At 71.3% G+C, this 57,671-nt stretch carries 48 protein-coding genes (1 of these 48 running past the window's edge); 28 read left to right on the forward strand and 20 right to left on the reverse strand.

The window, feature by feature from the left end:
- Positions 1-207 precede the first annotated feature (207 nt).
- From ACYVIH_RS16955 to ACYVIH_RS16975, 5 genes are all read right to left on the reverse strand, one after another.
- The gene (locus ACYVIH_RS16955) at positions 208-984 is read right to left on the reverse strand and encodes an ABC transporter ATP-binding protein (protein ID WP_460870674.1); all 777 of its coding nucleotides are present in this window, start codon (positions 982-984) and stop codon (positions 208-210) included.
- Positions 981-1,940 (reverse strand): ABC transporter ATP-binding protein, encoded by a 960-nt coding sequence (locus ACYVIH_RS16960; protein ID WP_460870675.1) that lies wholly within the window; start codon positions 1,938-1,940, stop codon positions 981-983. The genes ACYVIH_RS16955 and ACYVIH_RS16960 overlap by 4 nt, the downstream gene beginning before the upstream one ends.
- Complete coding sequence (locus tag ACYVIH_RS16965) at positions 1,930-2,925, reverse strand: branched-chain amino acid ABC transporter permease (RefSeq protein ID WP_460870676.1); 996 nt, start codon at positions 2,923-2,925, stop codon at positions 1,930-1,932. Before ACYVIH_RS16965 ends, ACYVIH_RS16960 begins: the two co-directional genes overlap by 11 nt.
- A 15-nt stretch (positions 2,926-2,940) precedes the next feature.
- Positions 2,941-4,278: a branched-chain amino acid ABC transporter permease gene (locus ACYVIH_RS16970; protein WP_460870677.1), complete on the reverse strand. Its 1,338-nt coding sequence runs from the start codon at positions 4,276-4,278 to the stop codon at positions 2,941-2,943.
- Between the two features lie 211 nt (positions 4,279-4,489).
- Positions 4,490-5,248, reverse strand: a complete 759-nt coding sequence (locus ACYVIH_RS16975; protein WP_460870678.1) for a DUF554 domain-containing protein — start codon at positions 5,246-5,248, stop codon at positions 4,490-4,492.
- A 160-nt stretch (positions 5,249-5,408) separates the two neighbouring features.
- Between ACYVIH_RS16975 and ACYVIH_RS16980 the strand changes: the two genes are divergently transcribed.
- The gene (locus tag ACYVIH_RS16980; RefSeq protein ID WP_460870679.1) at positions 5,409-5,996 is read left to right on the forward strand and encodes a GNAT family N-acetyltransferase; all 588 of its coding nucleotides are present in this window, start codon (positions 5,409-5,411) and stop codon (positions 5,994-5,996) included.
- Positions 5,997-6,003: 7 nt separating this feature from the next.
- Here the strand turns inward: ACYVIH_RS16980 and ACYVIH_RS16985 are convergent, their stop codons facing one another.
- Entirely contained in the window at positions 6,004-6,447 is a 444-nt protein-coding gene (locus ACYVIH_RS16985) for a PaaI family thioesterase (protein ID WP_460870680.1), read from the reverse strand.
- A 65-nt stretch (positions 6,448-6,512) separates the two neighbouring features.
- Between ACYVIH_RS16985 and polA the strand changes: the two genes are divergently transcribed.
- Positions 6,513-9,212 (forward strand): DNA polymerase I, encoded by a 2,700-nt coding sequence (polA, locus tag ACYVIH_RS16990; protein WP_460870681.1) that lies wholly within the window; start codon positions 6,513-6,515, stop codon positions 9,210-9,212.
- Positions 9,213-9,326: 114 nt separating this feature from the next.
- Entirely contained in the window at positions 9,327-9,722 is a 396-nt protein-coding gene (locus tag ACYVIH_RS16995) for a hypothetical protein (protein WP_460870682.1), read from the forward strand.
- A gap of 45 nt (positions 9,723-9,767) precedes the next feature.
- On the opposite strand, the gene ACYVIH_RS17000 is transcribed toward ACYVIH_RS16995, so the two are convergent.
- A complete protein-coding gene (locus ACYVIH_RS17000; protein WP_460870683.1) occupies positions 9,768-11,030 on the reverse strand; it encodes a lipopolysaccharide biosynthesis protein in 1,263 nt (420 codons plus the stop codon).
- A gap of 83 nt (positions 11,031-11,113) precedes the next feature.
- On the opposite strand from ACYVIH_RS17000, the gene ACYVIH_RS17005 reads away from it, so the two are divergent.
- Together ACYVIH_RS17005 and ACYVIH_RS17010 are read left to right on the forward strand one after the other, a co-directional pair.
- Positions 11,114-12,847, forward strand: coding sequence for a hypothetical protein (locus ACYVIH_RS17005; protein WP_460870684.1), 1,734 nt, complete (start codon positions 11,114-11,116; stop codon positions 12,845-12,847).
- A 51-nt stretch (positions 12,848-12,898) separates the two neighbouring features.
- Positions 12,899-13,045, forward strand: coding sequence for a hypothetical protein (locus tag ACYVIH_RS17010; protein ID WP_460870685.1), 147 nt, complete (start codon positions 12,899-12,901; stop codon positions 13,043-13,045).
- Positions 13,046-13,131: 86 nt separating this feature from the next.
- Here ACYVIH_RS17010 and ACYVIH_RS17015 read toward each other — a convergent pair whose 3' ends face one another.
- Positions 13,132-14,295, reverse strand: a complete 1,164-nt coding sequence (locus tag ACYVIH_RS17015) for a glycosyltransferase family 4 protein (protein WP_460870686.1) — start codon at positions 14,293-14,295, stop codon at positions 13,132-13,134.
- Between the two features lie 66 nt (positions 14,296-14,361).
- Here ACYVIH_RS17015 and ACYVIH_RS17020 point away from each other — a divergent pair, with 66 nt between their 5' ends.
- Together ACYVIH_RS17020 and ACYVIH_RS17025 are read left to right on the forward strand one after the other, a co-directional pair.
- A complete protein-coding gene (locus tag ACYVIH_RS17020) occupies positions 14,362-15,114 on the forward strand; it encodes a class I SAM-dependent methyltransferase (protein WP_460870687.1) in 753 nt (250 codons plus the stop codon).
- Complete coding sequence (locus ACYVIH_RS17025; RefSeq protein ID WP_460870688.1) at positions 15,111-19,235, forward strand: alpha-(1->3)-arabinofuranosyltransferase domain-containing protein; 4,125 nt, start codon at positions 15,111-15,113, stop codon at positions 19,233-19,235. Before ACYVIH_RS17020 ends, ACYVIH_RS17025 begins: the two co-directional genes overlap by 4 nt.
- Here the strand turns inward: ACYVIH_RS17025 and ACYVIH_RS17030 are convergent.
- Positions 19,136-20,332 carry an acyltransferase family protein gene (locus ACYVIH_RS17030; protein ID WP_460870689.1) on the reverse strand — a complete coding sequence of 399 codons (1,197 nt, stop codon included), beginning with the start codon at positions 20,330-20,332 and terminating at the stop codon, positions 19,136-19,138. The genes ACYVIH_RS17025 and ACYVIH_RS17030 overlap by 100 nt on opposite strands.
- On the reverse strand, positions 20,329-22,209 hold the full coding sequence (locus ACYVIH_RS17035; protein WP_460870690.1) for a hypothetical protein: 1,881 nt from the start codon (positions 22,207-22,209) through the stop codon (positions 20,329-20,331). The genes ACYVIH_RS17030 and ACYVIH_RS17035 overlap by 4 nt, the downstream gene beginning before the upstream one ends.
- 117 nt (positions 22,210-22,326) lie before the next feature.
- Here ACYVIH_RS17035 and ACYVIH_RS17040 point away from each other — a divergent pair, with 117 nt between their 5' ends.
- Genes ACYVIH_RS17040 through ACYVIH_RS17055 form a run of 4 tightly spaced genes read left to right on the forward strand, consistent with a single transcriptional unit; the run spans position 22,327 to position 26,381 of the window.
- Positions 22,327-23,325, forward strand: a complete 999-nt coding sequence (locus ACYVIH_RS17040; RefSeq protein ID WP_460870691.1) for a PorA family protein — start codon at positions 22,327-22,329, stop codon at positions 23,323-23,325.
- Between the two features lie 9 nt (positions 23,326-23,334).
- A complete protein-coding gene (locus ACYVIH_RS17045) occupies positions 23,335-24,228 on the forward strand; it encodes a decaprenyl-phosphate phosphoribosyltransferase (RefSeq protein ID WP_460870692.1) in 894 nt (297 codons plus the stop codon).
- A complete protein-coding gene (locus ACYVIH_RS17050; protein WP_460870693.1) occupies positions 24,221-25,570 on the forward strand; it encodes an FAD-binding protein in 1,350 nt (449 codons plus the stop codon). Before ACYVIH_RS17045 ends, ACYVIH_RS17050 begins: the two co-directional genes overlap by 8 nt.
- A 55-nt stretch (positions 25,571-25,625) precedes the next feature.
- Complete coding sequence (locus ACYVIH_RS17055) at positions 25,626-26,381, forward strand: decaprenylphospho-beta-D-erythro-pentofuranosid-2-ulose 2-reductase (protein ID WP_460870694.1); 756 nt, start codon at positions 25,626-25,628, stop codon at positions 26,379-26,381.
- Between the two features lie 6 nt (positions 26,382-26,387).
- On the opposite strand, the gene ACYVIH_RS17060 is transcribed toward ACYVIH_RS17055, so the two are convergent.
- Entirely contained in the window at positions 26,388-27,197 is an 810-nt protein-coding gene (locus ACYVIH_RS17060) for a class I SAM-dependent methyltransferase (RefSeq protein ID WP_460870695.1), read from the reverse strand.
- A 42-nt stretch (positions 27,198-27,239) separates the two neighbouring features.
- Here ACYVIH_RS17060 and ACYVIH_RS17065 point away from each other — a divergent pair, with 42 nt between their 5' ends.
- Entirely contained in the window at positions 27,240-28,937 is a 1,698-nt protein-coding gene (locus ACYVIH_RS17065; protein ID WP_460870696.1) for a hypothetical protein, read from the forward strand.
- Positions 28,938-28,986: 49 nt separating this feature from the next.
- The gene (locus ACYVIH_RS17070; RefSeq protein WP_460870697.1) at positions 28,987-29,901 is read left to right on the forward strand and encodes a phosphotransferase; all 915 of its coding nucleotides are present in this window, start codon (positions 28,987-28,989) and stop codon (positions 29,899-29,901) included.
- Here the strand turns inward: ACYVIH_RS17070 and ACYVIH_RS17075 are convergent.
- Positions 29,898-31,973, reverse strand: coding sequence for an MMPL family transporter (locus tag ACYVIH_RS17075; protein WP_460870698.1), 2,076 nt, complete (start codon positions 31,971-31,973; stop codon positions 29,898-29,900). The two genes, ACYVIH_RS17070 and ACYVIH_RS17075, sit on opposite strands and share 4 nt — an antisense overlap.
- A gap of 2 nt (positions 31,974-31,975) precedes the next feature.
- Positions 31,976-32,893 (reverse strand): MerR family transcriptional regulator, encoded by a 918-nt coding sequence (locus ACYVIH_RS17080; protein ID WP_460870699.1) that lies wholly within the window; start codon positions 32,891-32,893, stop codon positions 31,976-31,978.
- A 246-nt stretch (positions 32,894-33,139) separates the two neighbouring features.
- Here ACYVIH_RS17080 and rpsA point away from each other — a divergent pair, with 246 nt between their 5' ends.
- Together rpsA and ACYVIH_RS17090 are read left to right on the forward strand one after the other, a co-directional pair.
- Complete coding sequence (gene rpsA, locus ACYVIH_RS17085) at positions 33,140-34,597, forward strand: 30S ribosomal protein S1 (protein WP_460870700.1); 1,458 nt, start codon at positions 33,140-33,142, stop codon at positions 34,595-34,597.
- A gap of 192 nt (positions 34,598-34,789) precedes the next feature.
- Positions 34,790-36,649 carry a fibronectin type III domain-containing protein gene (locus tag ACYVIH_RS17090; protein ID WP_460870701.1) on the forward strand — a complete coding sequence of 620 codons (1,860 nt, stop codon included), beginning with the start codon at positions 34,790-34,792 and terminating at the stop codon, positions 36,647-36,649.
- A gap of 19 nt (positions 36,650-36,668) precedes the next feature.
- On the opposite strand, the gene ACYVIH_RS17095 is transcribed toward ACYVIH_RS17090, so the two are convergent.
- On the reverse strand, positions 36,669-36,827 hold the full coding sequence (locus ACYVIH_RS17095; protein ID WP_460870703.1) for a hypothetical protein: 159 nt from the start codon (positions 36,825-36,827) through the stop codon (positions 36,669-36,671).
- A 93-nt stretch (positions 36,828-36,920) separates the two neighbouring features.
- Between ACYVIH_RS17095 and ACYVIH_RS17100 the strand changes: the two genes are divergently transcribed.
- Entirely contained in the window at positions 36,921-37,889 is a 969-nt protein-coding gene (locus ACYVIH_RS17100; protein ID WP_460870704.1) for a GlxA family transcriptional regulator, read from the forward strand.
- Here ACYVIH_RS17100 and ACYVIH_RS17105 read toward each other — a convergent pair.
- Positions 37,863-39,182 carry a class I adenylate-forming enzyme family protein gene (locus tag ACYVIH_RS17105; RefSeq protein WP_460870705.1) on the reverse strand — a complete coding sequence of 440 codons (1,320 nt, stop codon included), beginning with the start codon at positions 39,180-39,182 and terminating at the stop codon, positions 37,863-37,865. The genes ACYVIH_RS17100 and ACYVIH_RS17105 overlap by 27 nt on opposite strands.
- A 103-nt stretch (positions 39,183-39,285) precedes the next feature.
- Between ACYVIH_RS17105 and ACYVIH_RS17110 the strand changes: the two genes are divergently transcribed.
- Entirely contained in the window at positions 39,286-40,038 is a 753-nt protein-coding gene (locus ACYVIH_RS17110) for a hypothetical protein (RefSeq protein ID WP_460870706.1), read from the forward strand.
- Here ACYVIH_RS17110 and ACYVIH_RS17115 read toward each other — a convergent pair.
- Positions 40,023-40,571: a dihydrofolate reductase family protein gene (locus ACYVIH_RS17115; protein ID WP_460870707.1), complete on the reverse strand. Its 549-nt coding sequence runs from the start codon at positions 40,569-40,571 to the stop codon at positions 40,023-40,025. The genes ACYVIH_RS17110 and ACYVIH_RS17115 overlap by 16 nt on opposite strands.
- 77 nt (positions 40,572-40,648) lie before the next feature.
- Between ACYVIH_RS17115 and coaE the strand changes: the two genes are divergently transcribed.
- The gene (gene coaE / locus ACYVIH_RS17120; protein ID WP_460870748.1) at positions 40,649-41,251 is read left to right on the forward strand and encodes a dephospho-CoA kinase; all 603 of its coding nucleotides are present in this window, start codon (positions 40,649-40,651) and stop codon (positions 41,249-41,251) included.
- A 122-nt stretch (positions 41,252-41,373) separates the two neighbouring features.
- On the opposite strand, the gene ACYVIH_RS17125 is transcribed toward coaE, so the two are convergent.
- A complete protein-coding gene (locus ACYVIH_RS17125) occupies positions 41,374-42,324 on the reverse strand; it encodes a sigma-70 family RNA polymerase sigma factor (RefSeq protein WP_460870708.1) in 951 nt (316 codons plus the stop codon).
- A 210-nt stretch (positions 42,325-42,534) separates the two neighbouring features.
- Positions 42,535-44,685 (reverse strand): S9 family peptidase, encoded by a 2,151-nt coding sequence (locus tag ACYVIH_RS17130; protein ID WP_460870709.1) that lies wholly within the window; start codon positions 44,683-44,685, stop codon positions 42,535-42,537.
- A 42-nt stretch (positions 44,686-44,727) separates the two neighbouring features.
- On the opposite strand from ACYVIH_RS17130, the gene ACYVIH_RS17135 reads away from it, so the two are divergent.
- The 3 genes from ACYVIH_RS17135 to ACYVIH_RS17145 are packed head-to-tail and all read left to right on the forward strand — an operon-like array spanning position 44,728 to position 46,882.
- Positions 44,728-45,423: a LamB/YcsF family protein gene (locus ACYVIH_RS17135; protein WP_460870710.1), complete on the forward strand. Its 696-nt coding sequence runs from the start codon at positions 44,728-44,730 to the stop codon at positions 45,421-45,423.
- Positions 45,420-46,031, forward strand: coding sequence for a 5-oxoprolinase subunit B family protein (locus ACYVIH_RS17140; protein ID WP_460870711.1), 612 nt, complete (start codon positions 45,420-45,422; stop codon positions 46,029-46,031). Before ACYVIH_RS17135 ends, ACYVIH_RS17140 begins: the two co-directional genes overlap by 4 nt.
- A complete protein-coding gene (locus ACYVIH_RS17145) occupies positions 46,028-46,882 on the forward strand; it encodes a 5-oxoprolinase subunit C family protein (protein ID WP_460870712.1) in 855 nt (284 codons plus the stop codon). Before ACYVIH_RS17140 ends, ACYVIH_RS17145 begins: the two co-directional genes overlap by 4 nt.
- On the opposite strand, the gene ACYVIH_RS17150 is transcribed toward ACYVIH_RS17145, so the two are convergent.
- Positions 46,879-48,195, reverse strand: a complete 1,317-nt coding sequence (locus tag ACYVIH_RS17150) for a DNA polymerase IV (protein ID WP_460870713.1) — start codon at positions 48,193-48,195, stop codon at positions 46,879-46,881. The genes ACYVIH_RS17145 and ACYVIH_RS17150 overlap by 4 nt on opposite strands.
- A 141-nt stretch (positions 48,196-48,336) precedes the next feature.
- On the opposite strand from ACYVIH_RS17150, the gene ACYVIH_RS17155 reads away from it, so the two are divergent.
- Positions 48,337-49,356 (forward strand): DUF4192 domain-containing protein, encoded by a 1,020-nt coding sequence (locus tag ACYVIH_RS17155; RefSeq protein WP_460870714.1) that lies wholly within the window; start codon positions 48,337-48,339, stop codon positions 49,354-49,356.
- Between the two features lie 102 nt (positions 49,357-49,458).
- On the forward strand, positions 49,459-50,928 hold the full coding sequence (locus ACYVIH_RS17160) for a glutamate-cysteine ligase family protein (protein ID WP_460870715.1): 1,470 nt from the start codon (positions 49,459-49,461) through the stop codon (positions 50,926-50,928).
- A 43-nt stretch (positions 50,929-50,971) separates the two neighbouring features.
- Here the strand turns inward: ACYVIH_RS17160 and ACYVIH_RS17165 are convergent, their stop codons facing one another.
- Complete coding sequence (locus ACYVIH_RS17165; protein WP_460870717.1) at positions 50,972-51,376, reverse strand: hypothetical protein; 405 nt, start codon at positions 51,374-51,376, stop codon at positions 50,972-50,974.
- Between the two features lie 139 nt (positions 51,377-51,515).
- On the opposite strand from ACYVIH_RS17165, the gene ACYVIH_RS17170 reads away from it, so the two are divergent.
- The 5 genes from ACYVIH_RS17170 to ACYVIH_RS17190 form a co-directional block, all read left to right on the forward strand.
- Positions 51,516-51,920, forward strand: a complete 405-nt coding sequence (locus ACYVIH_RS17170; RefSeq protein ID WP_460870718.1) for a universal stress protein — start codon at positions 51,516-51,518, stop codon at positions 51,918-51,920.
- A gap of 220 nt (positions 51,921-52,140) precedes the next feature.
- Positions 52,141-55,029, forward strand: coding sequence for a Na+/H+ antiporter subunit A (locus tag ACYVIH_RS17175; RefSeq protein WP_460870719.1), 2,889 nt, complete (start codon positions 52,141-52,143; stop codon positions 55,027-55,029).
- Positions 55,026-55,481, forward strand: coding sequence for a Na(+)/H(+) antiporter subunit C (locus tag ACYVIH_RS17180; protein ID WP_460870720.1), 456 nt, complete (start codon positions 55,026-55,028; stop codon positions 55,479-55,481). The genes ACYVIH_RS17175 and ACYVIH_RS17180 overlap by 4 nt, the downstream gene beginning before the upstream one ends.
- On the forward strand, positions 55,481-57,178 hold the full coding sequence (locus tag ACYVIH_RS17185; protein WP_460870722.1) for a Na+/H+ antiporter subunit D: 1,698 nt from the start codon (positions 55,481-55,483) through the stop codon (positions 57,176-57,178). The genes ACYVIH_RS17180 and ACYVIH_RS17185 overlap by 1 nt, the downstream gene beginning before the upstream one ends.
- Positions 57,175-57,671: the 5' portion of a Na+/H+ antiporter subunit E gene (locus tag ACYVIH_RS17190; protein WP_460870723.1), read on the forward strand. 88 nt of this gene lie beyond the right edge of the window; only the first 497 of its 585 coding nucleotides appear in the window; its start codon is at positions 57,175-57,177; its stop codon lies off the right edge, out of view. Before ACYVIH_RS17185 ends, ACYVIH_RS17190 begins: the two co-directional genes overlap by 4 nt.

Raw genomic sequence — 57,671 nt, forward strand, 5'->3', positions numbered from 1 at the left:
AGTGACCACCGCCCAGGGTGGGGAACTTCGATGAGCATCACTGGGGAATTCCGGCGAGCGCCATCAACCGGTGTCGACTTCGCCAGTGTCGTGGACGCATCCTGAGCGATACGCCCCGTGTGGAGCGTCCATAACCCCGCGTTACATGAAGGAGCCCCGCCGACCTGGTCCTGTCGGCGGGGCTCCGGCGTGCTCGGGTGCGTCGGTTCAGGCCTTGGCCAGCGTCCCGAGGTACAGCTCGATGACCTTGGGGTCGTTGATGAGGTCCTTGCCCGAGGCGGTGTAGGCGTTGCGACCCTGGTCGAGGACGTAGCCGCGGTCGGCGATCTGGAGGCAGCGGCGAGCGTTCTGCTCGACCATGATCACCGAGACGCCGGCGCGGTTGATGCGCCGTGTCTGCACGAAGACCTCGTCCTGGAGCACCGGCGACAGACCGGCCGAGGGCTCGTCGAGGAGCAGCACCGAAGGCTCCATCATCAGTGCGCGGCCCATCGCGACCATCTGCCGCTCACCGCCCGACAGCGAGCCGGCGCGCTGGTTGCGACGGTCGTACAGGGCAGGGAACAGCTCGCCGACGAACTCGAAGCGCTTCTTGAACGACTTGGGGCGCTGGTAGACGCCCATCTCGAGGTTCTCCTGGATGGTGAGGGAGGGGAAGATGTTGTTCGTCTGTGGGACGAACCCGATCCCCTTGGTCACCAGGGTGTCGGCACGCTGGTTGGTGATCTCCTCACCGTTGAGCAGGACGCTCCCGGAGTGTATCTTCACGAGTCCGAAGAGGGCCTTCAACAGCGTCGACTTGCCCGCGCCGTTGGGACCGATGATGCCGACCAGCTCGTTCTTCTGGCAGTACAGGTCGGCGCCGTTGAGGATGTTGACACCTGGCAGGTAGCCCGCGGTCAGGTTGTCGGCGCGGAGCACGGCGCCCTCAGCGGCCTTCAGGTGCGCCTCGCGTGCTGCCTTGTCGCCCTCGACGGTGCTCATGGCTGCTCCTCGCTCTGGTCGTGCTCTGCCTGGGCTTCCTGGAGGATCTGCTCCTCCTCCTCGAAGCTGAGGACCTGGTCGTGGTGGGAGCCAAGGTAGGCGTCGATCACGCGCTGGTCGCCCATCACCGAGTCCGGTGGACCCTCCGCGATCACCTGCCCCTGGGCCATCACGATCACCCAGTCGGAGATGTCGCGGACCATGTCCATGTCGTGCTCGACGAACAGGACCGTCATACCGTCCTCGCGCAGCGACTTCACGTGGCCGAGCAGGGACTGCTTGAGTGCCGGGTTGACCCCCGCCATCGGCTCGTCGAGCATCACCAGCTCGGGCTCCACCATGAGCGCGCGGGCCATCTCGAGGAGCTTGCGCTGGCCACCGGAGAGCGAGCCGGCGAAGTCCTCACGCTTCGCGTCGAGCTTGAAGCGCTCCAGGAGCTGATCGGCGCGTTCGGTGATCGCCTGCTCCTGGCCGCGCCAGAGGAAGGAGAACATCGAGCGCAGCAGGCTCTCCCCGGACTGGCCGGTGGCGCCGATCCGCATGTTCTCGATCACCGAGAGCTTGGCGAGCACCTTGGTCAGCTGGAAGGTCCGGACCATGCCCAGCCGGGCCACGCGATAGGCGGGCATGCCGGCCAGGCTGGTGCCGTTGAAGCTCCAGCTGCCGGCGTCGGGCTTGTCGAAGCCGGTGAGGAGGTTGAAGAACGTCGTCTTGCCGGCGCCGTTGGGTCCGATCAGGGCGGTGATGGCTCCGCGCTGGATCTCGACGTGTTCGACGTCGACGGCGGTCAGACCACCGAAGAGCCGCTTCACGCCGTCGGCGACCACGATGGGGTCCGGCTTGGGAGCGCCGGGCTCGTGGGCGACGTCGGTCAGGGCCTGCCGCGCCGCCGTGGCGCGGCCCCGGTCGACGAACGGGGCGCCCCCGGCTGCGGGGGAGGTGGTCTCAGCGGGCATCGATCGCCAGCTCCCTTCGGTCTCCGAAGATCCCTTGTGGTCGGAAGATCATCAACAGCATCAGCGCGAGGCCCATGATGATCAGTCGCATCAGGCTGGCTTGCTGGTTGGTCATGATCCACTCCGGCATGAACGGGTCCGCGCCGCGGGTGAGCACACCGAAGAACAGGTCGAGGAAGGTGATCAGGAACCAGAACAGGATCGACCCGACCACGGGCCCGAAGACGCGAGCCGCGCCGCCGAGCAGCAGGACCGTGTAGGCGAAGAAGGTCGTGTCCGTCGCCACCCAGGTCGGGTTCATGTTCGTGTGTTGCAGGGCCACGATGAAGCCGGCGAAGGCTCCGAAGAGACCACCGATGATCAGGGACTGCATCTTGTAGAAGTAGACGTTCTTGCCGAGGCTGCGGACCGCGTCCTCGTCCTCGCGGATGCCCTTGAGGACCCGCCCCCACGGGCTGCGCATGAGCAGCCAGACAACGAGCACACCGAGCGCGACCAGCGCCCAGCCGACGGTCAGCAACCAGAAGTCGAACGGTCGCCAGGCCACGAAACCGAGGTCAACGCGGGAGCTGAACGGGTTCATCTCCACGAACGATCGCTGGAAGTTGATCAGACCGTCCTGCCCACCGAACCAGTCCAGCAGGGTCACCGACCCCAAGGTCTGGCGGATGATCTCCGCGGCGGCGATCGTCACGATGGCCAGGTAGTCCGCACGCAGCCGGAGCGTCGGGATGCCCAGCAGGATCGCGAGCACCACCGAGAGCACCAGACCGACGACGATGCCCAGCCAGAACGGCAGTCCCCATGTGGCCACGAACGCGGCCATGAAGTAGCCGCCGACCGCCATGAAGCCCGCCTGGCCGAAGTTCAGCAGACCGGTGTACCCGAACTGCACGTTGAGGCCGATCGCAGCCAGGGCGTAGACCACCGCGGTCGGCCCGAGCGCCTGCTGGAGGGAGCCACTGAGCAAGTTCAAGATGTCCATGGTTCTCTCCTGGCCTTATCCGACGCGCTCGGCGCGACCGAGCAGGCCCTGGGGACGGAACAGCAGCGCGAGGATCAACACCAGCAGCGCACCGACGAACTTCAGCTCGGCGGGGACGAAGAGCGTGGACACCTCGATGAAGATCCCGATGATGAACGACCCGAGGATGGCTCCCCAGACCGTGCCGAGACCGCCGAGGACGACGGCGGCGAAGACCAGCAGCAGGATCTTGAAGCCGACCTGGTAGTCGAATCCCTGCGTCATGCCGAGCAGCACCCCTGACAGGCCGGCGAGTCCGGCGCCGACCGCCCAGACCACCGAGATCACCCGGTCGACGTTGATGCCCGACGACGCGGCCAGGGCCGGGTTGTCGGAGACGGCACGCGTCGCCTTGCCCAGCCGGGTCTTCTGGATCGCCAGCGTCACGATCACGAGGACGAGGGTGGCGAAGATGATCACACCCACGTCCTTCGGCGTGATCGACACCTGGCCGATCTGCCACGGGGCGGGGCTGGTCCACTGGGAGTAGTTGTGGTTACCGGCGCCGGCGAAGTACTGGTACAGGTTCCGCAGGAAGATCGACAGACCGATGCTCACGATCATCGCTGCGATCAGGCCGGTGCCACGCCGGCGCAGGGGCTTCCAGAGGACCTTGTCCTGGGTCCAGCCGAACAGCGTGGAGATCACCAGGGCCACGGCGACCGCGGTCACCATCGTGATGTTGGTGCCCCCGACGGTGATGTCACCGGGCAGCCGGTCGATGAACAGAGCGACCAGCGCGCCGAAGGTGATCAGCTCGCCGTGGGCGAAGTTGGTCAGCCCAGTGGTCCCGAAGATCATCGACAGGCCGAGCGCCGCCATCGCCAGCAGCAGCGAGAACACCAGGCCGCCCACCGCGAGCTGGAGCGCACGCACGCCGAGCCCGGTGCCCGTGGTGCCTTCGCCGATCGGGAAGGTCACCGAGATGTCGGCGGAGATGCGCACCTGCCGCTTCAGCTCGACCTGCTCGGGGTCGCGCAGCTCGGTGCCTTCCGGCAGCGTCTCTTCGTCGAGCTTGATGGTGTAGGTCTCGCCGACCACGTCGATGTCCTCGCCCAGCGGGATGCTGAAGAGGCCGTCGGCGTCGGAGGTCGCCGTGCCGACCACCTCGCCTGCATCGTCCTCGACGCTGATCTCGACGCCCTCGACCGGAGCCGGCGGCTTTTCCCGGGTGTCGACCAGCTTGCCCTTGACGTCGATGACGCTGTCTTCCTCGGATGTCGCGACCGGGCCCGCCGCCTGCGCCGGTCCGAACGTGAGGAGAACTGCGAACAACGACATCAGGGCAAGCGCGGCGATCCTGCTAACACGCACTCGCACGGAATCTCCCGTCGCTCTTCCAATGTCTGGGGCGGGACTATAGCGATCACTGTGATCTGGGACACGTTGATCCGCCGACTCCACCCCCCGGCCGTGTCGGTGAGATCACACTAGAGGTGGATGCACCCACTGGCAGCACCCGCCGTGCAACAAACCTGCAACGGTCTCTGGTCCGGCGTCCATCCGGAGCACCGAGCAGAGCTGCTCAACGGAAGACGATGACCAGCTGGGTCAGCAACGGGGCGATCAGCAGGCCCGGAAGCAGATCGCCGACGGGCAGCTGCTTGATGCGGAGCAGGCGCAGCGCCACTCCCACGAGCATCAGCCCCCCAGTCGTGGTCAGGGCGGCCAGGTGGGCGTCGGGAAGGAACTCTCCGAGCCCGGCACCGAGCAGCGTCAGGCTTCCCTGTACGACGATCACCGCGATCGCGCTGAACGCCACGCCCCACCCGAGCGACGCCGCGAACGCGATCGCCGCGAACCCGTCGAGAGCCGCCTTGAGGAACAGCTGGTCTGGACCGTTGCCGAGCCCGTCGTTGATGGACCCCAGGATGGTCAGCGGACCGACGCAGAAGACCAGCGAGCTGGCGACGAAACCTTCGATGAACCGCTGCCGGTCCGCGCTCTCCTCACGACCGCCGGCTCGGGCGTGGAGGCGGGCCTGCAGCCAGGCGCCGAACCCCTCGAGCCGGTCCTCGATGCCCAGGACCGAGCCGATGATGCCGCCGACGAGGAGCGACCCGAGCACGATCAGCATCGGGGCGCTGTCGCCGACGGCGGCGTTCCAGGCGGCGTCGGTGATGCTGGCGGCCGAGAGCGCGGCGATCAGCAGGGTCACCAGACCGAGGCCGTCGGTGACCACGTCCCGGGTGCGTTGGCTGAGCCGATGGCCGACCAGCACGCCGATGACTGTGCCGATCAGCACAGTGGCGACGTTGACGAGCGTGCCGAGGCCAGGGAACACCGTGACTCCTCTACCGAATCCGGACCAACAGGCGTAATCTTCCACCTCGTCTGCTGCGTACGGATACGGGGACCGTCAGCGGGGGACCTGGGCGTGTTTACCGTTCAGGATTTTCGGTTATCGGTGACATGTCACCGTCCATGCAGAAGGGGTGTCCCGGTTGTCCCGAGCTCCGGTCCAGGTCCGCGATGCCACTCCTGAGGACGCTGCCGCGCTGGTCGCGGTGTGGGGTGACTTCCGGCGGGCCGGCGAGCGCTCGACCGAGCAGGCGGTCTCCGAGGCGGCCAGCGCGGTGGCCAGGATCGCTGCTGACCCCGACGAGCGTCTCCTGGTCGGGCTCATCGACGACGAGGTGGTGGGCGCGGCGCACCTGCTGCGTGCGGCCACCTCGCCGATCCACACCGAGACCGCGATCCACATCACCCACCTGCACGTGCTCGGTGGGCACCGCCGGCACGGCGTCGGCAAGGCGCTGATCGAGGCCGCGGTCTCGTGGGGCGAGGAGAAGGAGACGTCGCACCTGCTCGCGGCGGCGTCGGTGCACTCCCGGGATGCCAACCGGTTCATGGCCAGGCTGGGTCTCAGCCAGGTCGCCATCGTGCGGGGCGCCACGATCCCGGCGCTCCGGGCCAAGCTGCCCGTCGAGCCGCCCGCATGCGCGATGGTCTCCGGGCGCAACCACCGCACCGTGGGTCAGGTGCTCGCCCAACGGCGGCTGCAGCGCCGGGCCCAGGCCAAGCAGGGCTGAGGGCAGGTCAGTCCTCCTGGCGCACCGGCACCAGTGCGCAGGTGATCCGCGAGGTGCACAGCCGCTTGCCCTGCTCGTCGGTGATCACGACCTCGTAGCAGGCCGAGGTGCGCCCCAGGTGGATCGCGGTCGCCGTACCGGTCACCACACCCTCACGCGCGGACCGGTGGTGGGTGGCGTTGATGTCCACGCCCACTGCCTGCCGGTCGGGGTAGGCGTGCATCGCCGAGCCGACCGAGCCGAGGCTCTCGGCGAGCACGACGGACGCGCCACCGTGCAGCAGGCCGTAGGGCTGGGTGTTGCCGGCGACCGGCATCCGGCCGACCACGCGCTCCGGGGAGACCTCGAGCAGCTCGACGCCCATCTTCTCGTTGAGGGCGCCCATCGGGAACTGCCGCAGGAACTCTGCGTGCTCGGGGGTGTCCGTGGCGGGTGGCGTCATGTGGTCCATGGCGTCATTGTCCCGGCCCGCCCGCCGGTCGAGTCCTGGGGGTGGCCCCGGCTAAGGTCGGACCCGTGTCGAACCAGCCCCCCGAAACCGGTCAGCGTCCCCGCCTGCTCCTGCTCGACGGCCACTCGCTGGCCTACCGCGCGTTCTTCGCGCTCCCGGTGGAGAACTTCTCCACCACGACCGGGCAGCCGACCAACGCGGTCTACGGCTTCACCTCGATGCTCATCAACGTGCTGCGCGACGAGCGGCCGACCCACGTGGGTGTCGCCTTCGACGTCTCCCGGGACACCTTCCGCGTCGCGGAGTACTCCGAATACAAGGCGAACCGGTCGGCCTCGCCGGACGAGTTCAAGGGCCAGGTCTCGCTGGTCAAGGAGGTCCTCGCCGCGCTCCGGGTCGCCACGATCGAGAAGGAGGGCTACGAGGCCGACGACGTGATCGCGACCCTGGCGACCCAGGCCGTCGCGCAGGGCTTCGAGGTGCTGATCTGCACCGGCGACCGCGACACGCTGCAGCTCGTCGGTGACTCCTGCACGGTCCTCTACCCCCGCAAGGGGGTCTCCGACCTGGCCCGGATGACACCCGAGGCGGTGCAGGAGAAGTACGGCGTGGAGCCCGGCCGCTACCCCGAGATCGCCGCCCTGGTGGGGGAGACCTCCGACAACCTGCCCGGTGTGCCCGGCGTCGGCCCGAAGACCGCGGCGAAGTGGATCAACCAGTACGACGGCCTCGACAACGTGATCACCCACGCCGACGAGATCAAGGGCAAGGCCGGTGACTCCCTGCGCGCGCACCTCGGCGACGTGATTCGCAACCGTCGCCTCAACGCACTCGTCTGCGACCTCCAGCTGACCGCCACCCCGACCGACCTCGCCGTGCAGCCCTGGGACCGCCAGGAGGTCCACAAGATCTTCGACGGCCTGGAGTTCCGGGTGCTGCGCGACCGGCTGTTCGCGACGCTCGAGTCGGAGGAGGAGATCGAGGAGGAGGGTTTCACCGTCGACGGCGTGCGCCTCGCCCAGGGCCAGCTGGCCGGCTGGCTCGAGCAGCATGCCGCGACCCAGGACGCCCGGGTCGGTGTGCAGGTCCAGGGCGGCTGGCGGGCGGGCACCGGCGACGTGTTCTCGGTGGCGCTCGCCACGGGGGACGGCTCGGCGGCGTGGATCGACGTCGAGCAGCTGAGCCCGGAGGACGACGAGGCGCTCGGCGACTGGCTGGCCGATGCCGACCGCCCGAAGGTGCTGCACGACGCCAAGGGGCCGATGCTGGCCCTGGCCGCACGAGGCTGGTCCCTGCGCGGCCTGGAGCGTGACACCGCCCTCTCGGCGTACCTCGCCCGCCCCGACCAGCGCTCCTACGACCTGGCCGACCTCACCTTGCGCTACCTCAAGCGCGAGCTGCGTCAGGACACCGTCGACGACGGCCAGCTGACCTTCGACGCCCTCGGCGAGGACTCCTCCGGCGACGTCTCGATGCTGCAGGCGCGCGCGGTGCTCGACCTGGCCGCCGCGCTCGACGACGAGCTCGAGGAGCGTGGCGGCACCCGCCTGCTCGCCGACGTCGAGCTGCCGCTGGTCTACGTGCTCGCCGAGCTCGAGCGCACGGGCGTCGCCGTCGACGTGGCGCACCTGGAAGGCCTCGAGGCGCACTTCGCCGCGGAGGTGAAGCGAGCCGCCGACGAGGCCTTCGACGTGATCGGTAAGGAGATCAACCTCGGCTCGCCCAAGCAGCTGCAGGTGGTGCTCTTCGACGAGCTGAACATGCCGAAGACCAAGCGCACCAAGACCGGCTACACCACCGACGCCGACGCGTTGCAGCAGCTCTACGTCAAGACCGAGCACCCGTTCCTGCTCGCCCTGCTGCGCCACCGTGACGTCTCGCGGCTGCGCCAGACCGTGGAGGGGCTGCTCAAGACCGTCCAGCCCGACGGCCGGATCCACACCACGTTCAACCAGATGATCGCCGCGACCGGCCGGCTGTCGAGCACCGACCCGAACCTGCAGAACATCCCGGTCCGCACCGAGGAGGGCCGCCGGATCCGCGAGGCCTTCGTGGTCGGCGAGGGGTTCGAGTCGCTGATGACGGCCGACTACAGCCAGATCGAGATGCGGATCATGGCGCACCTGTCCGAGGACGCCCTGCTGATCGAGGCGTTCCGCTCCGGCCGCGACTTCCACTCGGTCACGGCCTCGCGCGTCTTCGACGTCGACGCTGCCGAGGTGACCCCGGAGATGCGGGCCAAGATCAAGGCGATGAACTACGGGCTGGCCTACGGACTGTCGGCCTACGGGCTCTCGCAGCAGCTCGGCATCGAGACCGGTGAGGCGCGCGGCCTCATGGACGAGTACTTCGAGACCTTCGGCGGGGTCCGCGACTACCTCGCCGGGATCGTCGACGAGGCGCGTCGCTGCGGGTTCACCGAGACGATCATGGGTCGCCGCCGCTACCTGCCCGACCTCACCAGTGACAACCGCCAGCGGCGGGAGATGGCCGAGCGGATGGCGCTCAACGCGCCGATCCAGGGCTCGGCCGCCGACATCATCAAGGTGGCCATGCTCAACGTCGACCGCGCGCTGAAGGACGAGGGGCTCCGGTCGCGGATGCTGCTCCAGGTCCACGACGAGCTGGTGCTCGAGGTCGCACCCGGTGAGCGGGAGCGGCTCGAGGAGCTGGTCCGCACCCAGATGGGCGCCGCCGCCGAGCTCACCGTGCCGCTCGACGTCTCGGTCGGCACCGGCAGGTCGTGGCACGAGGCCGCTCACTGAGCCACCGGGAGGGGGCGCTGTCCCGACGGCCGCGGCCGGGTCGTAGGACCCTTATGTATCGCCCGAGCGCGATCTAGTCTCGATTTACGGGGCAGGTTGCGAGGGAGGCGTGAGATGTCCGTCCACGGCACCGCATCACCGAAGCCGGGTGCGCACCTGGCGAGGCGGTCGAGGTCGGGGACTCCGGCCGACACCGCCTACCGACACGCCTGGTGGTCGCTCGCGCTGTACCCGGTCACCTTCGTCCTGGCGTTCGTGATCGGCGAGGGGCTGCTGTCGCTGCTGGCGGAGGACGAGGCGGAGCCGGCGTTCTGGGAAGCGCTCGTCTCGGTCACGCCGGCGCTGCTGGTGTTCGTGCTCCCCGGCGTGCTGGCCGTCAGGTCCGGACGCAAGGCGATGCGCCTCGGACGCCAGGACGGACAGGTCCCCGCCGTGGTGGGTGCGGTGATCGGCCTCGGGTTCGCCGCCCTCAACGTCCTGGCGTTCGTCGTCGGCTCGTTCACCGGCTGACCCGCCGAGCCACCCCCGCCGGGTTCCGGGCAGGTCGGTCACCGGTCAGAGCGGCGTCAGTCCGGTCTCGACGCCCGTACGCCGGACGCCCAGCCCGAGCAGCACCAGGAGCACGGCACCCTCGATCACCACGACCGCGACGAGCAGGAAGCTGATCGAGTCGACCGCAGGCGCCGTGGCGACCAGCGCGAGCAGCCCCGCCCAGACGACCGCTACCGCACGCTTGTTCTGCCTGGCCACGACGTTGTAGACGAGGAGCTGGATCATCGCCCAGATCGTGCCGACGGCCGCGAACGCCCAGATCGTCGCCGCCAGCTCGGCGTAGGCGGCACCGCCGATGAACTCCACCGCGAGCGCGTCGAACAGCCAGGCCACTCCCGTCGCCAGCAGTCCGATGCCGAGCACCATCGCCAGCGCCTTGAGGGTCATGCTGGTGCGCGCCTCGGCCTCCGACATCGACGGGAACGCGACCACCACGACGAACTGCGGCAGGAACAGCACCGCCTTCGCCAGGATCAGACCGCCGGCGTACAGGCCGCCCCGGTGGTCGTCGAGGACCACCCGCGCGATGACCACGTCCACGTTGGACAGGGCGAAGAAGGCCAGCAGGGCGTGGGAGTTGTGGAACAGCTCGCGTACCACGCGACGGCTTCGGCCCGGAGCGGCGCCGCCGGCCCCGGCCCCGTCGGTGACCGGGGTGCGCGAGGGGTGCCGCAGCGCCGCGGAGCCGACGACCACCGGTAGCACGGCACCCACCGCGACACCGGTCATCCCGCCGAGGGTGTTGTCGTCGAGCAGCAGCCCCAACGTGCCGAAGCCGACCCGGCCGAGCCCGACGGCGAGGTAGATCCCGGCCAGGGGGAGCCAGCGTCGCTCGCCCTGCAGGATCCCGGCCTGGCCACCCATCACGGTGAGCGGGATGGCGGTCAGCGCGATCATCCCGGCGGTCAGCCAGCTGTCCAGCCGGAGCACCCAGGTCACCAGCGGGATGCTGACCATGCACAGCAGCCCCACCCCGATCGCGGACTTGTAGCTGGCCGTCATGATGTCGGCCTCGATGCGCTCGAGGTCCTCCGGTGCGGCGGACACCCGGCGGGCGCCGGTGGCCTGCAGGCCGAGGGAGACCACGTTGACCACCAGCAGCAGGCCCATGACAGCCGCGAGGGCGCCGTACTCGCTGGGGCCCAGCAGCCGGGCGGCGATGATCGTGAAGCCGTAGGTGCCGAGGTTCATCACGCCCATCGCCAGCGCGATGATGCCACTGCCGAGAAGCCACGGCGGCAGGCGGCGGCCGCTGCTCTCGAGCATCGATTCAGCACTTTCGTCTGGGTGGGCGGGCTACACGATAGGTTCTGTCGCACCCTATGCCCAGCGGCGGATCGGACGAGCACGTGACACGACGGATGCAGGTCGCCGTCCGGTGGTGGCCCTGGGTCCTCGCGTTGCTGGTGACTGCTCCGCTGCTGGCGCCGGGCTACGTCCTCAGCTACGACATGGTGTTCGTCCCGGACCTTGGGATGCGCTCGGACTTCCTCGGTCTCGGCACGAGCCTGCCGAGGGCGGTCCCGTCCGACGCGCTCGTCGCCGTCGTCGACGAGGTCGTCCCCGGGATGCTGCTGCAGAAGCTCGTGCTGGTCGGAGCGCTGGTGGTCGCGGGAGCCGGGGCGCGACGGCTGGTGCCCGCCGACAGCGGCGTGGCCCAGCTCGCGGCGACCTCGGTGTACGTCTGGAACCCCTACGTCGCCGAGCGGCTGGGCATCGGGCACTGGCCGGTGCTGCTCGCCTACGCCGCGCTGCCCTGGGTGTTCGACCGTGCCCGCCGGCTGCGGCTCGGTGAGCCGGGCAACCTGCCCGCGCTCGTCGGCTGGCTGGCGCTGGCTGCGACGAGCGCGGCCGGAGGGCTGATGGCCGCCCTGGTCGCCGTGGTCGCGGTCGCCGGCCGGGGGAGTACGGCGCTGCGCACGACGTCGTGGGTCGCCGGCGCCGCCGTCGCGGTCAACGCCCCGTGGCTGGTCGCCGGCCTGGCCCGCGGCGGCGACGCCGTCACCGACCCCGACAGCGTGGCTGCCTTCGCCGCAGGAGGGGAGGGCCCGCTGCCGGTGCCGCTGTCCCTCCTGGGACTCGGCGGGATCTGGAACGACGAGGTGGTGCCGGCCTCCCGGCTCGGCTGGGCCGCCGTGGCCGCCCTGGTGGCGACGGTCGCGGTGTGCGCGGTCGGTTGGAGGAGGTGGTCGTCGTACCTGCCCGGCCGCGACCGCGCCACGCTCCTGCTCGCCGGCGCCGCCGGCCTCCTGGTCGCCATGGCGGGCGCGCTCGCCCAGCCGGTCTTGGAGTGGATCGTGGCCGAGGTGCCGGGCGGTGGGCTGTTCCGCGACGGCTCGCGCTACCTCGCGCTGCTCGCGCCGGTGGAGGCCGCGCTCTTCGGCGCGGGCGCGGCCGTGCTCACCCAGGTGCGGCTGGAGAGGCCCGGGCGGATCGCGCTCGCCGGCGGGGCCGTGCTGATGCCGCTCGCGTTGATGCCCGACCTGGCGTGGGGCCTGGGCGGCGCGCTGCGACCGGTGGCGTTCCCCGACGACTACGCCGCGGCTCGCGCGGTGCTCGCCGACCGCAGCGCCGAGCGCGACGGCGTGGTCGTCGTGCTGCCGTTCAGCTCCTACCGGCTGCCGGAGTGGAACCTCGGTCGTCGCACTCTCGACCCGGTCGGCAGGTACCTGACCCCCAACTACGTCGCCAACGACGAGCTGTCGGTCTCCGGCAAGCTGCTCGCCGGCGAGGACCCACGCGCGCGGCGCATCGCCGACCTGCTCGGACAGCGGCTCCCCGAGCCGGGACTGGTCGCTGCCCTGGCGGCTGAAGGCGTGTCCTGGGTGGTCGTCGACGTCGAGGCCCGCGCAGCGCTCGAGGAGGTGCTCGACACCCCGGAGCTCGACGGGCGGCGCCTGCTGCTGGACACCCCGCACCTGCAGGTCTACGAGCTGCCCGAGGCGCCCGCGCGGCCGGGGCCGGGGGCCGCAGCCGTGGTGGCGCAGGTCCTCGCCTGGCTGGTGGCGCTCGGCAGCGTCGCGGCCGCGCTGGCGGCCGGAAGCGTCGCCTCGGCGCGGTCGTGGGCCAAAACCCGCTCGTAGCGCCGCCTCGCTGCTATCGTTGCCTCAGTTTTCTGAGGGAGTGGAGAGATCGTGGGCGGATTCATCGCTGGTGCCGTTGCCGTGCTGATCGGCGGCGCGCTCGCCTTCGCCACGGCGGCCGGTGTGGTCTCGGTGGTCAGCGGCACGCCGCAGCAGCCCGAGACCGCTGTCATGGACTACGGCACCAACACCGACTAGCACCGCGCGCCACGGCGCGCAGACTTCGGAGGCGGTACGGCGCACAGCCGGCCGCCTCTTCGTCGTGCTGCACCGAGAACGCGCGGTCAGGGGACGACTGGGTCCTCCGCACTCACGCGCAGCCCGGCCAGGACGTCCTGGACGACGACCGCGAAGGAGCGTTGCGACTCCTCCCAGGAGAACAGGTGTGACCGCTCCCGGGCCCCCTGTCCGAGCCGGGCGAGCTCGGCGGGGTCCGACAGCAGCACCCGGATCGCCTCGGTGAGCTCGGCCTCGTCCGCCACGAGCAGGCCGGACCGGTCGTGGGCGATGGACTCACGCGTCCCCCCGGCCGACCCGTAGGCCACGGTGGGTACGCCGTGCGACCCGGCCTCGCCGACCACCAGGCCCCACCCCTCCTTGAGTGAGGGCAGGGCCATCAGCCAGGACCGGGCGTACAGCTCGTGCTTGCGCCGCTCGTCGACGTGGCCCTCGAAGACGACGAGGTCGAGCGCACCCAGCTGGGCGGCGTACTTCTTGAGGTCCTCCTCCCACCAGCCACTGCCGATGACGTGGACCCGCAGGTCGGGCAGCTCGGTGCGCAGCGCCACCGCGGCGTCGATCGCGTGCTCGACCTGCTTGTGCGGCACCAGACGGCCGACCACGCAGACGGTGGGCGTCTCGCTGCGCCGTTCCTCGACCGCCGGTGCGGGATCGGTGCCGTTGTGCACGACGGCGATGCGGCTGCCGTCGACCCCGAGCTCGATCAGCTCCTCGCGTGTGGCACGGGAGACCGCGACGTACTGGCTGCGCCGGTACAGCCACGGGGCGAGACGACGCTCGATCCACCAGCCGAGCCGACCCATCCGGCCGGGGTAGACCACCGGCCACTGCTCACGGTGGACGTGGTGCACCAGCACGATCACCGGCTTGGTGGTGCCGAGCCGGGTGAAGAACGGCAGACCGTTCTGGACGTCGACGACCAGGTCCACCTTGCCGAGCCGGCGCAGCAGCAGGTGCAGGACTCCGAGCGCGTAGATGTCGAGCTTGGTGCCGCGGCGCATGAACCGGACGCCGTCGACGACCTCGTCACGGGGTGCAGCGTCGTGGGCGGCACAGAAGATCGTGACGCGCGCGCCGCGGTCGACGAGGCCGCGCGCGACCTTCTCCACGTAACGCTCCGACCCACCGCCCTCGGGGTTGGCGGTGTCGCGCCAGTTGAAGAAGACGATGTGACGACCCCGGACCGAAGCGGGTCTCCCTCCCTGCATTCGGTCAAGGTTACCGGTCGGTCACACCTCCTGCGGGACGAATCGACAGTCGGGTAAGGTCACCGCGTGCCGCGCCCCGCCCAGCCCCACCAGCGCGTGTGGGCACCGTCGCTGCGGCGCTCGGTCGAGCTCTTCCGGGCCTTCCGCTACGAGCAGGTCGACCCGCCGCGCTTCTACACCGCGCTGGCCGAGGACTCGGTGCACCAGCTCGGGCAGTACGTCGACCTCGCCGGCCGGACCGTGCTCGACGTCGGCGGCGGTCCCGGCTTCTTCGCCGACGCCTTCGAGCATGCCGGGGCCCGCTACATCGCGCTCGACGCGGACGCCGGTGAGCTGGGCGGCCTGGGTGAGATCCGGCCGGGCACGGTGATCGGCAGCGGCATGGCGCTGCCGTTCGCGGAGGCCTCGGTGGACGTCTGCTACTCGTCGAACGTCCTCGAGCACGTGCCCGATCCCTGGCGGATGGCCGACGAGATGGTGCGGGTCACCAAGCCGGGCGGGATCACCTTCCTGTCCTACACGGTCTGGTACGGCCCTTGGGGCGGGCACGAGACCTCGCCGTGGCACTACCTGGGCGGCCGTCGCGCGCGCGAGCGCTATGCGCGCAGGCACGGGCACGAGCCGAAGAACCGCTACGGCGAGTCGTTGTTCCCGGTCACCGTCCGGGCCGCCCTGGACTGGGCCGGCCGGCTGGACGCGGGAGAGGTGCTCGACGTGTTCCCCCGCTACCACCCGCGCTGGGCGTGGGGTCTGGTCAAGGTGCCGGGCCTGCGCGAGCTCGGAACGTGGAACCTGGTGCTCGTGGTGAGGCGCCGATGAGCGTGAGCGCGACCTCCCGTCTCCGGATGGTCGGCTACTGCCTGCTGCTCGCCGCCATCGCGTTCATCCAGGCACCGGGCCGGATCGTGGCCGACACCAAGCTCGACCTCGCCGTCGACCCCGGCGGTTTCCTGGCCCGGGCCGCCGACCTGTGGGACCCGCTGGCGGCCTTCGGACAGCTGCAGAACCAGGCGTACGGCTACTTCTGGCCGATGGGACCGTTCTTCCTGCTCGGCGACGTGACGGGCATCCCGACCTGGGTGACCCAGCGGCTGTGGTGGACCCTGCTGCTGTGCCTGGCGTTCGTCGGCACGGTGAAGCTCGCCCAGGCACTACGGATCGGGCGGCCGTGGGCGCAGGTGCTCGCCGGCTTCGCGTTCGCCCTGTCCGTGCACATGCTGACCCTCCTGGGACCCACCTCGGTGGAGGCGTGGCCCTCGGCGCTCGCGCCCTGGGTGCTGCTCCCGCTGGTGCGGGCCTCGAGCGGGGGTTCACCGCGCCGTGCGGCCGCGCTCTCGGCGCTGGTCGTCGCATCGGCCGGTGGGGTGAACGCGGTCGCGGTGTCCGCCGTACTCCCGCTCGGGGTCGCGTGGCTGCTCACCCGCACCGGTGGCCCACGGCGCCGGGCTCTGTTCCTCTGGTGGACCGGCCTGACCGTCCTCGCCACGCTGTGGTGGGTGGTGCCGCTGCTGATCCTCGGGCGCTACAGCGTGCCGTTCCTGGACTACATCGAGAACGCCCCGATCACCACGCTGCCGACCAGCCTGCCGGACGTGCTCGCCGGCAGCTCGGACTGGGTTGCCTACATCTCCCCGCAGGACTGGTACGCCGGCAACCTGCTGGCCACCACGCCGTTCCTGATCGTCAACGCCGCGGTGATCGCCGCTCTGGGCCTTGCCGGGATCGCGCGTCCGGACAACCCGCACCGGCACTTCCTGGCGCTCGGCCTGCTGCTCGGAGTTGCCCTCGTGGGCTTCGGCTACACCGGCGACCTGCACGGCTGGTGGGCCGAGGAGCGCCAGGCCCTGCTCGACGCCGAGCTGGCACCGTTCCGCAACCTGCACAAGTACGACGTGGTGCTGCGCCTGCCGATCGTCTTGGGCATGGCGCACTTCGTGTCGGTGTTCCAGGCCGAGCCGCGGCTGCTGCGGGAACGGCTGATCCGGTGGGCGGCGGTCGTCGCGGCGGCGGTCTCGGTGGCCGGGGTGGCCGCACCCGCCTACGCCGGCCAGCTCGCGCCCGAGGGCTCGTTCAAGAACGTGCCCACCTACTGGGAGGAGGCCGCTCGCTACCTCGGCGAGCAGGAGGACGGCCTGGCGCTGGAGATTCCGGCGAGCGCGTTCGGCGACTACATCTGGGGCCGCCCCCACGACGACGTGCTGCAGCCTCTGGCGGCCAGCCCATGGGCGGTGCGCAACATCGTTCCCCTCGCACAGCCGGGCAACGTGCGGCTGCTCGACGCGGTGACCGAGGTGGTGGAGTCAGGGCGGCCGAGCAGCACGCTGGCCGACTTCCTCGCCGCCAACGGGATCGGCCGGCTGGTGGTGCGCAACGACCTCGCGTTCACCTCCGACGCTCCTGACCCGGTCGTCCTGCACCAGGCCCTGGACCGGTCACCCGGACTGCACCTGGATCGCCGCAACGCCCGGTTCGGTCCCTACCTCGGCAGCTTCCCGATCTCCGAGCGCCAGGGCAACCGCTGGGTGGCCAACCGCGGTAGGCAGGCCGGCTACTACGCGATCGAGGTCTACGAGGTCACCGGCACCGCCGAGCGGGTCACTGCCTGGGAGGTGTCCTCGGTGCCTGTGGTGTCGGGTACGCCGAGCGCCGGGCTCACCTGGGGCGAGCGCCTGCTGGCCGGCCCGTCGGTGTTGATCGGCGACCGCTCCCCGGCCTTCGACAACAGCCCCGTGGTGGCCACCGACGGGCTCAAGCGGCGCGAGACCGCGTTCACCGCGGTGCGGCACAACACCTCGGCGACGATGGCCGAGGGCGAGGACTGGGCGCTGAGCTCGGTGGTGCCCAACCACCGGTTGTACGACGACCAGGCGCGCTGGGAGACCGTCACCCGCTGGTGGGGCGTGGACCGCGTGACCGCGTCCAGCGCACAGTCGGACGCCTCGACGCTGCCGCCGGTGCGGCGCGACCGGAGCCCCGCCGCCGCGGTCGACGGCTTCCCGGGAAGCTCGTGGGTCTCCGGTGGCCTCGACGGCGCCGTCGGCCAGTGGTGGCGGGTCGACCTGCGCCGGCCCGCGGACCTGGACGAGATCACGGTGCGGATGGGTCCCGCCTACGGCCGGCCGGTGACCGCGCTGCGGCTCACCACGTCCCAGGGGACGGAGCCCGTGGAGGCGCCGTCGCCCGGCCGAGTCGGTGTGCTCGACCTGCCTGAGGGCGGGGGCGTCACCGACTTCGTCAAGATCGAGGCACTCCGGGTGCCCGGCGGGGGCGAGGGACACCACTTCGCGCTCGCCGAGGTCGCCCTGCCCGGCGTCGAGATCGACCGGGCGCTCGCCCTGCCGCCGACCGACTCCCAGCCCGACCGGATCCTGCTCGCCCGCGACCAGGGCCGGAGCCCGTGCGTGGAGACCGCCGGTCCGGTGATCTCCTGCAACGACACCTGGGCGGTCGCGGGGGAGGACTTCGACAGCCTCCAGCGAGTCGTCCCCGTCGCTCGCAGGCAGCGCTTCGACCTCCACCTGAGCGCGTCGGTGCGCCAGCGCAGCGTCGCCACGCGCGCGTTGGCGGCGCACCTGCCGGTGCGCGTGGAGACCTCCAGCGACTGGTCCCGGCACCCGCTCGCCGGGGGCCTGGCCGCGGTCGACGACGACCCCACCACCGCCTGGGTCGCCCGGTCCCGGCTCGACCCGGACTCGCTGGCGCCGCCTCGGGAGTCGATGACGCTGCGCTGGGACCGCCCAGTGCGGCTGAGCCGGATCGCGTTCGACCTACGGCGGAACACTCCGGCTGCCTTTCCCACGTCGGTCACGTTGCTCACCGACCGGGAGGGGCAGCCCGAGGACGACCGCAAGGACGAGCGCGCCACCGTCCGGCTCGACGACGGAGTCGGGGAGTTCGAGCCGTTCGTGACCGACGAGGTGACCATCCGCTTCGACGGCGTCGAGCAGGCATTCTTCACCGACGGCCTCTCCGGCGGCCCGCTGCCCGTCGGGGTCGCGGAGGTGTCCTTCCCTGGAGCCCGCGTCCCCACGATCGACAGGCACGAGCAGCTCGACCTCGGGTGCGGCAGTGGCCCCGAGGTGATGGTGAACGGCGTGCGGACCCAGACCCGCGTCGCCTCCACGCTCGCCAGGCTGATGGCGGGCGAACCGGTCCGGGTGCTTCCGTGCGGTGAGGGCACCGTCGAGCTCGAGAAGGGGGAGAACCGGATCGGTGTGTCCCCGTCCCGGCTGATGCGGCCGGAGACGCTGCGGCTGGTCTCGGACTCGGTTCCCGCGTTGACCCGGCCGCAGCGGGTCTCGACCGCGGTCCGTGACTGGACGGCCACCGAGCGCACGGTCGAGGTCAGTGACCGTGACCAACCGACTCTGCTGGTCGTGGCCGAGAACGCGAACGACGGCTGGGTCGCCACCCTCGACGGCGAGGAGCTGCAGCCGCAGCGCGTGGACGGCTGGAAGCAGGGCTGGGTCCTGCCTGCCGGAGCCGCGGGGGAGGTGCGGCTGGCGTTCACTCCCAACGGCTCCTACCAGGCCGGTCTCCTCGGCGGTGCTGTCCCGGTGCTGCTGGTGCTGCTCGCCGCGCTGCTGCCGGCGCGTCGGCGTCCGGCTCCTGCCCTCCGCACAGCGGCCGTCGGGCCGCTGGTGGTCGCGGTGGGGGTGCTCGTGGCCGGGCTCACCGGCGGATGGGTCGCGGCGGCAGCCGCGGCGTTGGCGGTCGCGGTCTCGCTGGTGGCGCCGGTGGCGACCTGGGCCGGACTGCTCGCCGGCGGACTGGTGGCGGCCGCCGGAGCGGTCCATGCGCTCGCCCGCGCCGACGAGCTGAGGCTCGTCGTGTGGCCGGCTCAGCTGCTGGCGCTCCTCGCGCTCGCGGCCGCTCTGGGTGCGCTGGGCACGAACGGCCCGCGGTTCTTCAGGCGCAGCAGCGGACGCTCGAGCACGTAGAAGCTCGCCCCGGCGAGCAGGATCGTCCCGGCCACCGTCGCCACGAACACGGTCTGGAACCCGCCCTCGAACTCGTCGACGCCGAGCGCCGCCATGGTCGCCTCGAGCACGATCAGGTGCAGGCTGAAGATGCCGTAGCTGATGTCGCCCAACCAGACCGCGAACGGGGTCGCCGCGATCCGTCGGCCAAGACCACCGTGCTCGGGACCGAACACGAGCGGCAGCACGAAGAACGCCGCGCTCACGGTGTAGAGCAGTGACTTGGCGCCGGCCTCGAAGGGCGTCGGTGTCTCCAGCAGGCGCGGACCCGCCACGGGCGTGCACGCGATCGCGAAGACCGCGGCGCCGACGAACCAGCTGCCGAACACGTCCTGGCCGATCCGGTCCGGAAGCTGCCATCGGGAGCCGGCTGGGGTCGAGGGCGCGTGCACGCTCACCAGCGCGAAGGCGATCCCGACGCCGAACCAGGGCATGAAGCCCGGCAGCCACTGGTGGTAGTGCTGGTCCAGCGGGTCGCTGTTCGACGCAGCGACCACCTGCCACGCGAAGCCCAGCGCCACCACGACGGCCAGCGCCACCAGTGCCCGGCCCGGTGCCCACCGCCGCCCCACCAGGGCAGCGGCGATAGCCGGGAGCAGCACGTAGAAGGCGACCTCGGTCGCGAGGCTCCACATCTGGCTGAGCCCCGCGGGCAGCGAGCCGGGCGTGTAGATCTGGGTCAGGGTGAGGTTGGCCAGCCACTCTCCGGCGCTCGTGCTGCCGCGGTTCTCCGGGAGCAGTAGGAGCGCTGCCACGACCGTGAGCCAGTACAACGGGAGGATCCGCAGCGCGCGCTTCCACAGGAAGTGCCGGTACGACGGCCGGGGGAGGCCTCGCGAGGCCGCCACGAAGAACGGTCTGCTGAGCAGGAAGCCCGAGAGCACGAAGAACAGCGTCACCCCGAAGTCGAGCCTGGAGAGGAATGCGCCGAGTGCGCCGCGGTGCACCTCGCCGGTCTCGAAGGCGGTGTGCGTGGCGACCACGCCGAGCGCCGCCACCGCGCGGACGGCATTGAGGCCGGGGAAGGCCCGCTCCTGCTCGGGAACCGAGGCGGTCATGGCGCGATGAAGGGCTTGGGGGTGCCGAGCGTGACGTCGTTGGTGCACAGCTGCACGTCTCCATCGAGCTCCGAGATCTTGATGGAGGAGTAGTTGCCGTCGGCCTTCACGAACAGGCTGTTCACCCCCTCGTCCACCGTCCCCTGGTAGCTCTCTTCGTCGATGGTGACCGTGATCCCGCTGTGACCGGTGCTGACGTAGCTGATCCGGATCCACCAGCCGAACCCCACGACCGGTCCGTCGAGCGGGATGGTCACTCCGCTGTCCTCGTCGGCCACGTACGCCGGACTGGGGCCCCCGGTGTCGGTGCCGTCGATCGGACAGAAATCGTCCTCGGCCGGCTCGTTGCGCAGCCAGACGTCGAGCACGACCGGCTTGATCCGGCCACGACTGTCGACCGTGTACAGCTCGTCGTTGGCGATCTCTGGGTAGGTGAACCGGTCGTACATCGAGAACATGTGGCTGTAGAGGTTGGACGGGAACGCGAACGGTCCCCAGATCCGGTCCGGTACGCCGAGGTCGACGAGCGGGATCTCCTCCCGCTTGAGGTCGGCCATGCTCTTCTCGAGGTTGGCGTAGTACCGCTCGGGACTCTTTCCCACCAGGTCGCGGCCCATGAAGCCGACCGCGGAGTACGTCGAGAGCCCGATCACCGCGGCGCACGCCGCGGCGACGTAGGTCCGGGAGTCGGCGAAGGCGTGCACCCGCTTGACCTCGACGGTCTCCTCCGCGCCGAGCAGCGGGAGGAAGGCCAGCGCCAACGAGATCGCGGCGGCCACCGCGACCTCGGTCTGGTAGCGGTACTCCAGCCCGAGACCGGGGCCGACGACGTTGGCCCGGCCGGTCGCCACGAGCAGCACGTTGGTGAACAGCAGGGCCCCGACGATCGACCAGGCCCGCTTGGAGCGGGTGCGCGACTGGTGGGCGGCGTACACGACCGCACCGATCGCCACCCACGTGACCAGCAGGACGAGGTCGGTCGGGTCGGCGAGCGCGGTGAAGACGTTGACGTTCGCCCACTGCAGGGGACCGCCGACGACGGCGCTGGCGAACGCGACGGCCACCACGTTGAACCCCAGGTCGCCCAGGGGCTGCTCGGTGACCGTGGTGGAGTCGAAGTTGATCGAGGTCGCCAGGTAGTAGGGCAGGTAGACCACGATCGGGGCAAGCTCGACGATCATGCCGGCGCGGTAGTTCCGCCACAGCCAGGCGAACCGCTCCAGCAGGTGGCCGCGGGCGAAGTAGGCGAGCGCGACCAGGCCGAACACCTCGTAGGCGACCAGCGCCTTCTCGCTGAACGCGAGCCCGAACAGGATCCAACCGAGGGTGGAGAACGCGTGCCGGAGCCGACGGGTGCGCAGGTACGTGATGTGCGAGTGGAGGCCGTAGACGATCGTGATGATCACCGGGAGCTGGTTGATGCCGGCCGCCCACCAGGTGCCGCCGGGAAGGGTGATCGAGGTGAAGAGCATGACCACCAGCGGCGGGATGATCCCCCAGCGTTCGCCGAACATGTGACGCAGCAGCCGGTAGCCACCCACGGCCGCGACCGCCTGGAAGAGCCACAGCTCCACCGCGGGGTAGAAGAAGTCCAGCGGGCCGAGCTGCGCGTTGACCCAGGTCAGCAGGAAGCCGGCAGGCATCAGGTGGCCGACGTGCGCCTCCATCAGGTACCCGGGCGTGAGGTCGGTGTCGATCGCGTCCTGGATCCACAGGAAGTCGTCGTACTGGAACCAGGCATGGGTCAGCAGCCAGCCCCGGAAGGCCAGGAAGGCCGCGATCAGGACAGCTGCGGTCAGCAGGACCGGGCGTCGCGCGAGAGGGCCCCGAGCAGTGCCGGCCACGTCCGGCTCGTGCAGAGCGGAGGTAACGGTCACGCCCGGGATGATTTCACATGTCCACGACGCGTCCGCGGATTGTGCCGAAGTCCCCCGCCCAGGGGCGTACCGACTGGTAGCGTTCGCCGGCAGGCATTCTTGAAAGAGGGAAACCCCGTGGGTAAGAAGACTGGCCTGGTGCTGACCGGCCTCGGCATGTTCGTCCTGGCGCTGGCTCTGCTCTCGCGCTTCTACATGTACGACCGGCTCGCGCAGGTCCCGCTGGACCAGGACTCCGTGTCCGCGTCCGTGGGCGACGACGCGACCGTGTTCAGCATCGCCGAGGGCGGTGAGATCACCACCGACGTGCAGTCCACCGTCAACGTGGTCGGCGACGTGGAGGCCTCCGACAAGGCCAGCGACGAGCTCGACGAGGACATCGCCGTGTGGGAGAAGCTCGTCTACACCGCCCCTCCGGGCGCGACGGTCGACGAGGACAACCCGCCGCTGTCGGCTTCCCACGACCGGATCGCCTTCAACCGGCACACCGCCGAGGTCGTCGAGTGGGAGGACACCTACATCTCCTCCTCGGCCGACATCGACACCGGCACCGAGGTCCGGGACACCGACACCCAGGTCGAGGGGCTGTACTTCAAGTTCCCGTTCAACGTGCAGAAGAAGACCTACCCCTGGTGGGACGGCTCCCTGAAGCAGGCCGTCGACATCGACTACAAGGGCACCGAGACCCTCAAGGGTCTGACCGTGTACCGCTTCGAGCAGACCATCGAGCCGACCGACGTGGGCGACATCAACGCCCCTGCGTCGATGTTCGGGCTCGAGGAGGAGGGCGACGTCACCCTCGACCGGATGTACTCCAACACCCGCACGCTGTGGGTGGAGCCGGAGACCGGCGTACTGATGAAGAGCCAGGAGGACCAGTACGTCACCGCGGAGTACCAGGGCTCCCAGGTCGCGACCCTGACCGACGTGGTCAGCATCTTCGACGACGAGACGATCACCGCCAACGTCGACGAGTACCAGCCGCTGTCCTCGCAGCTGAAGATCGTCCGGGTCTGGCTGCCGCTCCTCGGCGGGATCCTCGGTGGCGTCCTGCTCCTGGCCGGAGTCCTGCTGCTGCTGCGCGACCGGTCCCAGACCGGTCGTAGGGTGGCCTAGCCTGTCCCGGTGACCGACACGAACCTCGCCGCCGGCCCCGGGCCGGTGGTCGCGGTGCTGAGGGCGATGCGCCCGAAGCAGTGGGTGAAGAACCTGCTCGTCGTGGCCGCCCCGCTCGCCGCGGGGCGGCTCACCGAGCCCGACGTCGCCGTCGCCACCGCGGTGGCGGTGGTGTCGTTCTCGATGGCCTCCAGCGCGGTGTACCTCGCCAACGACACCGCTGACGTCGAGGCCGACCGGCTGCACCCGACCAAGCGACACCGGCCGATCGCGGCCGGGCACCTCTCGCCGCGGCACGCAGTGCTCGTCGCCGCGGTCCTCGCCGCCGGGTCCGTGGCCCTGGCTGCCACCGCGTCGGTGGCGCTCGTCGTGCTGATGCTCGGCTACCTCGCTCTCCAGGTCGCCTACGTCCTCAGCCTCAAGCACCAGGCGGTGCTCGACATCGCCGTGGTCGCCAGCGGTTTCCTGCTCCGCGGCGTCGCCGGCGGCCTGGCCTCGGACATCCGGATCTCCGAGTGGTTCCTGCTGGTCGCCGGGTTCGGGTCGCTGTTCATCGTGGCCGGCAAGCGCTACTCCGAGCTGCGCACCCTGGGCGGTGACGGCGGCACCCGGCGTTCCCTGGTCCGCTACACCGAGAGCTACCTCCGGTTCATCTGGGGCGTCGCGACCGCGATCACGATCATGGGTTACAGCCTGTGGGCCTTCAACGAGCCGCGCACCGGTGACGTCCCCTGGCAGGCACTGTCGATCGTGCCGTTCGTGCTTGCCCTGATGCGCTACGCCGTCGACATCGACGCTGGCCGGGCCGGCGAGCCCGAGGACATCGTCTGGCACGACCGCGTCCTGCAGCTGCTCGGGCTCGTGTGGCTGGCGCTCGTCGGCATCGGGGTGAGCGTTGCCTGAGCAGGAGCAGCTGACGGGGTGGGGCCGGACCGCACCCACGGTCGCGACGGTCCGGCACCTCGCCGCCGACCCGGCCGCCGTCGCCGACGCGGTACGACGGGCGGGCCGGCGGGGGATCGTCGCACGCGGACTGGGCCGTTCCTACGGCGACGCCGCCCAGAACGCCGGGGGCGACGTGCTTCGCCTCGACCAAGGACAGGGCCTCGTCCTGGACCCGGCGAGGGGGACGGTCCGCGTCGACGCCGGGGTCGACCTCGACCGGCTGATCCGCGAGCTCCTTCCGCACGGCTTCTTCGTCCCGGTCACCCCCGGCACCCGGTTCGTGACCGTCGGTGGTGCGATCGCCGCCGACATCCACGGCAAGAACCACCACGTGGACGGCTCGTTCGGCCGGCATGTCTCCGAGATGACGCTGGTCGACGGCACCGGCCGGGTGCGGGTGCTCACACCCGAGACGACACCGGAGCTGTTCTGGGCCACCGTCGGCGGGATGGGCCTCACCGGTGTGGTCACCTCCGCGGTGCTGCGGGTCCGGCCGGTCACCTCGTCGTACATCACGGTCGACACCGACCGTGCGGCCAACCTCGCCGAGGTCGTCGACCTGATGCGCACCGGCGACGCGAGCTACACGTACTCCGTGGCCTGGATCGACCTGCTGGCGCGGGGAGCGGCGCAGGGTCGGGCCGTGCTCACGCGCGGTAACCATGCCACGGTCGACGAGCTGCCCGAGCGGGTGCGCAGCCGCCCGCTGTCGTTCGACGCCCGGCAGCGCCTGCGCGCCCCGCGCTGGGCCCCCGAGCTGTTGATGAACCACTGGTCGGTCAAGGCGTTCAACGAGGCCTGGTTCCGCAAGGCACCACGCAGCCGGCGCGGGGAGGTCCAGCACCTCGCGACGTTCTTCCACCCGCTCGACGGGGTCGGCGACTGGAACCGTCTCTACGGCCGGCGCGGGCTGGTGCAGTACCAGTTCGTGGTGCCCGACGCGGCGGAGGACGCGCTCGCCGAGGCGGTAGACCTGATCGCCGACGCCGGGCACGCCTCCTTCCTGGCCGTGCTGAAGCGGTTCGGCCCTGGAGGCCCCGGCTACCTGTCCTTCCCGACGCAGGGTTGGACGCTGGCCCTCGACCTGCCCGCGGCACCAGGCCTCGCCGGGCTGTTCGCCCGGCTCGACGACCTGGTCCTGGAGGCGGGCGGCCGGCTGTACCTCGCCAAGGATGCACGGGCCCGGCCGGACCTGGTCCGCGCGATGTACCCCCGGGTGGAGGATTTCCGAGCCGTCCGCGCGGAGGCCGACCCCGAGGGCGTGTTCACCTCCGACCTTGCCCGGCGCCTGGGGCTGTGACCGACCTCTGACGTCTGCCCCTCGATCACGACCCGTCCACGGAAGGTGCCCCACCATGCTCGACGCCCTCGGCAACCCGCAGAGCCTGCTGCTCCTGGGCGGCACCAGCGACATCGCCCTGGCGGTCGCGGAGCGCTACCTGCGCACCGGCAGCCTGCGGGTCGTGCTCGCCGCCCGGCCGTCGGCGCAGCGCGACGCGGCGGCGGACCGCCTCGCCCGGCAGGGCGCCGAGGTGGAGCCGGTCGACTTCGACGCCCGCGACACCGGCAGCCACCGGGAGGTCGTGGAGCTGGCCGCCGCCGGTGGCGACATCGACGTGGCGGTGGTCGCCTTCGGCGTCCTCGGCGACGAGGAACGTGCCTGGCAGGACCACGACGCCGCGGTGGAGCTCGCCGAGGTCAACTACGTCGGTCCGGTCAGCGTCGGGGTCTGCCTCGGCGAGGTGATGCGCCGGCAGGGCCACGGCGTGATCGTCGCGCTGTCGTCGGTGGCGGGGGAGCGGGTCCGCCGGTCGAACTTCGTGTACGGCTCCAGCAAGGCCGGCATGGACGGCTTCTACCTCGGGCTGGGCGAGGCGCTGCGCCCGCACGGCGTGCGGGTGCTCGTCGTACGGCCCGGGTTCGTCAGCACGAAGATGACCGAGGGCCGGTCGCCGGCACCGCTGGCCGCGACCCCGGAGCAGGTGGCCGACGCGGTCGTCGACGGGGTGGCCCAGGGACGCGAGCTCGTCTGGGTGCCGGCCCCGCTGCGGGCGGTGATGTCGGGGCTACGGCACGTGCCGCGTCCGCTGTTCCGCAAGCTCCCGCTGTGACGAGGGTCAGCCCAGGCGTGCGCTGAAGATCGCCGTGCCCGGGATCAGTGCGCCGCGGACCGGACCCCAGCCGCCCCACACGCGGTCGTGACCTTCGGGCCACTCGGGTTCGAGCAGGTCCTCGAGCACGAACCCGTGCCTGGCCAGGATCCGCACCCAGTCACCCAGGGTGCGGTGGTGCTCGACGTACGTCGCCGCCCCGGTCTCCGCGTCCTGCTCGACGTAGGGCGTGCGGTCCCAGTACGAGCTGGTGACCACCAGGCCGGCGGCGGACGGGTCGTCCGGCATGCTCCACCGCACCGGGTGGGTCACCGAGAACGCGAACCGGCCTCGTGCCCGCAGCACCCGGGCGACCTCGGCCACGGCCCGGTCCGCCTCGGCGACGAACTGCAGGGCGCCGAAGGCGGAGAACGCGATGTCGAAGGACCCGTCCGCGAAGGGCAGGTCGGTGGCGGTCGCGCAGACCGTCGGCACCTCCACCTGCGTGTCGGCGTCGATCCGGCGCGCGTGCTGCAGCTGACGGTGCGACACGTCGAGGCCGACCGTGCGAGCACCCTGCGTGGTCAGCCAGCGTGCGCACTGTGCGGCGCCGCAGCCGATCTCGAGGACGTCGCGGCCCGCCACGTCGCCGAGCACCCGGGCCTGCGCCTCGTCGACGCCTTCAGGCGACCAGACGAACTGCACGTCGCCGAGGAACTGTCCGTGGGTCGCCTGGTACTCGTCGGCGTAGGCGTCCCAGTCGCGGCGGTTGGCCCGACGGGTCTCGTCCTCGGGGACGGTACGGCGGACCGGCTCGATGCCGTGAGGAGCTGCCACGACGCTCACCTTAGGCCCACGCCCCGGTGCTAGCCTCGCCCGGTGAGTCTGCGGGCAGTACTGGGGGTCCTCGCACTCCTGATCGGCGGGGCCGGGTTCAGCAACCGGTGGAACTCCGACGACGCGTTCATCAACTTCCGGATCGTCGACAACCTGCTCGCCGGTCACGGCCCGGTCTACAACGTGGGCGAGCGCGTGGAGGCGGGCACCAGCACCTTGTGGCTCGGCATCCTCGCGGCGGGCGCCTTGCTGCCCGGCCCACTCGAGTGGTTCGCGGTGCTCGCCGGCCTGGCCATGACGGTCGCGGGCGTGGTGTGGGGCGGCCTCGCGGCGGCTCGGATCCACGCCGAACCGGGTGAGCGCGGCCGCTGGGTGCCGTTCGGGCTGCTGCTCTTCGTCGCGGTCCCACCGGCGTGGCACTTCGCCACCTCGGGGCTGGAGACCGGCCTGACCTTCGCCTGGCTCGGTGGCTCCTACCTGGCGTTGACCAGGGCCGTCCTGGCCACGACGCGGGTCATGCGCCGGGACCTGCCGCTGGCGGTGCTTCTGGGCCTGGGGCCGTTGATCCGGCCCGACCTGGCGGTGTTCTCGGCGGCGTTCCTGGCCGTGTGGTTCATCGTCCACCGCTCGCGCGGAGCCGCCTGGGTGGTGCGCGCCGGGGTGACCGCCGTTGCCCTGCCCGTCGTCTACCAGGTCTTCCGGATGGGCTACTACGGCTCCCTCGTGCCGAACACCGCGTTGGCGAAGGAGGCCTCCGGCAGTCGTCTCGAGCAGGGGGCGACCTATCTGGCCGACTTCGCCGGCGCGTACCTGCTGCTGCTCCCGCTGGCGGTCGTGGCCGTGGTGGCGTATGCGCGGTGGCGCGCGACAGGGCGGTGGTCGCCGAAGGGGCTGCTGATCCTGGCACCCGTGGCCGGGGCGCTGGCGCACGCCGCGTTCGTGGTCAAGGTCGGTGGAGACTTCATGCACGGTCGGTTGCTGCTCCCCGCCCTGTTCGCGCTCGCCCTGCCTGCGGCGGTCCTGCCGTTCCGCCGCGACGACTCGCGGGTCACCGTGCCGTTCGCCGTGGTCGCGACCTGGGCAGTCGTCGCGGCGCTCGGGCTGCGCCCGGACTACTTCGGCTCCGACGTGATCCCGCCTGACAACGGCGGCATCGCCGACGAGCACGGGTTCTACGTGACGTTCACCGGCGAGGAGCACCCGGTGACCCTCGAGCAGCACGCGGGCGGTGGCTTCATGGCGGCGGCCACAGCGGTGGAGGACCACCTCGAGAACGGTCTGTCCTATGTGAACCCCTCACCGTTGACTCTGTACGCCCCCGGCGGCCTGGTGCCCCGTCCGGAGCCGGGCTACGAGATCGTCACGACGTACCCGACGATCGGAGTCTTCGGCTACAGCCTCGGCCCGCAGGTCGCGGTGGTCGACGCACTCGGCCTGGCCGACCCGCTGGCCGCCCGGACCGCCCTGCCGCCGGACCGTTCGGGACGGATCGGTCACGAGAAGTCGCTCCACCCGGCCTGGGTGGTCGCGCGGTTCGCCGGCAACGCGCCGGCTGACGACCCGGAGGTGGCGGCGGCGTCGGCGGCGCTGGAGTGCGGCGCGGTGGCGCGGCTCGAGCGGGCGGTCCGCTCCCCGCTCGACTGGCGGCTGTTCGTGAACAACGTCGTCGCGAGCGCCGAGCTCACCGCCCTGCGGCTGCCGGGCCTGCCCAGCGAGGTCGCCCGCGAGCAGTGCCCCTGAGGCGCCCGGGACCACCTCACCTGGCTCGGCCATGGAAGCATCGGGCGGTATGGACGTCCTTCCCGAGCTCGTGCCGCTGCCGGGCGGCCACAGCGGGGAGACCTTCCTGGCCGAGTCCCTGGGCGAGCGGAGCGTCGTACGCATCTATGCCGGCCGCAGCGCTGGGCGCGGGCCGGCAGCCGCCGAGGTCGATGCTGCCGTGCTGCGTCTGGTCCGCGGGCTGCTGCCGGTGCCCGAGGTGCTGGAGGTACGACGGGCCGACCCCTCGACCGGGACACCGGCCCTGCTGGTGACCTCGTGGCTCGCCGGGAGCCGACTCGACGAGGTGCTGCCCGACCTCGGCGACGGGCCGGCCGGCCGGGTCGGGCAGGCGCTCGGGGCGCTGCTGGCTCGGCTGGCGCAGATGCCGATGCTGCGGGCGGGGGAGTTCCTCGACGGCGAGCTCCGGATCGGCCCGGTGCCTCCCGAGCTCACCGACCTGGCGGCGTGGCTGGAGCACCACACCGGCGAGGGCCCGCTGGCGACGTGGACCGGCCGGGACCGGGCCGCCCTGACCGACGTCGCCGACCGGGCGCAGGACGTCCTGGACCGGACCGATCGCGCGTGCCTGGTGCACAGTGACTTCAACCCGAAGAACCTGCTGGTCGAGCCGACGACGGGTGCGGTCACGGGACTCCTGGACTGGGAGTTCGCCCACGCCGGCAGCCCGTTCACCGACCTCGGCAACCTGCTGCGCTTCGACCGCCGGCCGGCGTTCGCCGACGCCGTCCTCGGCGTCTACACGGACCGGGTCGTCGACGCGCCGGCCGACCGGGAGGAGCTGCTCGAGCGCGCCAGGGCCGCAGACCTCTTCGCGCTCGTGGAGCTGGCCTCACGGCTGGGTGAGAACCCGGTCGCGGACCGCGCGCACGACCAGCTCCTGGCGATCGCGCGGACCGGCGACCTCCACGCGACGCCTGACTAGCGGCCGGCCTTCGACAGGGGAGAGGGCCACCAGACCTTGGGACCGATCAGGGCGAACACCGCCGGCACGACGATCGTCCGGACGAAGAACGTGTCGATCATGATGCCGAGGCCGACGATGATGCCGATCTGGGTGAGCGTGATCAGCGGCAGCACGCCGAGCACCGCGAACACTGCTGCGAGCACCAGTCCGGCGCTGGTGATCACGCTGCCGGTGAGGCCGACGGCCTGCACCATGCCCTCGCGGGTGCCGTGCTCGGCGGTCTCCTCCTTGGCCCGCAGCACGAGGAAGATCGTGTAGTCGATGCCCAGCGCGACCAGGAACAGGAACGAGAACAGCGGGGTGCCGACGTCGAGGGCGGGGAACCCGAACACGTGCTCGCTGGCCCAGGCACCCGCACCCAGCGCCGCGAGCGAGCTGAGGATGTTGATCCCGATCAGGATCACCGGCGTCGCCACGGCACGCAGCACCGCGAACAGCACCAGCAGCACGACCGCGAGGATCAGCGGGATGATCACCGTCATGTCGCGGAGGGTGCCCTCGCGGCTGTCGAGGTCCTGGGCCACGGAGCCGCCGACCAGCGCGTCGTCGCCGACCTCGTCGAGGTTGCTGCGTAGTGCCTTGATGGTGTCGATGCTCTCGTCGGTCGACGGTGCCGAGTCGAGGGTGGCGGTGATCTGCGCCAGCCCCGTGTCCGAGCGTCCGGTCGGCCGGGCCTCGACCACGCCGTCGGTCTCGGCGACGACGGCGAGCGCCCGGTCCGCGTCCGCGGCGTCGACGATGATCGTGACGGGGTCGGAGGCACCGGGAGGGAAGTGCTTCGACAGCGTCTCGAGGCCGTCCACCGACTCCGCCTCGACCCGGAACTGCTCGGTCTGGGACAGACCGAGGCTCGCCCCGAGCAGGCCGCTGGCCAGCAGGGCCAGCACCGCGGCCGACGCGGCCACCACGGGCACCGGGCGGCGGGTGACCGCGCCGGCGAGCCGGAACCAGCCACCGGTCCGGGTCTTGTCCTCGTCCCCGACCCGCGGGACGAAGGGCCAGAAGAGCCCGCGCCCGAAGATCGACAGCGCCGCCGGCAGGGTGAACAGCGCGAACGCGAGCGCGATGACCAGGCCGACGGCGGCGGACGCTCCGAGGCTCCGGTTGTTGGGCAGCACGCCGAGCAGCAGGGTCAGGAGTGCGAGCACGACGGTGAGGTTGCTGGCCAGGATCGCCGAGGCAGCGCCGCGCACGGCGTCGGCCAGTGCCTGCCGGTGCTCGCGCGTGCGGCGCAGCTCCTCGCGGTAGCGGGACACCAGCAGCAGCGCGTAGTTGGTGCCCGCACCGAACACGAGCACGCTGGTGATGCCGGTGGTCGACCCGTCGAGCTCGGTGCCCAGGAGGTCCGCTCCGACCTCCGTCAGCGAGGCCGCGACCCGGTCGGCGAGCCCGACCACGACCAGCGGCACCAGCCACAGCGTGGGTGAGCGGTAGGTGAGCAGGAGGAGTACGGCGACCACGAGGGCCGTCACCAGCAGCAGTCGGACGTCAGCCCCCTCGAAGGCCGAAGCGGTGTCGGAGGCGAAGGCCGCACCGCCGGTGAGCTCGACGGTCAGCCCCTCGGGCAGGTCCTCGTCCGCGACCTCGCGCAGGTCACCGACCACCTCGGTGAGGTTGAACCCGCTCAGCTCCGCAGACACCGGGATGCTCACGATCGCCGCCTGACCGTCGGGCGCGGGGACCGGCGGCGAGGTGGCCGCGTCGACGACCGACTCGAACCTGCCCGCGGCCTGCTGCACCGCCGCGAGGTCGGCCTCGGTGAGCCGCTCACCCTCGCGGGCGAAGACGGCGATCGCGGGCAGCACGTCGGCGCCCTCGAACTCCTTGGTCTGCTCCGAGACGCGCGCGGACTCGGCGTCGTCGGGCAGCGAGTTCGGGGCGTCCCCGCTGCTCGACACGGTCGAGCCCACGCCCATCGCCAGTCCGGCGAGCAGGAAGGAGACGAGCAGGACGCCCCACGCGGAGCGCCGTCCGGTGGTGAGCCGGGCGAGCCGGTCCAGCAGGGTCTCGGCGGTGTCGGGTGCGGGCATCGTCATCCTTCGGTGGTGGGACCGGTGCCGGGCGTGGCCGACGGTGTCGGGACGGGTGCCGCGACGAGCTCGGAGAGGCGCTCTGCCTCGGTCACCGGGTCCGCGGTCAGGAGCAGTGCTCCGGCGCGGTCGGCGGCCCCGACGGTGGCGCCCCGGCCGCCCAGGGCGACGGTGGTGGCCCGTGCGAGCAGCCTCAGGTGCCCGATGACGGATCCGACATGCGCGGGTGTCGTGGCGGCGACCACGACCAGGTCCGGCTGGGTGCTGTGGGCGGTGCCGACCAGGTCGGGGAGGGGCACGTCGGCGCCGAGGAAGACCGTGCGCCAGCCCCGTCGGCTCAGGCACACAGCGTGGATCAGCAGGGGCAGGTCGTGCTGCTCACCGGGAGGGCAGGCGAGCAGCGCCGTGCGCGCGGGAGCGGGAACCTCCTGCACCAGGCCGGCGAGCCGGGCCCGCAGCAGGTTGCTCGCGAAGTGCTCCTGGCCGACCGAGACCTCGCCGTGCTCCCACCGGTCGCCGAGGCGACGGAGCACGGGCAGCACCGTCTCTCGCAGCACCTGGTCGACCTCGCCGGTGGCCAGCAGCTCGCTGAGGAGGTCGTGCGCGCGGGTGGCGTCGTAGTCCTCCAGCGCGTCGGCGAGCCGGTCGACGGCCTCGCCGAGATCCAGGGGTCCGCGCACAGGTTCACCGGCCCCGACCGCCGTACGGGCCGCCTCCGCAGGGGAGAGGCCCCGGGCCAGGGCGTCCTGCATCTGCCGGACCCGGCGTTCATCGTCGGGGGAGTAGAGCCGGAAACCCCCGCTCGAACGCTCCGGATGGAGCACGCCGTAGCGTCGTTCCCAGGCACGCAGGACGTGCTCGCTGAGGCCGGTGCGCCGGCTCAGCTCGCCGATCCGGAACCTGTCCTCCTCGGGGGCCACGCCACCAGCGTAGCGGAAGTTTGACAAACCCTAGACACCACCGGTTCGCCCGGTTGGACGTGGGGCGTGGCGGGCGCGTATCCTGGCAGGCGCGCTTGGAGTCTGCCTGGATCTCAGACGGAGCAGATTCACGCTCGCTGTTCGTTCGCACCGCCGGCGCTCACCGGCAGTCACCATACGAAGTAGTGAAACGGGCTCCTGTCGCGCGCCCGCACGACACCATCCATCCAAGGAATCCATTCCCTTATGACGAGCACTCCCACTCTCTCGGACGCACCGCAGGTTGCGGTCAACGACATCGGGTCCGAAGAGGACTTCCTCGCGGCGATCGACGCGACCATCAAGTACTTCAACGACGGTGACATCGTCGAAGGCACCATCGTCAAGGTTGATCGGGACGAGGTCCTGCTCGACATCGGCTACAAGACCGAGGGCGTCATCCCCTCGCGTGAGCTCTCGATCAAGCACGACGTCGACCCCTCCGAGGTCGTCTCCGTCGGCGACGCGGTCGAGGCCCTCGTCCTCCAGAAGGAGGACAAGGAAGGCCGACTGATCCTGTCCAAGAAGCGCGCCCAGTACGAGCGCGCCTGGGGCACCATCGAGCAGGTCAAGGAGGAGGACGGCGTCGTCACCGGCACCGTCATCGAGGTCGTCAAGGGTGGCCTCATCCTCGACATCGGGCTGCGTGGCTTCCTGCCCGCCTCGCTCGTCGAGATGCGTCGTGTGCGCGACCTGCAGCCGTACGTCGGCCAGGAGCTCGAGGCGAAGATCATCGAGCTCGACAAGAACCGCAACAACGTCGTGCTCTCGCGTCGTGCGTGGCTCGAGCAGACCCAGTCGGAGGTCCGCCAGGGCTTCCTGACCCAGCTGCAGAAGGGTCAGATCCGCAAGGGTGTCGTCTCCTCGATCGTCAACTTCGGTGCGTTCGTGGACCTCGGCGGCGTCGACGGTCTGGTCCACGTCTCCGAGCTGTCCTGGAAGCACATCGACCACCCGTCCGAGGTCGTCGCGGTCGGCGACGAGGTCACCGTCGAGGTGCTCGACGTCGACATGGACCGCGAGCGCGTCTCCCTGTCGCTGAAGGCGACCCAGGAAGACCCGTGGCAGCACTTCGCCCGCACCCACCAGATCGGCCAGATCGTCCCGGGCAAGGTCACCAAGCTGGTGCCGTTCGGCTCGTTCGTCCGCGTCGAGGAGGGCATCGAGGGGCTGGTGCACATCTCCGAGCTCGCCGAGCGCCACGTCGAGATCCCCGAGCAGGTCGTCCAGGTCAACGACGACGTCATGGTCAAGATCATCGACATCGACCTCGAGCGTCGCCGGATCTCGCTGTCGCTCAAGCAGGCCAACGAGACCGCCGCAGCGGCCGAGGTCGAGGAGTTCGACCCGACGCTGTACGGCATGACCGCGTCCTACGACGAGCAGGGCAACTACATCTACCCCGAGGGCTTCGACCCGGAGACCGGCGAGTGGCTCGAGGGCTACGACGAGCAGCGCGCCGCCTGGGAGGAGCAGTACGCCAAGGCGCACGCCCGCTGGGAGGCTCACGTCAAGCAGCAGGCCGAGGCCAAGAAGGCCGCCGCCGAGGCCGGCGAGGCCACGTCGTACTCGTCCGACCAGGGTGCCCAGGAGGAGACCGGCGGTTCGCTGGCCTCCGACGAGGCGCTCCAGGCGCTGCGCGAGAAGCTCACCGGCGGTCAGTGACCCGCCGCGGCTGAGCCGCACCGCCTGACCCGCACCACGCACGAGGGGCCCGACCACCACCCGGTGGTCGGGCCCCTCGTCGTGTCGGCCCGGCAGCCGGCTGTCGGAACGTAGGATCAGGGCAGATCTGGGCAAGACGTGAGACGGGGGTCGTCCGCCTTGGGTGCACGCGTCGGTAGGTTGCTTGCGGCCGTGTTGGCGCTGGTCGTGGTGGCGACCTCGTCTCCGGCTGTCTCGAGAGCGCAGGAGGCAACGCCTCCGCGCATCTTGATCGTCGGTGACTCGATCACCCACGGATCCTCCGGCGACTTCACCTGGCGGTACCGGCTCGACCGGCATCTCGACGCGGTCGGTGCGGACGTCGACCTCGTCGGACCGGAGCGCGGCCTTCACAACCTGCACGGCGAGGGCCCGAGCCTCGACTACGTCGACCCCGGCTTCGACCAGGATCATGCCGCTCGCTGGGGCGCATCGGCGAGCGCTCCGCCGTGGCCGGTGGGCAGGCTCGTGGACACCTACCGGCCGGACGTCCTCGTCGTCCTGCTCGGCCTGAACGACCTCGTCTGGCTCGGTCTGACTCCTGCGGAGCTCGAGAGCGTCATGCGTTCCTGGGTCGCTGAAGCGCGCGAGGCGAAGCCCGATGTCGGGTTCGTGCTCGGCCGGCTGACCGGCACCAACTTCGCCGGGGTCCGTGAGTACAACGATCGCCTGCCGGCGCTGGCGGCCTCCCTCGACAGTCCCGCCTCCCCGGTGGTGGTGTCCTACTCCGACACGGACTTCGCCGACGGTCGAGACACGTGGGACCCGGCTCACCCGAACGCCCGGGGCGAGGTCAAGATCGCGGCCGCGATGGCCGACGCGCTCGCCGAGCTCGGCATCGGTGCGCCGTACCCGCGACCACTTCCGACGGTGCCGCTGGGACCCCGCTTCGCCCCGGACCTGAGCGTCGCCGCCGGCGACGAGGCGGTGACCCTCACCTGGGACGTGGCGCCGGGCGCACTGGCGGAGTACGTCTGGTGGCGGGACGTCACGGACGGCGGCCCGTGGTCCCGGACCACCGATCCCGTGGAGGGGCAGGCCTGGTACGTCGACCGGCTGGTCAACTGGCACACCTACGAGTTCGTGCTCCAGCCGGTGAAGGGCAGCTGGGCGGCCGAGGACGACACGCGCTCCAACGTGGTCCGGGTCGTGCCGGTGCCGCGCGCGCCGGGCGTCGCCGAGGATGTCGCGGTGGAGCCGCACGACTACGGGGTCTCGGTGGCGTGGTCTCCCGCGGAGGAGGCCACCGGGTACCGGGTGTGGTGGCGCAACGTCAGCGGTGACGGCGGGTGGGAGGCCACCACCGAGCTCCTGGGGGTGACGACGGCGGACCTCTCCGGTCTCGTCGCGGGGGACGAGTACGCCTTCCGGGTCCAGGCCACCAACGACGGAACGTGGGGCGAGCTCTCGTTGCCGGTCATCGCGACGCCCACGGCGCAGGTGCCAGTCGCTCCCTCCGACGTGCGCGTCGCCGTCACTGCCGGCGGTGTCGCGACGGTCTCCTGGGACGCCGCCGCCCACGCCACCGAGTACCACCTGTTCCGTCGCGACCTCACGGTTGGGGAGGAGTGGACCCGTGTGGAGACGGAGCTGCCCATCACGGCACGGAGACACCGCGTCCCGGGGCTGCGCACCCACCACCGCTACGCCTTCACCGTGCAGTCGTGGAACATGCACGTCGCCGGGCCGATGTCGCGCTCGGTGTCGGCCCGGGTGCCGCGGCCGGCCGCCGTCCGGGTTCGCCGGGCATGGTCCCCCCGCCGAGACGTGGTCCGCGTGACGTCGGTGCCGGTACCCGGTGCCGACCACTACCGGATTCTCACGGTCCCACGACGCTCGTGCGGCCCTCGGCCTGCGCTCCGGAGGTACCAGGCACGTCCGACGCGCTACACGGCGCCCCGGGTCCGGTTCCTGGCACGTTCCCCTGCGGTCTGGCTGCGCATGGTTGCGGTCAGTGACGGCGTGCCCGGAGACCAGCGACCTGCCGGCGCCAGGTGTGTCCGCGTGCGCTGAGCGCGCCCCCGACCTCGGTTCAGACCGGGCGGATCCGGTTGCGCGGGTCGCTGGCGTCGGGGAGGTGGCTCGACGGTGGGGGGCGACGGCCGTAACCGTCGTCGTACAGGTCACGAAGGGTGGCCATCAGTGCGGCAAGCACGATCACCACGGTCCAGAAGATCAGCAGCTCGGTCATGGCAGTAATCATGCTCTCGACTAGTTCCTGCCACGAGTGGCAGACCTGACATTGCTCATCGATTTCCTGCCAAACCTCTGCCATGATGGCCAGATGATCGAGAACGTGGCCGTGGTGGTCTACGACGGCGTCGCGCCGTTCGAGCTGGGGGTTCTCTGTGAGGCGTGGGCGACCGACCGCTCCGACCAGGGTCTGCCGATGTTCGACTTCGCCGTGTGTGCCCCCAGGCCCGGTGAGGTCTCGACCTCAGCCGGGTTCCGGCTCCAGGTCGACCACGACCTCGGTCGGGTGGCCGAGGCGGACCTGGTGGCGGTGCCCGCCGTGCCCCGCAACCAGCCCGTGCCCGCGGCCGTGATCAGGGTGCTCCAGCGGGCCTACGAGCGTGGGGCGCGCGTGCTGTCGGTCTGCTCAGGCGCCTTCGCGCTCGGCGAGGCCGGCCTGCTCGATGGCCGTCGCTGCACCACGCACTGGGTATACACCGACGAGCTCGCCGCACGCTTCCCGCGTGCTGAGGTGGTTCCCGAGGTGCTGTACGTCGATGAGGACCCCGTGATCACGAGCGCCGGATCGGCGGCGGGGCTCGACGCCTGCCTGCACCTGTACCGCAAGGAGTTCGGGTCGCGCGTGGCGAGCATGGTGGCGCGCCGCATGGTCGTCCCACCGCAGCGCGACGGTGGGCAGGCTCAGTTCATCCGCACCCCGGTGCCCGACTGTGACGCCGAGACCCTCGGGCCGCTGCTCACCTGGATCGTCGAGCACCTCGACGAGCCGCTGACCGTCGACGTGCTGGCCCGCCACAGTGCGATGTCCCCGCGCACGTTCGCCCGGCGCTTCCGCGAGGAGACCGGCACCACCCCGCACGCCTGGATAACCAGCCAGCGGGTGCTCGCTGCGGAGGCGCTGCTGGAGAGCACGACGCGCTCGGTGGACCAGATCGCCGCGGACGTCGGCTTCGCGAACGCGGCCAACCTGCGCCACCACTTCACCAGGATCCGGGGGCTGAGCCCGCAGCGGTACCGGCAGCGGTTCGCCTGCTCAGCCGATGCCCAGAAGGCCGGGTAGCTCCAGACGCTTGACCTTGCCCGTCGCGGTGTGCGGCAGCGCCTCGACGGTGAAGTACTCCTTGGGCCGCTTCGGCGGCGCGAGCCGCTCGGCGGCGAACGCGGTGAGCTCCGCCGGCGTGGCCGACCCCACCACTGCGGCGCACACGCGCTGACCCCAACGCTCGTCGTCGACCCCGAACACCGCCACGTCCACCACGCCCGGGTGCTCGGCGAGCGCGTGCTCGACCTCCACCGGGTACACGTTCACGCCGCCGCTGATCACCAGGTCCTCACGACGACCCTCGAGGTAGAGGTAGCCGTCGTCGTCCAGCCGGCCCAGGTCACCGACGGTGAACGCCGCTCCCTGCGGAGTCTCCCGCCACGACGCGGCGGTCTTCTCCGGCGCGTTCCAGTAGCTGAACCGCGCGTGCTCGGGGACCGTGCACCAGATCGTGCCGTCCGGGTCGACGCTCAGCGACCGGCCGGGACGGGCCCGACCGACCGTGCCGGGGTGCTCCAGCCACTCCTCGCTGCGGCAGGCGGTGAACTGACCCTCGGTCGAACCGTAGAACTCCCACGTCGAGCCGGCCGGGAACAGCTCGAGGAGGCGACGCTTCACCGCCGGCGGGCAGGCAGCGCCGGCGTGCGCGACCAGCCGGAAGCTGGATAGATCCGGCACCCCGGCCGTGTCCCAGTGGGCGAAGAGTCGCTGCAGGTGGGCAGGCACGCAGAACATCGTCGTCGGGTGGTCCTCCACGATCGCCAGGGTGGCCGCGGCGGGGTCGAACCCGCCCTGCCGCTGGGTTTCCCCACCGCGCGAGGACGCGGCGCCGGGTAGGACGATCCGCCCGCCGGCGAGCAACGTGCCCGTCGCGAACCGCAGCGGCGCGGAGTGGTAGAGCGGGCTCAGCACCAGGTGCACGTCGGAGGCCGTGAAACCCCACAGCTCGCGCTCCTCGGCGACGAGAGCCTGCGCCGCGGCGTCGTCGAGCAGCCCCGACCAGACCCCCTTCGGCGCGCCCGTCGTGCCGCTGGTCATGTGCATCGGCCGAACCAGCGGTGCCGGGCTGACCGGGTCGGGGTCCAGACCAGCGCGCACCTCCTCGAGCGCGGCCTCGTCGCGCACCACGACAGCGGGGTCCACGTCGGCCAGGATCGCCGCCTGCTCGCGCTCGGTGAGCCGCGGGTCCAGCGGCACCGGGACCACGCCCTGCCGTGCGGCCAGCAGGACCAGGTCGACGTAGGCCGGGGAGCCCGGGAGCAGCAGGGCAACCCGGTCGCCGGGGGAGACGCGCGCAATCACGCGAACCATCCTCTCAAGGGTGTGCATGGGGCATACTGGGAGGTAACAGGTGGCCGGCGGGTGTGGGACCCCGTCCGGCCGGGGGTTGCACACAACGTCACTGGGGGTCTGGATGACGCTGCGAGACGTGCCGTCAGGCGGCGCCCGCGACGGACGCGTGCGCAGACGCGCGCTGGTCCTGGCGGCGTCCGGCGTGCTCACGCTCGGCGCCTGCGCCGCCCCCGCCGAGGAGGCCGACCCCCCGGCGCGAGCCGTGCTCTCGGCCGCGGAGACCGAGGAGTCTCCGGCGCCGCCCGAGGTGGATCCCGGCGACGTGCAGATCGACCCGGTGCCCTCGGCCGGGGAGACCCCGTCCGGCGGACAGCCGTGGGACGAGACGGCCGCCGCCGCGTGCGAGGACATCGTGGGACCGGGGCTCGCCCAGGTCGCCCAGAGCACCGACGCCGCCGGCACCACGACGTTCTGGACCGCAGGCGAGCGCTGGGCGGTCTGCGACATGGCGGCCGGCGAAGCGGCACTCGTCGCCGCAGCGGACGGCGTCGGCGAGTTCGACCGGTCCGCGCTGGCACTGACCTCGGCACCGGTCCCGGGCGGGGGCCGACACGTCGCCGCCGGACTACTGCCGTGGCCGGTCCAGGAGCTGGCCTACACGTTCCCCGACGAGCACACCGAGCGCGCACGGTTCGTCAGCAGCGAGGGCGACGTCGACCAGGTCTGGTGGGTGCTCTCCTACACCGCAACCGAGGGGCCGCTGGCCCGGTCGGACGTGGACGCGGCCGGCCTGGAGCCGGTCACCGTCTCCGTCGTCGGCGGCGCCGCGGAGGCGTTCCGCTTCGAGTGGGACGAGCTTCAGCGCAACGAGTAGTGCACGTGCACGAACGGCCCGCCCGCGACGTGGCGGACCTCCAGCACGCGCATCGGCTCGGTCCGCCGGCGCGGCAGCAGCGGCGCGCCGCGTCCCAGGACCAGCGGTGCGATGCTGACCCAGATCTCGTCGAGCAGGTCGCGGTCGGCGAACTGGCCCACGAGGCCCCCGCCGCCGACGAGCCAGACGTCCTTGCCGCCGGCGGCCTCGACCAGCTGCGCGTGGACCGCGGCGGGGTCGTCGGCGGTGAACCGGATGTCTGCGCCGTCCACGCGTGGCAGGTCGCGGTGGGTGAACACCCACGCAGGCATCTCGTAGCCCCACTCGTCGGGTGCGTGCTCGAGGAGCCACTCGTAGGTGGTGGCGCCCATCGCCAGGGCACCGACCCCGGCGATGAACTCGTGGTAGGGATTGCCGTCGTCGACACCCTCGTCGAGGTCCGAGCCCTCGAGCTGGAACAGCCACTCCAGGCTGTTGTCCTCGGTCGCGATGAACCCGTCGAGCGTGGTCGCGGTGAGGTAGGTGGTCGTCATGGTGGGATCCTTGCAGCCGGCACCGACCGTTTCGCAACACCCGGTGCCGTCCTGCGATACTGCGCCGCGTGAGTGGACTGCGGGTCGGCCTGACCGGGGGAGTGGCCTCGGGGAAGAGCACGGTGTCGGCGATCTTGCGCGAGCTGGGGGCGGTCGTGATCGACGCCGACCAGCTGGCACGTGAGGTGGTGGCAGCGGGGACGCCGGGACTGGCAGCCGTCGTCGCCGAGTTCGGCCCGGGGGTGCTCACGGCCGAGGGAGAGCTGGACCGTCCGGCCCTGGGGGCGATCGTGTTCGCCGATGAGGAGGCCCGGCGCCGGCTCGAGGCGATCCTGCACCCGCTGATCCGGGCGCGCAGCGCCGAGCTCGAGGCGACTGCGGGTGCCGATGCGGTGGTGGTGCACGACATCCCGCTGCTCGCCGAGACGGGTCAGGCCGGCACCTTCGACGCGGTGGTGGTGGTCGACGTACCCGTGGAGACCCAGGTCGAGCGGATGGTGCGGCTGCGCGGGATGACCCGCGAGGACGCGCTGGCCCGGATCGCGGCGCAGGCGACGCGCGAGCAGCGGCTCGCCGTGGCCACCCACGTGATCGACAACACCGGAACGCTCGGAGACCTCCGTGAGCGTGTCACGGAGGTCTTCGAGGAACTGGTCTCGACGGGCTCGACCAGCGGGTAGGTCTCGACGGGCTCGACCAGCGGGTAGGTCTCGACGGGCTCGACCAGCGGGTAGGTCTCGACGGGCTCGACCAGCGGGTAGGTCTCGACGGGCTCGACCAGCCGGCAGGGATCGATCAGGTCTCAGGCAGCGAGGTCGGGGTCGGCGAGCTGGCGCAGCTTGGCGATCGCCTCGCGCTCCAGCTGGCGCACCCGCTCCGCCGAGATGCCGTGCTTGGCACCGATGTCGGCGAGCTTGTGCTGCCGGCCGTCGACGAGGCCGTAGCGCGACCGGATGATGTCGGCGGCCCGGTCGTCCAGCAGCTCCACCAGCCGGGAGAGCCGGTCCCGCGACTCGGTGTCGAGCACCGTCGCGTCGGGGCCCGGCGTGGTCTCCTGCGCGATCAGGTCACCGAGCGAGGTGTCGCCGTTCTCGTCGATCGGTGTGTCGAGACTGACGTGCTCGCGGCCCCAGGTGATCAGGTCGATCACCCGCTCGAGGTCCATCCCGAGCTCGGCTGCGATCTCCTCGGGCTCGGGCTCGCGTCCCAGCTGGCGCTCGAGGGTACGGCGGGCGCCGCCGACCTGGTTGAGCTCCTCGACGACGTGCACCGGGAGGCGTACGACGCGGGCCTGCTGGGCGATGCCACGGGTGATCGCCTGACGGACCCACCAGGTCGCGTAGGTCGAGAACTTGTAGCCCTTGGCGTAGTCGAACTTCTCCACCGCCCGGATCAGACCGGTGTTGCCCTCCTGGACGAGGTCGAGCATCGGCATCGCGCTGCGGCCGTACTTCCTCGCGATGGACACGACCAGCCGGAGGTTCGCGGTGATGAACTGCTGGATGGCGCGCTGCCCCTCGGCGGCGAGCCACTCGAGCTCCTCCTGGGTTGCCTGCTTGGGGGCGCCGCCCTGGCGGCGTCCGACCCTGCCGGTGTCGAGCAGGTGCTGCGCCATCAGCCCTGCCTCGATGGTCTTGCTCAGCTCTACCTCGGTGATAGCGTCGAGCAGCGGAGTACGCGCGATCTCGTCGAGGTACAGCCCGACGCTGTCACGACCCTCGATCTCGCGCGTGTGCGGACGACTCGTAGCCACGTGCGCTCCCTTCCTCTCCCCAAGCGCTTACCCCTAGGTAGCACCTGTATTCATCCCAACGAACATGTGTTCGCACAGATTCCCGAATCCGCCTGTGCGTCGCAGGTTCGTTTGCCTGCGAGGGTTACGACGGGTGGGGGAGCCCGGAAGTTGCCGGTTCGGCGGAAAAGGTGCAGGTTCTCAGGGAACTTTCAGGAGCGGTGAAGCGCGTCAGGCGAGGCCGAGCTTGTCGAGCACCCAGGCGTAGCTGAACGCACGGTCACGCCAGGCGTTGTAGCGGCCGCTGACTCCACCGTGGCCGGCGGCCATCTCGGTCTTGAGCAGGAAGTCCTGCGGCTCGGCCGCCGTGGCGCGCAGCTTGGCGACCCACTTCGCCGGCTCCACGTAGAGCACCCGGGTGTCGTGCAGCGACGTCTCGGCGAGGATCGCCGGGTAACGCTTGTGCTCGACGTTCTCGTACGGCGAGTAGGACTTCATGTACTCGTAGACCTCGGGGTCCTCGATCGGGTTGCCCCACTCCTCCCACTCCACCACCGTCAGCGGGAGCGTCGGGTCGAGGATCGTGGTGAGCGCGTCGACGAAGGCGACGTCGGCCAGGATCCCCCGGAACGCGTCGGGAGCGATGTTCGCGACGGCGCCCATCAACAGGCCTCCGGCGCTGCCGCCCTCGGCGACCAGCCGGTCCGGTCCGGTCCAGCCCGTGTCGGCCAGGTGCCGCGCGCAGGCCACGAAGTCGGTGAAGGTGTTCTTCTTCAGCAGCAGCTTGCCCTCGTCGTACCAACGCCGGCCCATCTCGCCGCCGCCGCGCACGTGGGCGATCGCGAAGCCGACCCCGCGGTCCAGCAGCGAGAGGCGGGAAATGGTGAAGAAGGGGTCGGTGGAGGACTCGTAGGAGCCGTAGCCGTAGATCAGCATCGGCATGGTGCCGTCGCGGGGCGCGTCCTTGGGGCACACGATCGAGATCGGGACCCGCGCGCCGTCCTCGGCGACGGCCCACTCACGGTGCTGCTCGTAGCGGTCGGGGTCGTAGTCACCGAGCACCGGCATCTGCTTGAGCAGGATCAGCTCCCGGGTGGCGACGTCGAAGTCGTAGACCGCCGGGGGAGTGGCGAGCGTGGTATAGCCCAACCGGACCCGCGGCTGGTGGAACTCCGGGTTCGCCCCGGCCCCGACGGTGTAGACCGGGTGCCCGAAGTGGACCAGGAAGTCCTCGCCCAGCCCGGTGTCGTCGAGGGTGATCACGCGCAGCTGGGTGAGCCCGTCCTTGCGCTCGTGCACGACCAGGTGGCTCTCGAACGCCTCGACGTCCTCGAGCCGGACCGCGGGGTCGTACTCGAACAGCGGCTCCCAGTCCTCGTGGCTGGTCGCGTCGATCGGGGCCCGGGCGAGCGTGAAGTTCTGGGCGCCGTCGTTGTGGAGGACCAGGAAGCAGTCCTCACCGGCGATCACGGCGTGCTCCACGCCGTACTCCACGCCCTGCCGTCGCGGTGCGAGGACCCGGAACTCTCCCGTGGGGTCGGCGGCGTCCAGCACGCGGTACTCGCTGGTGGTCTTCGAGCCGAGCCCGATCACCAGGAACCGGTCGCTGCGGGTGCGGCCCACCGACACCCAGAACCGCTCGTCGGGTTCGTGCAGGACCATCACGTCCTGGTCCGGGCCGGTGCCGATCCGGTGGCGCCACACCTTGTGCGGCCGCCACGCCTCGTCCACGGTGGTGTAGAACAGGTGCCCGCCGCACACCGACCAGGTGGCGCCGTAGGCGGTGTCGGGGATCTGGTCGGGGAGCAGCTCACCGGTGCGCAGGTCCTTGACCTGCAGCAGGAAGCGCTCGTCGCCGACGGTGTCCACGCTGAACGCGAGCAGGGTCCCGTCCGGGCTCACCGACGAGGCGCCCAGCGAGAAGAACTCGTGTCCCTCGGCCAGCTCGTTCAGGTCGAGCAGACACTCCTCGCCCGGCACCTCCGTGTCCGGCGACAGCACCGGCGGGGTCCAGTCGTCGGGGGAGTCGACCGGGCAGCGGCAGCTGATCCCGTACTGCTTGCCCTCGATCGAGCGGCTGTAGTACCAGTACGCGCCGATCCGGACCGGGACCGACATGTCGGTCTCCTGGGTGCGCGCCCGGATCTCCTCGAACAGCGCCTCGCGCAGCTCGGCGAGATGTGCGGTGGCCTGCTCGGTGTAGGCGTTCTCGGCCTCGAGGTAGGCGAGCGTGTCCGGCGAGTCCTTGTCCCGCAGCCATTCGTACTCGTCGACGAAGGTGTCACCGTGGAAGGTCCGCTCGAACGGCACCTTCTTCGCCACGGGCGGCGTGATCTCGGTGCGTGGGGTCTCGACGGGACGGGCGTGGGTCGGCTCTGACACGCGGCGAGCCTAACCCGCGGAGGCATCGCCTACCGTGGACGGGTGGACACGATCGACCTCAACGCCGACCTCGGCGAGGGCGTCACCGACGACATCGGGCTGCTCGCGCTGGTGACCAGTGCCAACGTCGCCTGCGGCTACCACGCCGGCGACGAGCCGATCATGCGCGCGGTGTGTACGGAGGCGGCGGCTCGAGGCGTCGCAGTCGGGGCGCAGGTGTCGTACGACGACCGCGAGAACTTCGGTCGTCGCCACCTCGACGTGCCCTTCGAGACACTGCGCGAGCAGGTCGCGCACCAGGTCGGGCTGCTCGACGAGATCGCCCGCGCCTGCGGCACCCGGGTGTCCTACGTCAAGCCGCACGGCGCGCTCTACAACCGGGTGGTGCACGACGAGGAGCAGGCTCGTGCCGTGCTGGCCGGGTCCGGCGACCTGCCCGTCCTCGGCCTGCCCGGCTCGCTGTTCCTCGAGCTCGCCGCCGCCCTGGGCCGGGAGATCCACCGGGAGGGCTTCCCCGACCGGGCCTACACCCCCGAGGGTCGGCTCGTCCCGCGCGACCAGCCGGGCGCGGTGCACCACCAGCCGTCGGTGATCGCTGCCCGCGCGCTGGAGATGGCCCGCTCCGGCGATGTGGCGTCCGTCTGCGTCCACGGCGACTCGCCGGCCGCCGTCCGCAGTGCCGCGGAGGTCCGCCGCACGCTGGAGACCGCGGGGCTGACCTTGCGGAGCTTCGCATGAGGCTGCTGCGTGTCGGGGTGGACTCGCTGCTCGCGGAGGTCGCCGACACCGCTGCAGCCACCAGGCTCTACGACGAGGCGCTGAGCCGCCGGGTGGCTGCCGCCGACGTCGTGCCCGCCGCCCGCACGGTCCTCTTCTCCGGGGTGGCCGACGTCGACCGGCTCGAGGCCGAGCTGGCCGGCTGGGACCTCGAGGCGTCGGCGGGGCCGGCACCCGGCAGCGGCCCGCTGGTGGAGGTGCCGACGGTGTACGACGGTCCCGACCTCGACGACGTGGCCCGGCACTGGGACCTGTCGACCCAGGAGGTGGTCGACCTGCACACCTCCACCGAGATGGTGGTGGCGTTCTGCGGGTTCGCCCCCGGCTTCGCGTACTGCACCGGGCACGGGCTGCCGAGCGCCGTCCCCCGGTTGCCCGAGCCGCGCACCCGCGTGCCCGCCGGGGCGGTCGGTCTCGCCGACACGTTCACCGGTGTGTACCCGGCGCCGTCGCCGGGAGGCTGGCGGCTGATCGGGCACACCGACCTCCCGTTGTGGGACGAGACCCGTCCGCAGCCCGCGACGCTGGCGCCCGGGACCAGGGTGCGTTTCGTGGAGGTACGGCGGTGACGGTGTCCCTGACCGTCGAGGACCCGGGGCCGCTCACCACCGTGCAGGACCTCGGCCGTCGCGGGTACGCCCACCTGGGTGTTCCCCGCGCCGGGGCGCTCGACCTCGAGGCGGCCGGCTACGCCAACCGGCTCGTCGGAAACCCGGTGGACGCAGCCGTCCTCGAGACCACGCTCGGTGGGGTCGCGGTGCAGGTGTCGGGCTCCACCGTGGTCGCGGTCACGGGTGCACCCGCGGCGGTGACCGTCGACGGGCGGCCCCGGCCGCTCGCCGAGCCGGTGCACGTGTCGGCAGGTCAGACCATGCGGGTCGGGCCGGCCACCTCCGGGCTGCGCAGCTATGTCGCGTTCGCGGGCGGGCTCGACGTGGCGCCGGTGCTCGGCTCCCGGTCGACCGACACCCTGTCCGGCCTCGGGCCACCGCCGCTGCGAGCCGGGGACCGGCTGGAGCTGGGAGCGCCGGTGGGCAGCCCACACGGCGTCGACGTGCCCGTCGTACACCGGTATCCCGACGCGGTCCGGGTCCGGGTGATCCCGGGCCCCCGGGTCGACTGGTTCTCCGAGGACGTCCTCGCGCGGCTCACCGAGGGCAGCTACACGGTCTCCTCGCACTCCAACCGGATCGGGCTGCGGTTGGAAGGCCCTCCGCTCCCACGCCGGCAGGACGACGAGCTGCCCAGTGAGGGACTCGTGCTCGGGGCGGTGCAGGTCCCGGCCTCGGGGCAGCCGCTGGTGTTCCTCAACGACCACCCGACGACCGGCGGCTACCCGGTGGTGGCGGTGGTGCACCCCGAGGACCTCCGCACCTGCGCGCAGCTGCGGCCCGGGGCGTCGGTGCGGCTGGTGGTCTAGCGGCCTCGCGGCACCGGCGTCAGCTCCGGGTCGTCGGTCCGGAACGTCTTCACCGGGCCCGGGGGAGTCTCTGCGGTCTCGAACCGGACCGTCACCAGTCCGCGGCCCGATCCCCACACCCAGCCGGGGCCGTGCTCGGCGTGGACCACGTCCATCCCCGGCGCCCACCGGCGGCTTCGGGTCACCTGCTCGATCGCCTCGTCGGTGACCGGCTCTCGTTCCGGCTCGGGCTCGGGGCCGAGGTCGGCGAAGAGGTCCTCCTGGATCCAGTCGGCGAGCCCCGAGACCCCGACCCCGAGCAGCCGCACCCCGCCGGAGGTGTCGACCTCGGCCAGCAGTGACCGCGCCAGCCGGGCGACCACTCGCGGCTCGTCGGTCGGCGCCGCCAGGGTGGTCGAGCGGGTGTGCGTGGAGAAGTCGTGCAGCCGCACCTTCACGGTGACCGTGCGCCCGGAGAGCCGAGCCTTGCGGAGCCGCTCGGTCACCTGGCGTGCCTGCCGCTCCAGCAGCCCCTCCAGCAGGCGGCGGTCGACGAGGTCGGTGTCGTAGGTGCCCTCGACACTGATCGACTTCGCCTCGCGCTCCGCGACCACCGGGCGGTCGTCCTCGGCCCTGGCGAGGTGGTACAGGCCGGTGCCGTGCGCCTGCCCGAGCAGCCGGACCAGCTCTTCGAGGGAGACCCGCTCCAGGTCGGCGACCGTGTGCACGCCGGCGCGTCTGAGCCGCTCGGCGGTCGCCGGGCCCACGCCGGGGATGACGTTCACCTTCATCGGACGCAGCAGGTCGCGCTCAGCGCCCGGCGGGACGACCACCAGCCCGTCCGGCTTCTCCAGGTCGCTGGCGATCTTGGCGACCAGCTTGGAGGTGCCGATGCCCACCGACCCGTGCAGGCCCCCGGTGACCCGGTGCACGTCGAGCTTGAGCTGCTCGGCGACGGCGGTGACCCCGGCGACCGTGAGGTCGTCGAGATCGGCGGCGGCGAGGTCGACGTACGCCTCGTCCAGCGAGAGCGGCTCCACGAGCGGCGAGAGCTCACGCAGCAGCCCCATGACCGCGGCGCTGGCCTCGCGGTAGGCGTCGAACCGGCCGGAGAGGAAGGCGGCGTGCGGGCAGCGGGACCGGGCCTCGGCCGTCGACATCGCCGAGCGGACGCCGTAGGCGCGGGCCTCGTAGGAGGCGGTCGCCACCACGCCCCGGCCGCCGACCCCGCCGACCACGACCGGCTTCCCTCGCAGCGACGGCTTGTCCCGCTGCTCGACCGCGGCGAAGAACGCGTCGAGGTCGACGTGGAGGATCGTCGGGTCGGCGCGCACGGGCCCATCATGCCTGCCGACGCCCCCGGACTCCGGGCCCGTCGGGCCGGCACCGATCCACAAGTACGGCGCTCACCCGGCTCGTCCACAGCCCACGGCACGGCCCCGGACACGGGGCGCTCGGTGCTGGAGCGTTGCCTCATGAACGACTCCGTACTCCGCATCAAGTCCCCTGCCGACCTCCTGGCCCTGGTGCCGTGCGTGATCGGCTTCCACCCCCAGGACTCGCTGGTCCTGGTCGCCCTGGCCGGCGTGGGCAGCAACCTGCACGCCCGCGTCGACCTGATGGCCGACGACGAGGTCCTCGACGCCTCGCTCGCAATCCTGGTCACCGCGACCCGGCGCAACGGCGCGCACACGGTCGCGCTGGTCGCCTACACCGCCGACCCGCTGCTGGCCGAGGACGCCGTCGACCAGCTCTCCGACGTGCTCGCGGAGATCGGTGTCGAGGTGGTGGTCGCGATCCGCGCCGACGAAGGGAGGTGGTACTCCCTGGACTGCGACGACGACTGCTGCCCGCCCGAGGGCCGGCCCTACGACCTCAGCACGCACCCGTTCACGGCCCAGTCGGTGCTCGACGGCAAGGTCACCTTCCGCAGCCGCCAGGAGCTGGTCGACTCCCTGGTGCCGGTCGACCTCGACCAGGTCGACGCGGTCGCCGCCGCGGCCGCCGAGGCGACGCGCCGGCTGGAGACCGCCGACCGGGACGCCTTCGGTGTGCGCGAGCTGCACGGACGCCGGCGGCACCTCGTCACGGAGGGACGTTGGGTGCGCGACCGGGTGCGCGGCTACCTGGTCACCCGTGAGCCGCTCGACGCACACGAGGTGGGCAGGCTGGTGGCTGCCCTCACCTGCGCCGACGTGCGCGACGTCGCCTGGTCGGAGATGACCCGGGAGAACGCTCCGGACCACGTCCACCTGTGGCGTGACGTGGTGCAGCGGACGCCGTTGGACCTGCTCGCGGCGCCTGCAGGCCTGCTGGGTTTCGCGGCGTGGCTCTCCGGTGACGGTGCGCTCGCGTGGTGCGCAGTCGACCGGTGCCGCGAGGCGGACCCCGGGTACCACATGGCCGGACTCCTGGCGCAGACCCTGTTGGGCGCCATCCCGCCGTCGACGTGGCGCCCGATCGCCGCTGACGACCTGCCGCTGTTCGCCGGCTGAGGGCCTCGCCGGGTCCGAGGACGCGGATGCCGATCGGTGGTCCCGGTCGCGTTCTGGGCGCGCTCCTGGGCCGGCCTACCGGGTTGGCTCTAGGCTTCCGGCATGGGCGAAGAGGTCGGTCAGCACGAGTTCTCGCGCGAGGACCGCACGAGGTACCGCGAGAAGGTGCGTCAGTGTCTCGACGTCTTCGCCCGGATGCTGCGGGAGTCGCGGTTCGACACCGACGACCCGATGACGGGGCTGGAGATCGAGCTCAACCTCGTCGACGACAGCGGCCGACCGGCACTGAAGAACGCCGAGGCGCTCGAGGCGATCGCCGACCCGAAGTTCGTGACCGAGCTCGGCCAGTTCAACCTCGAGATCAACGTCGCGCCGAAGCTGCTCAGTCAGCACGGCTTCACCGACTTCGAGCAGGAGATCCGCAGCTGCCTGAACGGCGCCGAGGACCGCGCGTCCAAGGCGGGGGCGCACCTGGTGATGATCGGGATCCTGCCCACGCTGGGCGCCGGACACATGAGCCCGGCCTCGCTGAGCCCCAACCCCCGCTACCAGCTGCTCAGCGACCAGATCCTGGCCGCTCGCGGCGAGGACCTGGCCATCGACATCGCCGGCGTCGAGCGGCTGCGCACCACCTCGGACTCGATCGTCCCCGAGGCGGCGTGCACGAGCACCCAGTTCCACGTGCAGGTCAGCCCCGACGACTTCCCGGCCTACTGGAACGCCTCCCAGGCGATCGCCGGGATCCAGCTCGCCCTCGGCGCGAACTCGCCGTTCCTGCTCGGCAAGGAGCTGTGGGCGGAGACCAGGATCGCGCTGTTCGAGCAGGCGACCGACACCCGCAGCGAGGAGCTGAAGGCGCAGGGCGTCCGCCCCCGCGTCTGGTTCGGCGAGCGGTGGATCAACTCGATCTTCGACCTGTTCGAGGAGAACGTCCGCTACTTCCCTGCGCTGCTGCCGATCATCGAGGACGAGGACCCGCTCGAGGTGCTCGAGCACGGTGGGACGCCCGAGCTCTCCGAGCTACGGCTCCACAACGGCACGATCTACCGCTGGAACCGTCCTGTGTACGACACCGTGGACGGGCTTCCGCACCTGCGGGTGGAGAACCGGGTCCTGCCGGCCGGCCCCACCGTGGCCGACACGATGGCCAACGCCGCGTTCTACTTCGGTCTGGTGCGCACCCTCGCCGAGCACGAGCGGCCGCTGTGGTCGCAGATGTCCTTCAGCGCCGCCGAGGAGAACTTCCACGTCGCGGCGCGGCAGGGGATCGAGGCGAACGTCTACTGGCCCGGCATCGGCCAGGTGCCCGCCACCGAGCTCGTCGTGCGCCGGCTGCTGCCGATGGCGCGCGCCGGTCTCGACGCCTGGGGCGTGGCGGCCGAGGAGCGTGACCGGCTGCTCGGGATCATCGAGCAGCGCTGCCTGACAGGCCGCAACGGCGCCTCCTGGTTCTCCGAGGCGTTCCATCGCCGGTGGCGCGACGGCGACGACCGCACCGAGGCCCTGCGGCAGACCCTCAACGAGTACCGGACCAACATGCACACCAACCAGCCGGTGCACACCTGGGAGTAGAGGGTTCCGAGACGGTCGCTCCGCTGCCTACGCAACCGCCGGGTCAGATCCGCAGCCGCTTCCAGGTCCTGCCCTCGCCGGTGCGTACGTCGATCCACCCGCTGCGGGTCAGCGACCAGACCGCCTCGAGGTCACGCGACACCGCCCCGAACGCCAGCGTGCTCGCGGACAGCCAGGCCAGGTCCTCGTCCTGGCAGCCGCCTTCGCCGGCACGAGTGAGCCACACACACGCTGCCACCTCGTCGGGCAGTGCCGCCAGCAGCTCCAGCACCACCTCGACCCGGGTGCCGGCGTCGACCACCGGATCGCCGTAGCGCACCGCACAGCTGCGTGCGTCGCCGTCGAGCCGGCCGACGTGCACGACGGTGTCGAACCGGGGCCGACGCTGGAGCCGGCGCAGCCGCCCGACCTCCAGGCGAAGCAGCGCCGCGGTCTCGGGTGAGGTCATGGGCCAAGCCTGCCCGTGTCCGCGCGGTCGCGTCGTGCCCCATCCACAGGTGCACGTCCTCCCTCCTGCGGTAGCGTGCGAGGTGACCCTCGCCGCTGCCGCGGGGGACCGCAGACACGTGTGAGAGAGAGGACGGTCGATGGGGACCATCGTGGTGGGATACGTGCCGAAGCCGGAGGGCAAGGCCGCCCTGCGGCGCGCCGCCGAGGAGGCCAAGCTGAGGGGGTCGCGGCTGGTGGTCGTGAACTCCCACCGCGGCGGCCGTGAGTTCGACCGCGACGACGCCATCGAGTCCGAGTCGCAGCTGCAGGAGGTCAAGGCCGAGCTGGAGTCGCACGGCGTCGAGCACGACCTGCGGCAGCTCGTGCGCGGCATGGACCCCGCCGAGGACCTGGTGAACGTGGCCGAGGAGGTCAAGGCGGACCTGATCGTGATCGGCCTGCGCCGCCGCTCGCCCGTCGGGAAGCTGATCCTGGGCAGCAACGCCCAGCGGGTCCTGCTGGACGCGCCGTGCCCGGTCCTGGCGGTCAAGGCCACCGAGTAGCCCACTGCCGTCGACCGAGGGGCGGTCCGGCCTGTGCCGGGCCGCCCTCGGTCGGTCCGGGAGCGCACGCGGTCGAGGAGCCGACGACAGCAGGCTGCCTGACGGCCCGGCCGAGGCCGAGGTGAGGCCGATAGGGTGAGCGCGGGCTCGTTGCCCATGTCGCTGCCGGGCCGGGCAGGGTGACGATCCGGATCGACCCAGACGGACGGAGGGAGACGGCGTGCTCGCGCTGGTCGTCGCGCACTTCGCCGCCGCTGCTGTCGCTCCATGGGTGGTGCGTGTCCTGGGACCCCGGGCGTTCCTGCTCCTGGCGCTGGTGCCGGCGATCGCGGCAGGGTGGACCATCGCCCAGGCGACGGCCGTCGCTGACGGCTCGATCCCGACCGCGACGGTCCCATGGGTTCCGAGCCTAGGCCTGGAGCTAGCCCTGAGCCTGACCACCGTCCAATGGCTGCTCGCCCTGGTGGTCACCGGTGTGGGAGCGCTCGTCCTGGCCTACTGTGCCTGGTACTTCAGCGTCGGTTCCCCTGGTCTTGCCGGCTTCGCCGGCACGTTCACGGCGTTCGCCGGAGCCATGCTCGGACTGGTGCTCGCCGACGACCTCCTGCTGCTGTACGTGTTCTGGGAGCTCACGACCGTCTTCTCCTTCCTGCTCATCGGCCACAACCCGGCTCGACGCGCCAGCCGGGCGGCGGGGATGCAGGCCCTGATCGTGACCACGTTCGGCGGGCTCGCCATGCTGGTCGGCGTACTCCTCCTCGGGGCCGAGGCAGGCAGCTTCCGGGTCAGCGTGCTGCTGGCCAGCCCGCCGTCGGGCACGGTGGTCACGGTCGCTGTCCTGCTCCTGCTGCTCGGTGCTGCGACGAAGTCCGCCCTGATCCCGTTCCACTTCTGGCTCCCCGCTGCGATGGCCGCGCCGACCCCCGTCAGTGCGTATCTGCACGCCGCCGCGATGGTGAAGGCTGGCGTCTTCCTGGTGGCGCTCCTGGCTCCCGCGTTCGCCGACGTCCCCGGTTGGCGCGAGCTGCTGCTCCCGCTGGGGCTGCTCACCATGCTCGTCGGCGGCTGGCGGGCGCTGGGCCAGCACGACCTCAAGCTGCTTCTCGCGTTCGGCACCGTCAGCCAGCTGGGCTTCCTCCTCGTCGTCGTCGGGCTCGGCACTCGGTCCGCGGCGTTGGCGGGGCTCGCGATGCTGGGCGCCCACGCGCTGTTCAAGGCCACGCTCTTCCTGGTGGTCGGGATCATCGACCGGCGGGCCGGGACGCGCGACCTGCGTCAGCTGTCCGGGCTCTGGCGCTCGCTTCCCTGGGTCGCCGGCGTCGCCGTACTCGCGGGTGCCTCCATGGCGGGCATCCCACCGATGTCGGGTTTCGTCGCCAAGGAGGGTGTCTTCACCGCTGTGGTGGACGTCGCCCGGTCCGGGGACGGCACCGGCCTGGCGGGGTGGGCGGGATGGACCCTCGCCGCCGGTCTGGTCCTCGGCTCGGCGCTGACCGTGGCCTACAGCGCACGCTTCCTGTGGGGAGCGTTCGCGGCCAAGTCCGGTGTCGAGCCGACCCGGGCGGAGCGACCCGGTTTCGGGTTCCTCATGCCACCGGCCCTGCTCGCAGCCTCGGCGCTCGCCCTGGGCTTCGCCGGTGACCAGGTGACGGGGCTGCTCGCACCGTACGCCGAGCAGTGGCCGGCCGGTGCCCACGAACCGAAGCTCAGCCTGTGGCACGGCGTCGGGATCCCGCTGTGGATGTCCGTGGCTTCCCTGGCCGGCGGCCTCCTGATCTTCCGGGCGCGCGAGCCGCTCGCCGCCCTCGACTCGAGGCTGCCGAAGCGGTTCAGTGCGGAGAGCGGGTATCGCTGGTCCGTGCGGGTGCTCGACCGCGCGGCCGTCGAGGTGACCGGGCGGACCCAGCGCGGCTCGGTGGCGATCTACCTCGGCGTCATCCTCAGCGTGCTGGTGCTGGTGCCAGGCACGGCAATGGCGCGCGCCGTCGACGGCCCCTTCCGGTACACCTGGTGGGACTCTCCGGCCCAGCTGGTCGTGACCGCAGGAATCGTCGTGGGTGCGATCCTGACCACGCGGTCCCGGCGTCGGCTCAAGGCCGTCGTGCTCGTCGGGACCACCGGCTACGGCACGGCGCTGTTGTTCGTCCTGCATGGCGCACCGGACCTGGCGTTGACCCAGGTGCTGGTCGAGACCGTGACGATCGTCGTCTTCGTACTGGTGCTGCGCCGGCTGCCGGACTACTTCACCGATCGGCCGCTGACCCGTACCCGGTACTGGCGGATGGCCATCGGCGCTCTCGTCGCACTCGGTGTCGCGGGCTTCATGCTGCTGTCGACCAACGCCCGGACCGCCGAGCCGGTCTCGGTCGGCTTTGCTCCTGAGGCCGTGGCCTTCGGCGGGGGCTACAACATCGTCAACGTCACTCTCGTCGACATCCGTGCCTGGGACACGATGGGGGAGCTCGCCGTACTTCTGGCCGCCGCGACAGGGGTCGCGAGCCTGCTCTTCATCGAGACAAGGGGCGCCTCCATCCGCCGCGTCCACGAGATCCCGTACCCGGCAGGTGTCGAGAAGCTGCCCACCACGCCAGGCCGCCGGGTCTGGCTGCCGGCGGGGCGCACCCTCTCGCCGGAACGACGCTCGATCATCGTCGAGGTGGTCACCCGGCTGTTGTTCCACACGATCATCGTCTTCTCGCTCTACCTGCTCTTCAGCGGCCACAACAACCCCGGTGGTGGGTTTGCGGCCGGGCTGGTGACCGGCCTGGCGCTGCTCGTCCGCTACCTCGCGGGCGGGCGCTACGAGCTCGACGAGGCCGCACCGGTCGACGCGGGCGTGCTGGTGGGCATCGGTCTGTTCGTGGCCACGGGGTCGGGTCTGCTGCCCCTGGCCTTCGGCGGGACGGTGCTCCAGAGTGCGGTCTTCGACCTGCACCTGCCGCTGCTCGGCGAGATCCACTTCGTGACCTCGCTGCTGTTCGACGTCGGGGTCTACGTCGTGATCGTGGGCCTCATGCTCGACCTGCTGCGCAGCCTGGGCTCGGGCATCGACCGGCACATCCTGCGTGAGGAGCGCGAGGCCGAAGCCGCCATCGGAGGTGGCGTATGACCACGAACCTGAGCCTCGTGATCGCCGCGTCGGCGATGATCGGGTGCGGCGTCTACCTGCTCCTCGAGCGCAGCCTGACCCGCGTGCTGGTCGGTCTCGTGATGATGAGCAACGGCGTCAACGTCGCCCTCTTGCTCTCCGGGGGGCCGGCCGGGCGCGCGCCGATCGTCGACGAAAGCGATCCGCGGACGATGAGCGATCCTCTGCCGCAGGCGCTGATACTCACGGCGATCGTGATCACCCTCGGCACGACTGCGTTCATGCTGGCGATGGCCTACCGGTCCTGGCAGCTGAGCGGTCACGACGACGTCCAGGACGACGTCGAGGACGCAGCGATCCGCAAGCTCGCGATCATCGATGAGGTTTCCGACAGCTTCGACCTCACCGAGGCCGGCGACGAGGGACCCGACAAGGCGGAGTCCGGCGAGGTGCCGACCGGGGAACGAACGTGATGAACGCACTCGTCCCGCTCCCAGTGATCCTGCCCCTGGCCGGTGCCGGGCTGACGCTCGTGCTCAGCGGTCGACCCCGTGCCCAGCGGGTGGTCAGCATCCTCGCCCTGGTGGCCGTGGCGGTCGTCGCGGCTGTGCTGGCCGTCCAGGCGGACCGGTCGGGACCCCAGGCGCTCCGGATCGGTGCCTGGCCCGAGCCGCTCGGGATCTCCCTGGTGGCCGACCGGCTGGCCTCGATCATGTTGCTGGTGTCGGCGCTGGTGACGCTCGCGGTGCTCGTGTACTCGGTCGGTCAGGGCATGACCGAGGAGGCCGAGAGCGCCCCGTTGTCGGTCTACCACCCGTCGTTCCTTGTCCTGGTCGCCGGCGTCGCCAACGCCTTCCTGGCCGGTGACCTGTTCAACCTGTTCGTCAGCTTCGAGATGCTGCTGTTCGCCAGCTACGTCCTGCTCACCCTCGGGGGCACGGAGTCCCGGGTGCGGGCAGGCACGATCTACGTGGTCGTCAACATGCTGTCGTCGATGCTGTTCCTGATCGCGATCGCAGCCGTGTACGCCGCGACTGGCAGCCTCAACCTGGCCCAGCTGGCGGGTCGGATCGCGGACCTGCCGCCGGAAACGGCAGTGGTGCTGCAGCTGCTCCTCCTCACGACCTTCTCGGTGAAGGCCGCCGTCTTCCCGTTGTCGTTCTGGCTCCCGGACAGCTACCCGACCGCTCCCGCACCGGTGACCGCGGTCTTCGCGGGGCTGCTCACCAAGGTCGGTGTCTACGCGATCCTCCGCGTGCAGACCTTGCTGTTCCCCGACAGCCCGCTCACCACGCCCCTACTGGTCGCAGCCCTGCTGACGATGGTCGTGGGGATCCTCGGCGCCATCGCTCAGTCCGACATCAAGAGGATGCTGTCGTTCACGCTGGTGAGCCACATCGGCTACATGATCTTCGGCGTCGCCCTGGCCTCCGTCGCCGGCCTGTCCGCCGCGATCTTCTACGTCCTGCACCACATCACCATCCAGACCGGGTTGTTCCTCGTGGTGGGGCTCGTCGAGCACCGAGCCGGCAGCACGTCGCTTCTCCGACTCGGCGGCGTCGCTCGGTTGGCGCCGCTGCTCGGTGTGCTGTTCTTCGTCCCCGCGATGAACCTCGCGGGCATCCCACCGATGTCCGGCTTCCTCGGCAAGGTGGGGCTCGTCGCGGCAGCGGTAGAGATCGGCACCCCCCTGGCCTACGCCGTGGTCGTAGCTGCGGTCCTCGTCAGCCTCCTCACGCTGTACGCCGTCGCCAAGACTTGGAGCCTGGCGTTCTGGCGCACGCCGGAGGAGGCCCACGAGACGGCCCGCGCGCTGCGGAGCTCGGCCCCTGACGGGGACACCGGCGCTGCCGGCGAGCACGCTCCAGTCGCGTGGCGCCGGGGGAGGGTCCGGATCGGGCCCACCACGTTCGGGGAGCGCGAGCTCGCCGAGGCACGCACGATCGTCGACGAGGGCGAGGAGCGCGACCTCTACCAGCGGCTCGAGGCCGATGACCTTCCCTCGAGGATCCCCGCCACCATGACCGGGGCGACGGTCGCCCTGGTCGGGCTCAGTCTTCTCCTCACGGTCGTCGCCGGACCGCTCTTCGGGTTCACGGACCGGGCCGCAGCCGACCTGCGCGAGCGGGATCCCTACGTCACCGCGGTGCTCCCGGGAGGAGTCCGGTGAGCCCGGTCCTCAAGGAGCGTCGGGACGGGTCGACCCGGCCGGCCAGGTACCGCGCGCTGCAGCCGAGCGCACTGATCTGGCTCGTGATCGTGTGGATGTCGCTGTGGGGTGAAGTCAGCGTGGCCAACGCGGTCGGGGGCCTACTGGTCGCCGCGTCGGTGTCGCTGGTCTTCCCGCTTCCACCGCTGCGGATACACCTGCGCATCCGCCCCGTGGCGCTGGCCTGGTTGGCGCTCCGGTTCCTGTACGACGTCGTCGTCGCCAGCGTCCAGGTGGCATGGATCACGTTGACCGTCCGCGAGCTGCGCAACGCCGTCGTCGAGGTGAGCCTGAGGACGCCGTCGGACCTGGTCCTCACCCTGGTGGCCGAGATGACCTCGCTCGTCCCCGGCAGCGTGGTGATCGAGACCCGCCGCAGCAGCCACACGCTGTTCCTGCACGTGCTCGGCGTGAAGGACGCGGAGGGCGTCGAGGCGGCCCGCGAACACGTCCT

Source organism: Nocardioides pakistanensis (genome assembly GCF_054781215.1).

Coding starts and splice junctions, on each gene's coding strand:
- ACYVIH_RS17170 (WP_460870718.1), top strand. CDS start 51,516: ATGGGGACCATCGTGGTGGGATACGTGCCGAAGCCGGAGGGCAAGGCC.
- ACYVIH_RS17075 (WP_460870698.1), bottom strand. CDS start 31,973: ATGCCCGCACCCGACACCGCCGAGACCCTGCTGGACCGGCTCGCCCGG.
- ACYVIH_RS16985 (WP_460870680.1), bottom strand. CDS start 6,447: ATGGACCACATGACGCCACCCGCCACGGACACCCCCGAGCACGCAGAG.
- ACYVIH_RS17115 (WP_460870707.1), bottom strand. CDS start 40,571: ATGACGACCACCTACCTCACCGCGACCACGCTCGACGGGTTCATCGCG.
- ACYVIH_RS17015 (WP_460870686.1), bottom strand. CDS start 14,295: ATGCAGGGAGGGAGACCCGCTTCGGTCCGGGGTCGTCACATCGTCTTC.
- rpsA (WP_460870700.1), top strand. CDS start 33,140: ATGACGAGCACTCCCACTCTCTCGGACGCACCGCAGGTTGCGGTCAAC.
- ACYVIH_RS17185 (WP_460870722.1), top strand. CDS start 55,481: ATGAACGCACTCGTCCCGCTCCCAGTGATCCTGCCCCTGGCCGGTGCC.
- ACYVIH_RS16960 (WP_460870675.1), bottom strand. CDS start 1,940: ATGCCCGCTGAGACCACCTCCCCCGCAGCCGGGGGCGCCCCGTTCGTC.
- ACYVIH_RS17105 (WP_460870705.1), bottom strand. CDS start 39,182: ATGGTTCGCGTGATTGCGCGCGTCTCCCCCGGCGACCGGGTTGCCCTG.
- ACYVIH_RS17165 (WP_460870717.1), bottom strand. CDS start 51,376: ATGACCTCACCCGAGACCGCGGCGCTGCTTCGCCTGGAGGTCGGGCGG.
- ACYVIH_RS17140 (WP_460870711.1), top strand. CDS start 45,420: ATGAGGCTGCTGCGTGTCGGGGTGGACTCGCTGCTCGCGGAGGTCGCC.
- ACYVIH_RS17070 (WP_460870697.1), top strand. CDS start 28,987: ATGGACGTCCTTCCCGAGCTCGTGCCGCTGCCGGGCGGCCACAGCGGG.
- ACYVIH_RS17160 (WP_460870715.1), top strand. CDS start 49,459: ATGGGCGAAGAGGTCGGTCAGCACGAGTTCTCGCGCGAGGACCGCACG.
- ACYVIH_RS16955 (WP_460870674.1), bottom strand. CDS start 984: ATGAGCACCGTCGAGGGCGACAAGGCAGCACGCGAGGCGCACCTGAAG.
- ACYVIH_RS17025 (WP_460870688.1), top strand. CDS start 15,111: ATGAGCGTGAGCGCGACCTCCCGTCTCCGGATGGTCGGCTACTGCCTG.
- ACYVIH_RS17155 (WP_460870714.1), top strand. CDS start 48,337: ATGAACGACTCCGTACTCCGCATCAAGTCCCCTGCCGACCTCCTGGCC.
- ACYVIH_RS17055 (WP_460870694.1), top strand. CDS start 25,626: ATGCTCGACGCCCTCGGCAACCCGCAGAGCCTGCTGCTCCTGGGCGGC.
- ACYVIH_RS17100 (WP_460870704.1), top strand. CDS start 36,921: ATGATCGAGAACGTGGCCGTGGTGGTCTACGACGGCGTCGCGCCGTTC.
- ACYVIH_RS16965 (WP_460870676.1), bottom strand. CDS start 2,925: ATGGACATCTTGAACTTGCTCAGTGGCTCCCTCCAGCAGGCGCTCGGG.
- ACYVIH_RS17030 (WP_460870689.1), bottom strand. CDS start 20,332: ATGACCGCCTCGGTTCCCGAGCAGGAGCGGGCCTTCCCCGGCCTCAAT.
- ACYVIH_RS16995 (WP_460870682.1), top strand. CDS start 9,327: ATGTCCGTCCACGGCACCGCATCACCGAAGCCGGGTGCGCACCTGGCG.
- ACYVIH_RS17180 (WP_460870720.1), top strand. CDS start 55,026: ATGACCACGAACCTGAGCCTCGTGATCGCCGCGTCGGCGATGATCGGG.
- ACYVIH_RS17095 (WP_460870703.1), bottom strand. CDS start 36,827: ATGACCGAGCTGCTGATCTTCTGGACCGTGGTGATCGTGCTTGCCGCA.
- ACYVIH_RS17110 (WP_460870706.1), top strand. CDS start 39,286: ATGACGCTGCGAGACGTGCCGTCAGGCGGCGCCCGCGACGGACGCGTG.
- ACYVIH_RS17000 (WP_460870683.1), bottom strand. CDS start 11,030: ATGCTCGAGAGCAGCGGCCGCCGCCTGCCGCCGTGGCTTCTCGGCAGT.